General features: G+C 66.6%; 43 protein-coding genes. 16 read left to right on the top strand and 27 right to left on the bottom strand.

What is annotated here, in order from left to right; all coding sequences use genetic code 11:
• Nucleotides 1-244: 244 nt before the first annotated feature.
• The 5 genes from ACWDTF_RS22405 to ACWDTF_RS22385 form a co-directional block, all read right to left on the bottom strand.
• Nucleotides 245-1,453 (bottom strand): DICT sensory domain-containing protein, encoded by a 1,209-nt coding sequence (locus ACWDTF_RS22405; protein ID WP_449755091.1) that lies wholly within the window; start codon nt 1,451-1,453, stop codon nt 245-247.
• 59 nt (nt 1,454-1,512) lie between these two features.
• Nucleotides 1,513-1,743 (bottom strand): hypothetical protein, encoded by a 231-nt coding sequence (locus tag ACWDTF_RS22400; protein WP_355277503.1) that lies wholly within the window; start codon nt 1,741-1,743, stop codon nt 1,513-1,515.
• Nucleotides 1,740-2,297, bottom strand: coding sequence for a Dps family protein (locus ACWDTF_RS22395; protein ID WP_355277506.1), 558 nt, complete (start codon nt 2,295-2,297; stop codon nt 1,740-1,742). Before ACWDTF_RS22395 ends, ACWDTF_RS22400 begins: the two co-directional genes overlap by 4 nt.
• A 116-nt stretch (nt 2,298-2,413) precedes the next feature.
• Nucleotides 2,414-5,734 (bottom strand): arabinosyltransferase domain-containing protein, encoded by a 3,321-nt coding sequence (locus ACWDTF_RS22390; protein WP_449755090.1) that lies wholly within the window; start codon nt 5,732-5,734, stop codon nt 2,414-2,416.
• Entirely contained in the window at nt 5,727-9,134 is a 3,408-nt protein-coding gene (locus tag ACWDTF_RS22385) for an arabinosyltransferase domain-containing protein (RefSeq protein ID WP_449755089.1), read from the bottom strand. The genes ACWDTF_RS22390 and ACWDTF_RS22385 overlap by 8 nt, the downstream gene beginning before the upstream one ends.
• 135 nt (nt 9,135-9,269) lie before the next feature.
• Here ACWDTF_RS22385 and ACWDTF_RS22380 point away from each other — a divergent pair, with 135 nt between their 5' ends.
• Together ACWDTF_RS22380 and ACWDTF_RS22375 are read left to right on the top strand one after the other, a co-directional pair.
• On the top strand, nt 9,270-12,587 hold the full coding sequence (locus ACWDTF_RS22380) for an arabinosyltransferase domain-containing protein (RefSeq protein ID WP_449755088.1): 3,318 nt from the start codon (nt 9,270-9,272) through the stop codon (nt 12,585-12,587).
• Nucleotides 12,580-15,888, top strand: coding sequence for an arabinosyltransferase domain-containing protein (locus tag ACWDTF_RS22375; protein WP_449755087.1), 3,309 nt, complete (start codon nt 12,580-12,582; stop codon nt 15,886-15,888). Before ACWDTF_RS22380 ends, ACWDTF_RS22375 begins: the two co-directional genes overlap by 8 nt.
• Nucleotides 15,889-16,406: 518 nt before the next feature.
• On the opposite strand, the gene ACWDTF_RS22370 is transcribed toward ACWDTF_RS22375, so the two are convergent.
• Nucleotides 16,407-18,374, bottom strand: a complete 1,968-nt coding sequence (locus tag ACWDTF_RS22370) for a heavy metal translocating P-type ATPase (protein ID WP_240857880.1) — start codon at nt 18,372-18,374, stop codon at nt 16,407-16,409.
• Nucleotides 18,375-18,433: 59 nt separating this feature from the next.
• Here ACWDTF_RS22370 and ACWDTF_RS22365 point away from each other — a divergent pair, with 59 nt between their 5' ends.
• Entirely contained in the window at nt 18,434-18,790 is a 357-nt protein-coding gene (locus tag ACWDTF_RS22365; protein WP_240857881.1) for an ArsR/SmtB family transcription factor, read from the top strand.
• 112 nt (nt 18,791-18,902) lie between these two features.
• Here the strand turns inward: ACWDTF_RS22365 and ACWDTF_RS22360 are convergent, their stop codons facing one another.
• Nucleotides 18,903-22,238, bottom strand: coding sequence for an arabinosyltransferase domain-containing protein (locus tag ACWDTF_RS22360; RefSeq protein WP_449755086.1), 3,336 nt, complete (start codon nt 22,236-22,238; stop codon nt 18,903-18,905).
• 85 nt (nt 22,239-22,323) lie between these two features.
• Between ACWDTF_RS22360 and aroQ the strand changes: the two genes are divergently transcribed.
• The 4 genes from aroQ to ACWDTF_RS22340 all read left to right on the top strand — a co-directional run bounded on the left by aroQ (nt 22,324) and on the right by ACWDTF_RS22340 (nt 24,818).
• The gene (aroQ, locus tag ACWDTF_RS22355) at nt 22,324-22,803 is read left to right on the top strand and encodes a type II 3-dehydroquinate dehydratase (RefSeq protein ID WP_240857883.1); all 480 of its coding nucleotides are present in this window, start codon (nt 22,324-22,326) and stop codon (nt 22,801-22,803) included.
• Between the two features lie 226 nt (nt 22,804-23,029).
• The gene (locus tag ACWDTF_RS22350) at nt 23,030-23,482 is read left to right on the top strand and encodes an SRPBCC domain-containing protein (RefSeq protein ID WP_240857884.1); all 453 of its coding nucleotides are present in this window, start codon (nt 23,030-23,032) and stop codon (nt 23,480-23,482) included.
• Complete coding sequence (locus ACWDTF_RS22345; protein ID WP_240857885.1) at nt 23,475-23,834, top strand: ArsR/SmtB family transcription factor; 360 nt, start codon at nt 23,475-23,477, stop codon at nt 23,832-23,834. Before ACWDTF_RS22350 ends, ACWDTF_RS22345 begins: the two co-directional genes overlap by 8 nt.
• A gap of 21 nt (nt 23,835-23,855) precedes the next feature.
• Nucleotides 23,856-24,818, top strand: coding sequence for a DUF389 domain-containing protein (locus ACWDTF_RS22340; protein WP_449755085.1), 963 nt, complete (start codon nt 23,856-23,858; stop codon nt 24,816-24,818).
• Nucleotides 24,819-25,124: 306 nt separating this feature from the next.
• Here ACWDTF_RS22340 and ACWDTF_RS22335 read toward each other — a convergent pair whose 3' ends face one another.
• From ACWDTF_RS22335 to ACWDTF_RS22290, 10 genes are all read right to left on the bottom strand, one after another.
• Entirely contained in the window at nt 25,125-25,871 is a 747-nt protein-coding gene (locus ACWDTF_RS22335; protein ID WP_240857887.1) for an MBL fold metallo-hydrolase, read from the bottom strand.
• Complete coding sequence (locus ACWDTF_RS22330; RefSeq protein WP_240857888.1) at nt 25,868-27,835, bottom strand: galactan 5-O-arabinofuranosyltransferase; 1,968 nt, start codon at nt 27,833-27,835, stop codon at nt 25,868-25,870. Before ACWDTF_RS22330 ends, ACWDTF_RS22335 begins: the two co-directional genes overlap by 4 nt.
• A gap of 3 nt (nt 27,836-27,838) precedes the next feature.
• Complete coding sequence (locus ACWDTF_RS22325) at nt 27,839-28,600, bottom strand: decaprenylphospho-beta-D-erythro-pentofuranosid-2-ulose 2-reductase (RefSeq protein ID WP_240857889.1); 762 nt, start codon at nt 28,598-28,600, stop codon at nt 27,839-27,841.
• A gap of 125 nt (nt 28,601-28,725) precedes the next feature.
• On the bottom strand, nt 28,726-30,150 hold the full coding sequence (locus tag ACWDTF_RS22320) for an FAD-binding oxidoreductase (RefSeq protein ID WP_355272675.1): 1,425 nt from the start codon (nt 30,148-30,150) through the stop codon (nt 28,726-28,728).
• 64 nt (nt 30,151-30,214) lie between these two features.
• Nucleotides 30,215-30,637 carry a type II toxin-antitoxin system VapC family toxin gene (locus tag ACWDTF_RS22315; protein ID WP_240857891.1) on the bottom strand — a complete coding sequence of 141 codons (423 nt, stop codon included), beginning with the start codon at nt 30,635-30,637 and terminating at the stop codon, nt 30,215-30,217.
• Nucleotides 30,634-30,906 (bottom strand): type II toxin-antitoxin system Phd/YefM family antitoxin, encoded by a 273-nt coding sequence (locus ACWDTF_RS22310; RefSeq protein ID WP_240857892.1) that lies wholly within the window; start codon nt 30,904-30,906, stop codon nt 30,634-30,636. Before ACWDTF_RS22310 ends, ACWDTF_RS22315 begins: the two co-directional genes overlap by 4 nt.
• A gap of 61 nt (nt 30,907-30,967) precedes the next feature.
• The gene (locus tag ACWDTF_RS22305) at nt 30,968-31,429 is read right to left on the bottom strand and encodes a hypothetical protein (RefSeq protein WP_355272679.1); all 462 of its coding nucleotides are present in this window, start codon (nt 31,427-31,429) and stop codon (nt 30,968-30,970) included.
• 112 nt (nt 31,430-31,541) lie between these two features.
• Entirely contained in the window at nt 31,542-31,976 is a 435-nt protein-coding gene (arr, locus tag ACWDTF_RS22300) for an NAD(+)--rifampin ADP-ribosyltransferase (protein WP_449755092.1), read from the bottom strand.
• A complete protein-coding gene (locus tag ACWDTF_RS22295; protein ID WP_433257446.1) occupies nt 31,964-33,496 on the bottom strand; it encodes an FAD-dependent oxidoreductase in 1,533 nt (510 codons plus the stop codon). Before ACWDTF_RS22295 ends, arr begins: the two co-directional genes overlap by 13 nt.
• 40 nt (nt 33,497-33,536) lie before the next feature.
• Nucleotides 33,537-34,736: a prolyl oligopeptidase family serine peptidase gene (locus ACWDTF_RS22290; RefSeq protein WP_433257448.1), complete on the bottom strand. Its 1,200-nt coding sequence runs from the start codon at nt 34,734-34,736 to the stop codon at nt 33,537-33,539.
• 88 nt (nt 34,737-34,824) lie between these two features.
• On the opposite strand from ACWDTF_RS22290, the gene ACWDTF_RS22285 reads away from it, so the two are divergent.
• From ACWDTF_RS22285 to ACWDTF_RS22275, 3 genes are read left to right on the top strand one after another with little or no spacing between them, the layout of a single operon-like run.
• Nucleotides 34,825-35,655, top strand: coding sequence for an aldo/keto reductase (locus ACWDTF_RS22285; protein WP_240857896.1), 831 nt, complete (start codon nt 34,825-34,827; stop codon nt 35,653-35,655).
• A 9-nt stretch (nt 35,656-35,664) separates the two neighbouring features.
• The gene (locus tag ACWDTF_RS22280; protein ID WP_355272686.1) at nt 35,665-36,162 is read left to right on the top strand and encodes a GtrA family protein; all 498 of its coding nucleotides are present in this window, start codon (nt 35,665-35,667) and stop codon (nt 36,160-36,162) included.
• A 9-nt stretch (nt 36,163-36,171) separates the two neighbouring features.
• Nucleotides 36,172-37,602 (top strand): phytoene desaturase family protein, encoded by a 1,431-nt coding sequence (locus ACWDTF_RS22275; RefSeq protein WP_449755084.1) that lies wholly within the window; start codon nt 36,172-36,174, stop codon nt 37,600-37,602.
• Between the two features lie 353 nt (nt 37,603-37,955).
• Here ACWDTF_RS22275 and ACWDTF_RS22270 read toward each other — a convergent pair whose 3' ends face one another.
• From ACWDTF_RS22270 to ACWDTF_RS22255, 4 genes are all read right to left on the bottom strand, one after another.
• Complete coding sequence (locus tag ACWDTF_RS22270) at nt 37,956-40,565, bottom strand: dipeptide ABC transporter ATP-binding protein (RefSeq protein WP_449755083.1); 2,610 nt, start codon at nt 40,563-40,565, stop codon at nt 37,956-37,958.
• On the bottom strand, nt 40,562-41,527 hold the full coding sequence (locus ACWDTF_RS22265; protein ID WP_240857900.1) for an ABC transporter permease: 966 nt from the start codon (nt 41,525-41,527) through the stop codon (nt 40,562-40,564). The genes ACWDTF_RS22270 and ACWDTF_RS22265 overlap by 4 nt, the downstream gene beginning before the upstream one ends.
• A gap of 5 nt (nt 41,528-41,532) precedes the next feature.
• Entirely contained in the window at nt 41,533-43,113 is a 1,581-nt protein-coding gene (locus tag ACWDTF_RS22260) for an ABC transporter substrate-binding protein (protein ID WP_449755082.1), read from the bottom strand.
• A gap of 111 nt (nt 43,114-43,224) precedes the next feature.
• On the bottom strand, nt 43,225-44,103 hold the full coding sequence (locus ACWDTF_RS22255; protein ID WP_449755081.1) for a TIGR03619 family F420-dependent LLM class oxidoreductase: 879 nt from the start codon (nt 44,101-44,103) through the stop codon (nt 43,225-43,227).
• A gap of 164 nt (nt 44,104-44,267) precedes the next feature.
• Between ACWDTF_RS22255 and ACWDTF_RS22250 the strand changes: the two genes are divergently transcribed.
• Nucleotides 44,268-44,708 carry a hypothetical protein gene (locus ACWDTF_RS22250; protein WP_449755080.1) on the top strand — a complete coding sequence of 147 codons (441 nt, stop codon included), beginning with the start codon at nt 44,268-44,270 and terminating at the stop codon, nt 44,706-44,708.
• 15 nt (nt 44,709-44,723) lie between these two features.
• Entirely contained in the window at nt 44,724-45,551 is an 828-nt protein-coding gene (locus tag ACWDTF_RS22245) for an alpha/beta fold hydrolase (RefSeq protein ID WP_449755079.1), read from the top strand.
• Here ACWDTF_RS22245 and ACWDTF_RS22240 read toward each other — a convergent pair.
• Nucleotides 45,493-46,182, bottom strand: a complete 690-nt coding sequence (locus ACWDTF_RS22240; RefSeq protein ID WP_449755078.1) for an SDR family oxidoreductase — start codon at nt 46,180-46,182, stop codon at nt 45,493-45,495. The two genes, ACWDTF_RS22245 and ACWDTF_RS22240, sit on opposite strands and share 59 nt — an antisense overlap.
• A gap of 38 nt (nt 46,183-46,220) precedes the next feature.
• A complete protein-coding gene (locus ACWDTF_RS22235; RefSeq protein ID WP_449755077.1) occupies nt 46,221-46,697 on the bottom strand; it encodes a winged helix-turn-helix transcriptional regulator in 477 nt (158 codons plus the stop codon).
• A 54-nt stretch (nt 46,698-46,751) separates the two neighbouring features.
• On the opposite strand from ACWDTF_RS22235, the gene ACWDTF_RS22230 reads away from it, so the two are divergent.
• Complete coding sequence (locus tag ACWDTF_RS22230) at nt 46,752-48,173, top strand: DHA2 family efflux MFS transporter permease subunit (protein ID WP_449755076.1); 1,422 nt, start codon at nt 46,752-46,754, stop codon at nt 48,171-48,173.
• Between the two features lie 7 nt (nt 48,174-48,180).
• On the opposite strand, the gene glfT1 is transcribed toward ACWDTF_RS22230, so the two are convergent.
• From glfT1 to ACWDTF_RS22210, 4 genes are read right to left on the bottom strand one after another with little or no spacing between them, the layout of a single operon-like run.
• Nucleotides 48,181-49,083, bottom strand: a complete 903-nt coding sequence (gene glfT1, locus ACWDTF_RS22225) for a galactofuranosyltransferase GlfT1 (RefSeq protein ID WP_449755075.1) — start codon at nt 49,081-49,083, stop codon at nt 48,181-48,183.
• Nucleotides 49,080-49,883 (bottom strand): galactan export ABC transporter ATP-binding subunit Wzt/RfbE, encoded by an 804-nt coding sequence (gene wzt, locus ACWDTF_RS22220; RefSeq protein ID WP_433257462.1) that lies wholly within the window; start codon nt 49,881-49,883, stop codon nt 49,080-49,082. The genes glfT1 and wzt overlap by 4 nt, the downstream gene beginning before the upstream one ends.
• 9 nt (nt 49,884-49,892) lie before the next feature.
• Nucleotides 49,893-50,759, bottom strand: a complete 867-nt coding sequence (gene wzm, locus ACWDTF_RS22215) for a galactan export ABC transporter permease subunit Wzm/RfbD (protein ID WP_433257464.1) — start codon at nt 50,757-50,759, stop codon at nt 49,893-49,895.
• A gap of 52 nt (nt 50,760-50,811) precedes the next feature.
• Nucleotides 50,812-51,345, bottom strand: coding sequence for a bacterial proteasome activator family protein (locus tag ACWDTF_RS22210; protein ID WP_240857965.1), 534 nt, complete (start codon nt 51,343-51,345; stop codon nt 50,812-50,814).
• 80 nt (nt 51,346-51,425) lie between these two features.
• On the opposite strand from ACWDTF_RS22210, the gene ACWDTF_RS22205 reads away from it, so the two are divergent.
• From ACWDTF_RS22205 to ACWDTF_RS22195, 3 genes are all read left to right on the top strand, one after another.
• Entirely contained in the window at nt 51,426-52,622 is a 1,197-nt protein-coding gene (locus ACWDTF_RS22205; RefSeq protein ID WP_240857909.1) for a cysteine desulfurase-like protein, read from the top strand.
• Nucleotides 52,623-52,693: 71 nt separating this feature from the next.
• Nucleotides 52,694-53,164: a MarR family winged helix-turn-helix transcriptional regulator gene (locus ACWDTF_RS22200; RefSeq protein ID WP_240857910.1), complete on the top strand. Its 471-nt coding sequence runs from the start codon at nt 52,694-52,696 to the stop codon at nt 53,162-53,164.
• A gap of 458 nt (nt 53,165-53,622) precedes the next feature.
• Entirely contained in the window at nt 53,623-53,898 is a 276-nt protein-coding gene (locus ACWDTF_RS22195) for a hypothetical protein (RefSeq protein WP_433257468.1), read from the top strand.
• Nucleotides 53,899-53,934: the final 36 nt, after the last annotated feature.

The following is a 53,934-nucleotide window of genomic DNA, read 5'->3' as shown; positions in this document are numbered from 1 at the left end:
AACGGTAGGGGAGGAAGTTTCGTCCCCTAGATTTTGTGGGCGCAGGTGCCTGGCGTCGCGTTCGGGGGAACGCGACGCCCGACGACCGATGACCGGTGACTGAGATCGGGCCCGTCAGCGTTCGCTTCCGGGACATACCCGGACGACCACCGTCAGGGGCCCGATCCTGGCCACCGGCCCCTGACCCCAACCTTCCTGCCGCCACGATCGCCGACGACGTCGGCGGGTGCGTCGCTGACTCGATTCAGGCGAAACGACGCAGGATCGAGTGCACCGCCTGCGTGACGGTGAGCCGGTCGTAGCTCTGGACGAAGTCGAAGCCGCGCTGCAGATCCGGGCCGCCGGTGTGGCAATCGCGGGCCGAGAGCAGTGCGGCGAAATGTGGTCCGAGGACGGCGACGTTCCACTCTTCGATCAGCTCGTCGTCGGGCCGCAGCGGCGCGCGATGCACGTTGCCGTCCCGGACGTCGGGCAGCCCGACGCCGTACACGCCGGCCAGCCCGGTGCGTTCGGACATGTCGCGCCATCGGGTCGCGGTGCGGGCGGTGAAGTGTTCGGCATATTGGAAGGTGCCCAACACAATTGACGCTCCGCCCACCGCCGCTTGATGTTCGAGCGCCTTGCTCATCTCGATGAGGAGTCGTTTGTCGCCGCGTCGCGGTGTGTTGGCGGCCGATGCGATGGCGTAGGGCGTGGAGTGGTCGGAGTCGGGCGTCGACCAGACCGGCATCTCCGGAAGCGGCACAACGGTTCCGGATGCAAGGACGGTGGGGTCCTCCACCGCTGGGAAGAGGGCTCCGATACCGAACTCGGCGCCCATCGTGAGTGCGGTGACGCGGCGGGCTTCGTCGTCGACACCCTCGGCGATGATGACGGCATGACTGCGTTCACGATGCGCCGCCAACGAATGCGCCAGATATGCGGCGTCTGCGGTGGCAGGCGTTCGCAACACGTCGCGTCCGGTGACGATGATGTCGGGCTCCACCAGTGACAGCAGGGTGGCAGCGTGATCGTTGCGGGTCAGCCCGTCGACGCAGATGATCTTGCCTGCGGCTCGAGCCCGGGCGACTCGCGCGAGCGTCCGCTGCGGGCTTCGGGTCACCGCGTCCGGCATGACCACCATGACGTGGCGCTCCAGCGTCGCCGCGGTCGTGTGGTCGAGGTCGCCGATGAGGTCGAGATCGAGAGAAACCAGCATGGGCAGCAGTTTGGCGACAGACTGCGCGCGAGCAGACTGCGACATCTGGTGTTTGCGCTGGTCGAGCACGGCGTGCTCCTCGACGACGCGCGCGGCCCGACGCAGCGCTTCGGGAGTCCCCAGCCGGGTTCCGGACGGCCCCCGAACCTGCAACTCGACCGCGGCCAGGGCGCCGTCGGACAGCCGGCAGACCGGCGCGAACTGCATGTGGAGCTCCAGATCGTCGAACAGGGTGAAGCCTCGGGTGTCGGTCACGAGAACCTCCCGTCAGAGCGGGAGTGCGCTCCGATCGATGCGACGGACGCGCCTCGGCTTCACATCCTGGACAGGGCGACAAAAGCGCCCATAGCCAGGCTAACAAAAACTCCGACCACTGTGACGGCGAGCCAGATCGAGCCCAGCAGGCCCACGGCCACGAGCAGCGCCCATACGGTGAAGGCGATGGCCAGGAGAAGCCCCACGATACTGCGTTCTTCATCGATCTCGGGAGTCGGCGATGCCGGGGGAGCGGACACCCCGGCATCACCTGCGATGTGGCTTGTCATGAGTCTGCGCCGGCCGTGCGTGCGGCGTCGGCAGCGGCGGATTCGGAGGTGGCGCCGGCGTTGGCGAGTTCCCCGGTGTAGCTCTCCAGGTGTGCGCGCACGAACCATTGGAACTTCTCGAGTTCGGCGGTCTGCCCGATGAGGATGTCCTCGGTGATCGGGTCCAGGTCGCCGGTCTTGGCGATGGCATCGCGATGAGAGCCGACGAAGCCGTCGTAGACGAGATCCAGCGCCCCGAGATGAGCTTGCGCGGTGTCGCGTCCGATCGAGTAGTCGCTCCAGGTGCGGTCGTCCTCGATGGCCTTGGCCGTGCCGTTGGGCGAGGCACCGAGGGTGGCGATGCGCTCGGCGACGGTGTCGGCGTAGCCGCGCACCAGTTCGACCTGCGGATCGATCATCTCGTGCACGCCGATGAAGTTGGCGCCCACCACATTCCAGTGGATGTGCTTGAGTGTGAGATGGAGGTCGTTGAGCGCGCTGAGGCGTTCCTGCAGGATGCTCGTCACCTCGGTGGCGGCGTCGGCGGACAGTCCGGGTGCGGTGAATGACGTCATGGTTCGACGCTAAGCCGCCGACGCTCCTGGACCCCATGCCCGCAGCACGACGGCAACTCAACCGAGACGCTGATAACGGCGGGGTAACGGCCCCGCCGTCAGCGAGTGGTCGGGGGTCAGTACCCGCTCGATCGCATCGGGGCCGGGTCGTACATGCCCGACCGTCGGGCGGTGCCGATCTCCAACTGCGCCGGTGGTGCCGGTGCGATCTCGGTGAAGCGTTGCAGCCCACCCCAATCGCGGCCCCAGTTGTTGCGCAGGTACGTGGGCAGCAGCGTCGGATACAGCATCGCCTCGGTGATACCCAGTGGGCCACCGGCCTTTCCGGACATCCAGGTCTGGCTGTTCTTCCGGGTGGCCTCGGCGTCGGGCATGATGCGCCACTTGGGCACCTCGAGGACACCGTTGGCGACCTTCATCGGCTGCTGGCACGGGAACACGAATCCGGGCAGCCAGTCGATGAAGACCGGATCGGTGGTCCCGACAACCTCGTTGAGGGTGCCGAGTCGGCTCACCCGGGGTGGAGTGATGGCCACCCACTCGGCGGGTGCGGCTGACGTGTCCTCGACGACGACACGTACAACTGTCGCTCCACCCGGCGCGTCCGACAACGGGTATCGGAGGTTGCGCCAGATCGGGGCCTCGGCAACGTCGATCGGGGTCCGGATGCCCACGGGGATCACCTTGCCCGACGCGTCGACGCGACCGTATTGGACCACCACCTTCTGGCCCGGATGGACGACGCCGATACCGTCGACGGCCTCGACCGATCCGGCCACCGCGACGGTGAGGAGCGGGGCGTCGGCATCGCGGGGCGGCAGTTGATACCAGTCGGTGGTCAACGACGCTGTGCCCGAAGGAGATCCGTACGAGCCGAGCACCGGGGTCTTTGCCGGGTCGAGCCCGAAAGGCAGTCGGACGGTGGAGCCGTTGACGCCGCGGACACCACCCTTGCCGCCCTCGGTGCCGCCCTGCGCGGACGCGTTCTCCTCGTCGGAGGCTTCATCGGCGCCTGCGCCGGTCTGCGCGGTGTTCTGCGCCGAGGTGGTCGAATCCTGACCCTCGGTGGCGTCGACGGACAACCGGTCGGGCACGCCGTCGGGTGTGAAACCGGTTGCGCGCGGACCGGATAGCGCTGCGGAGACGGTAGGCGGTTGCCGACCGTCGACCGCCGCGGGTGCGAGCACCCCGGCGGTGGGGTCGGCCTCGACGAGCACGTCGTTGGCGAGTCCGCACGAATTTCCGGTCAGTGCACGGGCATTCGACTTTGCCCACGACCAGGAGTCGCGCTGCTCGTAGGCGCCCTTGATGAACGAGGCGACCATGAACAGCACCACGAAGCCGGCGATCACCGGCAGCGGTGAGAACTTGAGCTTCGAGTACCAGTGTTGGGAGTGGCCGGTCTTGGTCTGTTCGTCGACGTAGTCGTCGCGGAAGTGGAACCACAGGCCAACCAGGGCCGTGATCACCGCGAACACCAGGAAGGTCCAGCCCAGCTTGATCGGACCGATCGACGGCGGACGATCCCACCACGGCACGCCGAAACTGCCGACGAACCACCACCCGTTGGTCCCGGCGAAGGACATGCCGGTGACCGCGAGTACCGCCGCGGCGAAGAAGGTGCGGTTGCGTCGCGAGCGCAGGATCGCCGGCGCCATCATCGCACCGGCCGCCGCGGCCAGGCCGGCCGCGATGCCCGCGTACACGCCGAAGTGGTGAGTCCACTTGGTCGGGGTGAACGAGATGAAGAACATGGTGCCCAGCGTGACCGCGACGAGCCGCCAGATCGGGGCGCGCGCAACGCCGTTCGGATGTTCGCGACGCAGCAGTCGCAGCAGCACGACCACCAGGCACAGGATCATCGTCAGCACGCCGAAGCGTCGTGCGAGGGTGCCGTCGGCGGTCGGCAGGATGAGGTAGTAGTAGCGCACCGGCTCTTGCCACCATTCCAGCGTCGGACCGACGTCGGTGGCCACCTGGTTACCCGCGACCAAGGGCATCAACGGTTGGTCGGCGAAGATCTGGAAGAGCACGGCCGTTCCGGCGGCCAGGATCGGTGCGAGCATGGGCAGCAACCCATCACGACGCCGTCGGCTCACCAGGGTCTTGATGATCGGACGGATGCCCGCCAGCAGTGCGGCCACCGCCATCAGGCCGCCGGGTGCCAGTGCGAGGGTGAACGCGGCCGCGACCACCGCCACCGCGTAGGGGAGCAGTCGCCGCGTGGCGATGGCACGTTCGACGCAGCACCACGTCAGCAGCGCGCCGACGGCCTCGGCGGGTTCGGGACGCAGACCGTTGTTGTACGGCAACCAGATTGCGAGGAAAACGAATGCCGCCGACCACACCGCGGGTGTGCTGTTGCGTACGGCCCGGCCCAGCCGGGGAATGACCTCACGGCTGATCAGCAACCAGCCCAACAGCCCCAGCAGGAACGCGGGGAGCCGCATCCAGGGTGCCGACAGGCTGACGTGACTCATCGCCGAGATCACCTGGAAATGCCAGCCGAACGGGTCCTGTGGGACGCCGAAGTACCGGAAATAGTTGTCGGCGTAGCCTGCTTCGCCGGTGATCCGCCCGACGATGAAGTTGTATCCGTCGTCGGACGTGTTGGCCCCCATGAACCACCAGAAGGCGAGAATCAGGAACACTGCGACGTCCGGACCGCGGATGGTCCACCAACCCGACGGCAGGAATCGCCGGTGTCCCCGACCATCCCGTTGGTCGAGCATGCCGAGAGCCACCAGCGATCCGATGGTCATGAGGATGCCGAGGATGATCACCGTCAGCTTGAGTGCCGTTGGCGTGCTCACGTATCGGGTGTCGATGGTGGCGTGCAGCGACAGTCCATCGCGCGCGGCGTCGGCCGGCAGATCGCTGTAGATGCCGACGATCTGCGGTCGCATCTCCTGGTCGGGGATCGAGAAGGTCACCTGGCCGTTGGCCGGGGTGGCGGCGACATTGTCGAATCGTGCGGTGACGCCGCTGCCGTCGGCGTGGAAGACGATGCGGCATTGCGGGTTCGACTGCGCAGCTGCCCGCGGGGTGTTGAGGATGACGACGTCGCGGTCGGTGACCGTGAGGGTATCGGCGGTGGCCCGGACGAACAGACCCCGGGCAGCGGAATCCTGGCCCTGTTCGGGGATGGTCGACAGCAGCACACCGCCAGCCGCCGGCAACCGGGTGGCCAACGAACACGGAACCGTCACGTCCATGTCGATCGGCACATAGGACACCAGCGGAGCCGCGACATCCGAGACGGTGTCACCCTGCGGCCAGTTGAGTTCCGCGGTGGTCTGATTCACCGGAAGCAGCGGGGTCACGATCGCCATCAGGAATCCCAGCAGACCGGTGAGGACTGCGGCGATCTTGATGTTGCGGTAGTTGCGCGGCTTCGCGTCTTCGGTGGACCCCATGGTCGTGGTTGGCTCACTCATCCGCTTGCGGCTCCACCCTGATCGAACTGCTTCGCGACCAACCCCATTGCGTCATCTGCGTTGTCTCCACACGTGCCGGCGGTGCCCCCGTCGCCAGCGGGGTGAGTCGTTCCAGCGCACCCCAGTCGCGCGCCCAGTCGTCCTTCAGATAGGTCGAGACCGCCTGCGGTGTGGTCATGGACTCCGAGATCGACAGCAGGCCACCGTCTCTCGCGGCCTGCCACGTCTTGGACTGAGAGTTGGCGAGCGGGTAGTCGGGCAGGATGCGCCACTGCGGCACCTCGGCGACGCCGTGCGACACCTGCATCGGTCGCTGACATGGGAAGTGCGCGGCCGCGCTGAAGTCGATCAGCGTCGGCGCCGCGGACCCGACGACGGCCTGCAGACTTTGCAGTCGTGGCGCGCGCGGCGGCGTGATGCCGATGAACTGGTACTGCCCGAGGTTGTTGTCCAGCAACGACAGTCGCATCAACGACGCCGCGGGCGGTGCCGCGGCCAGCGGCACTCGGAGATTGCGCCACGACCGGTTGGTGATCACCGGTCCCGGATCGATCGGCAGCACGTCGGGGCCGACCTGGACGAAGGTGCCACCGGGTCCCGGCCTGCCGAACTGCACAACGAGTTTCTGGCCGAAGTTGCGCACCCCGAAGGTGTCGATGGTCGACACCGCACCCGCGGTGCTGAACACCAGGAGCGGCGAAACCGCTCTGTTGGTGGGCAATTCGTAGGCACCGGTGGTCAGTCGCGCTTCACCGACGTGGCCGTAGCTACCCAGCACCGGAGTCGTCTTGGGGTCGAGCCCGAAGGGCAGCAACACATTCGAGCCGTTGACGGTCGTCGGGCCGACGCCGCCGGTGGTGCCCGCGCCCAGGCCGCCGGTGATCGAGAACGGTTTGGCGAAACTGGCCGCCACATTCATCTGACCCGGACGTTGACTACCCGGTTCGGGCGACAGGTTCAGCGGAATCCCGTCGGGGGTGAACCCCACCGAACCGGTGCCGGTGAGCGCAGCGGTCGCCGACAATCCGCCGGCCGGCTTCAGCATGCCCGCATTCGGATCCTGTTCCACCAGAACCTCGTCGGCCATTGCACAGCTGTTGCCCCGCAGTGCGTCGACGTTCTCGGAGAACACGGTGACCGCGGGATAGCGCGTCACCGCGGCCTTGGCGAACACGAGCAGTTCGGCGACCACCATGAGTCCGGCGATCACCGCGATCGGCGACGACGCGAGGAACAGGCGGCGGCGGTCGGCTTTGCTCTCGCCCGGCCCGTCGGTGGTGTGTGCCAGGCCCTTGTTCTCGACGTAGTCGAGTCGCAGGTGCTGCCAGACCGCGATCGCGGCGGTGATGATCGCGAGAATCAGGAACATCGTCGACGCCCCGTATCCGGCGATGACCGGCGCGCGGTCGAACCAGGAGATGCCGTACTCGTAGACGAACGGCCACGCGTTGTAGCCGGCGAGCGCCGCGGCGAGGGCGAAGCACAGGCCGGACACGAACACGGTGAGGTTTCGCGCCGAACGCGCGGCCGACTGGGCGACCGCCAGCGTTGCGGTCGCCGCGATCGCCGCCGCGAGACCGGCCAGCACACCGAACTGGACCGTCCACTTGGTCGGGGTGAACGCGAACAGCAGCAGCGTGACGCCGATGGCGCCGACGAGGCGCCACGCCGGACCGGGCGTGACACCACGGATGCGGCCGCGCCGCAGCATCACCGCGACGGTCACGATCAGACCGGCCAACAGCAGCAGCAACGGCACCCGGCGGGTGAGTGCGCCGTCCTCGGTGGGAACGGTGATGAAGTAGTACCGCAGGAACTCCTGATGCCAGCCGATCACCGGCCCGATCTGGTAGCGCAGCTTCATCGCCTCGGCGACCGTCGCCAGTGTCTGATCGCGGAAGACGACCACCATGACCAGCATCCCGGCGGCTGCGATCGGAGCGATGAGCGCCAGGGTGCCGGTGATGCCGCCACCCGCCTCCCGGCGCCGGGAGCGAAGCGAGCGGGCCGAATCACGACGGTCCAGCAGGATGTGCAGCAGCGGGCGTGCAGCGACCAGCAGGATGGCCACGCCGATCACGCCATGCGGCGCGAGAGCCAGGGTGAACGTCGCCGCGATCGCGGCGAGTGCCGCCGGGAGGAGGCGTCGTGTGTCGATGGCCTGCTCGGCGGCCCACCAGGTGAGCAGCGACCCGAGCACGATGATGCCCTCGCTGCGCAGGCCGCTGCAGTAGGGCAGCCAGAACGCGGTGAACGTCAACGCGGCCGCCCAGAGTGCCCAACCGCTCGACCGAACCGTCGCACCGAGCCGGGGCAGCAGCACGCGACTCAGGATGAACCACGACGCCAGCCCCGCGATCAAGGCCGGGATGTGCATCCACAGGATCGACGGCGACACCGCCGCCCAATGGGCGAGGAAGCTGTAATACCAGTCGAACGGCGCTTCGGGGACGCCATAGAAGCGGTAGTAGTTGGCGAGGTAGCCGAATCCGTCGGCCGTGCGGCCCATGTTGAGGATGTAGCCGTCGTCGGGGCTGCCGGCGCCCAGGAGGAGCCAGATCAGAAGCACTGCGGTAACTACGACGTCGGTCAGCCGAGGACGCAGGGACGACCACCACGGGCCGGTGCGATGCGGTCGGCGAACGGTCGGCGCGTCGAACCGATCGAGCAGGTAGAGCGCAACGAGGGCGACGAGCACGCACAGCACCGCGAGCACCATCACGATCAGCTTCAGCACCGACGGCGAGCTCTCGTAACGGTTGTCGATCTGTACATGAACGGCCAGGCCCGTGGCGGCCCGTACAGCTGCGGTGGGCACGGCGGTGAAGATGCCGTCGACCTGCGGGCGTTTGTCGGGCGGCAGACCCGTCGGGCGGGCGGATCCGAGCCCGACGAACTGCGCACCGACGCCGGTGGCCGACCAGATGCGAAGTTCGCTGCAACGCGCCAGGTCGGCGCGGGAGGCCGTCGCGGCGACGGTGTTGCGGAAGGTCACGGTCACCGCGTCTGCGGTCGCCGTGACGAACAAGGCCGACGCCTTGGCCTTGGGGGCGTTCGCCGGCATGGTCGCCAGGATCACGCCGCCCTCGCGAGGCAGCGCCGGAAGGATGGTCGACCTCAGCGTCGTACAGGGAATGGTGACGTCCAGGCTCCGCGGCGTCTGGGCGATCAGTGGGGCCGTCACCGAGGCGATATCGGCGGAAAGCGGCTGGTTGCGCGGCCAGTCGAAGGATGCGTCGGTGGCTTTCACCGGCAGCAGCGGGGTCAGCGCGCACAGGATCACACCGAGTACACCGGCGACGATGGCCACGGTTGCGGCCGTGCCCACCGAGACCCGACCGGAATCGGTGCCGGTCGGTTGATCTGCTGCTGACGCAGAGGTCGGGGCTGTCACAGGCACGATGTCTGATGGTAAGCGAGATGCCTGAGAGCACCTACTCATGTAGGTCAGATGGCCGTGAGAGGGCGAGCGCAGCGACGAGGTTTGCCACCGGTACCGATCGAGCGTTCCGCTCTCCACTAGGGTCACCAACTGATGACCACCGATTCTGCCGCCGCTGCCGACACCCCGGCAACGCCAACCGATGGCGCTACCTCGACGAGCCGCCGCTGGGCGCTGACCGCCGTGGTCGCGGGGTTAGTCGCGGTCGCGGCGGCGATCCTGACGCCCCTGCTGCCGGTCACCGAGCACACGGCAAGTATCAGCTGGCCGCAGGAGACCGACTCGTCGGTGGTGTCACCCCTGGTGACGCAGACCCCGGCAGGTCTCGACATCACCATCGGCGGTACCACGCTGCGTCGGGCCGTCGAGAACGGCGAGACCACCCCCAGGGCGGGTACCGCACGGTTTGTGCTGGTGTCGACGATGCCTGTGCAGGCGCCCGGCGCCATGGACAAGGGTCTGTTCGTGACCACCGGCCCCGACGGCGTCCTGGTGAGCTTGCGGGGCAAAGAACTGCTGCGTGTGCCGCGCGCCGACCTGGCGCGCACCGAGCGGCTGCACGTGTGGTCGACCGCGACCATGATCGACGCGCGGGCGGTTGGGGCCGGACGCACCGGTTCGGCCGGCCCATCGGATCTGCCGCAGGTGTCCGGGGTGTTCACGGACATGGAGCCGATCGGGGTCCGCAACTCCGTGCGCGACGGTCTCGCGGTCCGCGTCGACATCGACAACCGATTCGACACCAGCCCCACCGTGCTCAAACTGCTGGTGATGATCCTCGGCATCGTGGCCGCCGTTCTGGCCTTCGTCGCCACCGCCGTCCTCGACGTCCGGGGCGGCTACCACCGCCGCGTCGGCCGGATCGACTGGCGTCTTCTGTTCCGCCCCCGCGTCGCCGACCTCGCCGTCACCGCGGTCCTCGTGGTGTGGCACTTCCTGGGTGCCGGGTCGTCGGACGACGGTTACATCCTGAACATGGGCCGCAACGGGTCCGACGCCGGTTTCCTGGCCAACTACTACCGATTCCACGGCATCCCCGAGGCACCGTTCGACTGGTACTACAGCTTTCTCGCCCAGTGGTCGACGATCTCCACCGCCGGCATCTGGATGCGGCTGCCCGCGCTGGTGGCCGGTCTGGTGTCGTGGTTCATCCTGAGCCGGGTGCTGCTGCCGCGGCTCGGTGGTGCGGTGCGTCGCTCCCAGTGGGCAATGCTGACGGCGGCCGCGGTCTTTGTGGCGTTCTGGATGCCGTTGTGCAGCGGCCTGCGCAGCGAGGGCATCATCGTGCTGGGTTCGTTGCTCACCTGGTGGGGGGTCGAGCAGGCGATCGCGACGCGCCGCATGCTGCCGGCGGCGAGCGCCGCCCTGGCGGCGCTGGCCACCGTGGCGCTGGCACCCCATGGCGTCATCGCCATTGCCCTGCTGATCGCCGGGTCGCGTCCGATGCTGCGGATCATTCGCCGCCGACGCGGCGAGCACGGCGTCGCGCCGCTGGTGGCCGGGATCGCTGCAGCGGCAGCCGTCGTGGTGATCGTGGTGTTCCGCGACCAGACCCTCGGATCGATGGCCGAGGCACTGCGCATCCGGTACACGGTCGGTCCGACGCTGGCCTGGTACCAGGAACTGCTCCGGTACTACTTCCTGTCGCTCACCACGCCCGACGGCAGTCTCGTCCGCCGCGTCCCGCTCCTGTTGTTCCTCGCCGCGCTGTTCGTCACGATGGCAGTGCTGTTGCGCCGCAAGCATATTCGGGGGGTCGACCGCGGACCGGTGTGGCGGCTGATCGGCGCTGTGCTGCTCACGGTGCTGCTGCTGTCGTTCACGCCGACCAAGTGGACGGTCCAGTTCGGCATCTACGCCGGGGTTGCGGCCGCGATGACGGCGGTCGCGACGGTGGCCGTGGCGTCGGCCGCCCGACGCTCGCCGCGCAACCTGTGGATGTACATCGCCGTGTTGCTGTTTGCCAGCGCGGTGGCCGCGGCCGGCAAGAACGCGTGGGGTTGGGCCTACGACTTCGGCATCGCCTGGTTCGACAAGGCACCGACTATCGCCGGCATCCAGCTCTCGTCGATCCTGTTGGTGCTCACCGTGATTGCGCTTGCAGTGGCGGTCTGGTTCCACGTCCGCATCGACGTGGACGCCGAACGCGGCGTCGTCCGCGACGCACGAGAATCGCGGTGGCAGACGGCGATCGCGTCGTCGCCGATGCTGGTGATCGCCACCGCACTCGTGCTCGTCGAACTCTTGCTGTTCGCCAAGGCCGCCGCGACCCGGCTCGACACCTACACGACGTTCAGCGCGAACATTCACGCGCTGGCCGGCAACACCTGCGGCATGGCCGACGATGTGCTCGTCGAGGACGACCCGAATCGCGGTGCGCTGCAACCCGTCGGGACCACCGACATCTCCAAGGCCCTCGCCGGTGAATCCACCGGCTTCACGCCCGACGGCGTTGCCCCCGACCTGCTGCCCGATCCGACATCACTGGGTGCGGGCACCATCAACACCTCCGGCGACCTGTCTCGGCCGTTCGTGGTGTCCGGTGGCCCGCCGGGAACCATCGGCGGCTCCGGGCCGGTCGGCGTCAACGGCAGCCGAGTGAAACTGCCGTTCGGTCTGAAGCCCGAAACCACGCCCGTGCTGGGCAGTTACGGACACGACAACGAGACCGCCGAACTCACCTCCGACTGGTACCGGCTGCCGCCCAAGGATTCGTCGCCACTGCTGGTGATCACCGCTGCGGGTCCGGTGTTCTCGGTCGACCAGGACGGGGTTCCGCAGGCGGGGCGGTCGTTGAAGGTGCAGTTCGGTCGGGCCGAGGGGAATTCGTTCGTCCCGATGGGTCCCGGCTATGTACCGATCGATCCGGGACCGGTCCGGCCCAACCGCCCGTGGCGCAACCTGCGTATCCCGATGGACGCGGTGCCCGCCGGGGCGACCGCCATGCGGATCGTCGCGGAGGACAACAACGTGAGCCCCGACGAGTGGCTCGCGTTCACACCGCCCCGGGCCCCGCAGGTGAAGACGTTGCAAGACGTCGTCGGCTCGGAAACGCCGGTGCTGCTCGACCTTTCGGTGGGCAGCCAGTTCCCGTGCCAGCGTCCGATGGCGACCCGCAACGGCGTGATGGAGGTGCCGTCCTGGCGGATCGTGCCCGATCAGGTCACCACCAACTCGAAGTCCAAGACCTGGCAGGCGGCGATCAACGGCGGCATCCTCACCACCTCCGAGGCGCTGACCACCGCCGGCACCGTGGCGACCTACTTGGACAACGACTGGTATCGGGATTGGGGTGGGCTGCAGCGGCTGACCCCGCTGGAGATGTCGCCGGCTCGGGTGACGACGGGGGAGAAGACGACGTGGGGCGTGAGCCGCTCGGGACCGATCAGGGTGGTGCCGCAGGATGACTGACCAACGTCTCCGAATTGCACGCATTGTCGCGGTTGTCGCCGGACTTCTCGGTGTGCTGCTTGCCTTCTCCGCGCCGTTCCTCCCGGTGTCCTATACCAAGGCCGAACTCAACTGGCCGCAAGAGGACGCGGCCGGTAATCCCGTGGTGCGCAACGTCGCCGCGCCCAACGTCGCGTATGTGCCGGTGTCGATGGACATCTCGGTGCCCTGTGCGCTCGGTGCGCAACTACCGGCCGCGGGCGGCGTGCTGTTGTCGACGGTGCCAGAGAACGGCGCCGAGGCAGGCACCGTCGGACTGTTCGTCCGGGCGACCGCAGAGCGACTCAACGTCACCCAGCGCAACGCCGTACTGCTCAGTGTTCCGCGCGCGCAGGCGCAGCAGAACCCGCAGTGTCGCATCGTCATTCATTCCGACACCAGCGGCACGCGCGGCGCGGTCGAGGGGATGACGTCCGACGCCGGGGTGACGAGTTTCGACCTCGCCGATCCCAATGCGCGCCCGCAGATCATCGGCGTGTACACCGACCTCCCGAGAACCGCGTCGACCGAAGGGCTTTCCTACCGGTCGACGATCGACACCCGGTTCAGCACGAGCCCCACCACCCTCAAGGGTCTTGCGCTCATCGCCGGCATCCTCTGCACGCTTGCGTCGTTGATCGCACTCGCCGTGCTCGACGCGCGAGACGGCCGTCGACTGCGAAAGCTGCTGCCCGCGCGGTGGTGGCGCCCACGGCTGGTCGACGTCGTGGTCGGTGGAGTTCTGCTGGTCTGGATGCTCATCGGCGGCAACACGGCCGACGACGGCTACCAGGTCACCGTCGGACGTGTGGCGCCCGGTGCGGGGTATCTCGACAACTACTACCGCTACTTCGGTGCGCCACAGGACCCGTTCGGTTGGCACTACCAGTACCTGTCCCTCTGGATGCAGGTCAGCACCGCGACACCGTGGCTTCGGCTGCTGCCGTTCCTGTTTGCGCTGGCGGGCTGGTTCCTCATCAGCCGTGCCGCGATCCCCCGGCTCGGCCGGGCGGTGAGTACCTCCAACGCCGCGATCTGGGCCGCCGGCCTCGGCTTCCTCGCGGTGTGGCTGCCGTTCAACAACGGTCTGCGGGTCGAACCCGCACTGTCGGTGGGCATCCTGCTGACCTGGGTCCTGGTGGAGCGGGCCGTCGCCACCGGCCGCCTGTTCCCGTTGAGCCTTGGCATCATCTCCGCCGCCTTCACTCTCACGATTCATCCGGCCGGCGCCATCGCGGTGCTGCCAGTGCTGGCGGCACTGCGCCCGATCCTCAAGCGCCTCCGCGAACGAGGCCGACGCGACGGATATCTGCCGACCCTGGTGCCACTGCTGGCGGCCGGATTCGCGGTGCTGTTCGAGATCTTCGCCGACCAGTCGCTCGCGTCGATCATGGAGGGCGTCGAGGTACAGGGCATCGTGGGCCCCACCAACAAATGGTGGACCGAGGCGATGCGCTACTACATCCTGTTGAACCCGACGCCGGACGGTTCGATCGCACGCCGGGTGGGCATCTTCGTCACGATCCTCGCGGTGATCATCATCGTGCTCACGCTGTTGAGCAAGCGTCGCGTGTCGCGGATTGCCAGCGCACCGCTGTGGCGTCTGGTCGCGGTGACCTCGGGTGCGGTGGCGGTGCTCGCGTTCGTGCCCACCAAGGCGACCCACCAGATGGGTGCCTTCGCCTGTCTCACCGGTGTTCTGGCGGCTGCGGCGACCGCTCTGCTGGAGCCCTCGGTGATGCGACGACGCTGCAATCGCACGTTTGTCGCGGCGGCAGCCGCGTACGCGCTCGCAGTGACCTTCGCCGGGCGCAACCAATGGTGGTACGTCGGCAGCTACGGCATCCCGTGGGGTGACGACACGCCCAACGTGCGCGGCATAGGACTATATGTGCCGATCCTTCTGGTTGCCGTCGGACTGACCCTGTACGGAGCCTGGCAGTACTACCGCGACGACCGGCTGGCCGAACGCGGTGAGGTGCCCGCCTTCTCGGTGCACGATGCGGGGCGCACCCATCGGCTGCTCCGTCGCGTACCGACGTACTCGCTGGCGATCATCTCCGCCGTCGTACTCGCCTTCACCTTCGTGTCGTTCGCGAAAGCCATCTCCACCCAGCGTGATTCGTGGTCGTGGGCGAGTTCCAACGTCGACGCGATGCGCGGGAACCCATGCGCCCTGGCCGACGCGGTCCTCGTCGAGAAGGACCCCAACACGGGTCTGCTGGCACCGGCTCGCGTTGCAGGGCAGAACAATTCGTCTCCCGGTGCAGCGCTGGCCGGACGTGGCATGGTCGGATTCGACCCCAATGGCGTGTCGTCGCACCTGGAAAGCGACTCGGAGGGCGACGACAACGAGAACACCGAGGTCGACCGCACCCAGACCGATCCGAATGCGGCACAGCAGGAACCCAGCGGCACCGCCGGTTCCGCCGACACCGGCGGCGGGACAACCACGTCCAAGGGCGTGAACGGGTCGATGGTCAAACTTCCGTTCGGCCTCAACCCGCAACTGGTCCCGGTGCTGGGAACCTACGGGACCCCAACGGGTCTCGGCCACCTGCAGTCCGACTGGTACCAACTCCCGGCGCGGGGCGCGGACCGTCCGCTTGTCACCATGTCGGTGGCCGGAAAAGTCGAGTACATCGACGAACTCGCCGTGCGCCATCCGGGTCAGAAGCTGCGGCTCGAGTTCGGCCGGGTCGAGCCGGACGGTCGGGTCACCACCGTTGCATCGATGATCCCGCTCGACCTCGACGCCGCACCCGAGTGGCGCAACCTGCGCTTCCCGCTGGACCAGGCGCCGCCGCGCGCGACGGTGGTGCGCGTCGTCGCCGACGACACCTCGGCCGACCAAGCGCAGTGGCTGGCCGTCACACCGCCCCGGGTGTCGAACCTGGTGACGCTGAATTCGCTTGTCGGTGGCGAAGATCCGGTGCTGCTCGACTGGGAGGTGGCCTTCGCCTTCCCGTGCCAGCGTCCGGCGTCGGTCCACAACGGGGTTCTGGAGACCCCGATGTGGCGCATCACCCCCGACGCCGAAGGCGAGCGCGTGAACTCGCGCCGCTGGATGGCCGGTGACTACGGCGGCCCGCTCGGCATCGTGGAGAACGAATTGCGCCCGACCGTCCTGCCGGCCTATCTCCGCAACGACTGGGCCAAGGACTGGGGCAGTCTGCAGCAACTGACTCCGCTGAAACCGCAAGTGCCCGCCCAGATCGACCTCACCGAGGACGTCCACTGGGGCTGGTGGACACCCGGACCGATGCGCGCGGTCAAGAACTGACCTCAACCTTGTTGATCGTGCGTCCCCAACCGTTGATCGTGCGTCCCCAACCGTTGACCGTGCAGCGCCACCCGCTCCCTGAGGTGCGAGGAGCGCCAGCGACGAGCCTCGAAGGGCCTGGTGAGACAACCATATTCATGTCACCAAGGGCTTCGAGGCTCGCAGGCTCGCACCCTTCGAGACGCTCGCAAGCTCGCTCCTCAGGGCGACGCCTCAGCCGGCGGAAGGGGACCTGGGCTCCCTGGCTCGCTCCCTTCGTGAAGCTCGCTCCTCAGCCCGGATCCGTGGAAGCGTGTCGAACGATGACCGCAAGGACGCAGACCGGCCCAACTCCGCTCCCTGAGGTGCTCGAGGCGCTAGCCGAGAGCCTCGAAGGGCTGGTGAGACAAGGCAATTCGGCGACCATGTAACGACGGTCACCAGGCCTTCGAGGCTCCTCGCTAGCGCTCGTCGCACCTCAGGCAGCGGAATTTCGGGCCCAGCTCTGCCTTCCACGGATCCAAGCTCAGGACGGCGCCTCAACCAACAGGAGCCGGGCGGTCACGGGTCGGCCACGCCCGCGGTGACAGCAGGCGAAGTCCGTTGAGTGCGACCAGGATTGTCGAGCCCTCGTGTCCGGCCACGCCGAGTGGCAACGGTAGATGGCCGACGAGATCCCAGGTAACCAGGACCGCGATGAAGGTCGCGGCGATGGCGAGGTTGGCGATGACCACCCGCCGTGCGCGTCGGGCAAGGGCCAGCAGTGCGGGTACGGCGTCGAGGTCGTCGCGGACGATCACCACGTCGGCGGTGGCCAGAGCGAGGTCGGCGCCCATGTGGCCCATGGCGATTCCGATGTCCGCGGTGGCGAGGGCAGGTGCGTCGTTGATGCCGTCGCCGACCACAGCAACTCGGGATCCCCGGCCCTGGAGGTCGCGGACCGCGTCGACCTTGTGCTGCGGCAAGAGATCGGCGCGGACTTCGTCGATACCGACTGCCGGCGAAATGGATTGAGCGGCCGCCTTGTTGTCGCCGGTCACCATGATCGGGGTGCTGCCGGTCACCGAGGTCAGTGTGGAGATGGCGGACGCGGCTTCGGGCCGGATTCGATCGTGCAAGCCGATGACACCGATCGGGTGTCCGTCGTCGAGGACTGCCACGCTGGTTCCGCCGGCGTCGTCGATGCGCACGCGCGAGCGGCTGACGCGCGAGTCTCCGAAAATCTGTGTGGCGTTGAGGACTTCGACCGTCCGGCCATCGAGTGACGCACGCACCCCTCGCCCCGGTAGCGCAGCGAAGTCGGCGACCGCGGCCACCCTGATCTCCCGTTGAGCTGCGGCTTCGACGATGGCGCGACCCAGCGGATGCTCACTGTCGTTCTCGGCGGCGGCAGCGATTGCGAGGACCTGGTCGGGGTCGTGGGTTTCGTCGAGGGCGACGATGTCGGTCACGACGGGCTGTCCGGTCGTGATGGTGCCGGTCTTGTCCAGGGCGACCAGATCGATGTCGGCCAGCTTTTCCATGGCCACAGCGGATTTCACCAGGACGCCGCGTCGGCCTGCGGTGGCGATCGCCGAGAGCAGCGGCGGCATGGTGGCCAGCACGACGGCGCATGGCGACGCGACGATCATGAAGGTCATGGCGCGCAACAGAGTTGGCTGTAGCTCGGCGCCCGTGGCCAGTGGGATCGCGAACAGCGCCACGGTGGCGGCAACGACCGCGATCGAGTAGACGCGCTCGACCTTCTCGATGAACAGTTGCGTTGTCGCTTTGGTCGCACTTGCCTCGCCGACCATCGCGACGATACGTGCAACCACGGTGGCCTCGGGGTCGGTTCCCACCTGCGCGCGTAATGCGCCGGTGCCGTTGAGGGTTCCGGCGTAGACGGTGTCGCCGATCGCCTTTGCCACCGGGAGTGGCTCGCCGGTGATGGAGGACTGGTCGACGTCGCTGGCGCCGTCGAGGACCGTGGCGTCGGCCGCGATCCGCTCTCCCGGCCGGATGACGATCACTTCGCCAACCGTCAACCTTGCTGCGTCGACCGTGGTCTCGGTGCCATCGGCATCGATTCGGGTGGCCTGATCGGGTGCGAGGTCGAGCAGGTTGCGTACGGAGTCCTCGGTGCGCCGGGTGGCCACGTCCTCGAGGGCGCCCGACGTGGCGAAGATGACGATCAGCAGCGCGCCGTCGAAGATCTGTCCGATCGCGGCGGCGCCGATGGCAGCGACGATCATCAGCAGGTCGACATCGATTATCCGGTGACGAAGCGCGGTCAGACCGTCGCGCGCGGACTGCCATCCGCCCGTGGCGTAACACGCCAGGTAGAGCGTCCACATCAGCCAGTTCGGCCCGCCGGCCACCTGCATCACCAGTCCGCAGACGAACAGGACGGTCGCGGCCGTCGCCCACCGCACCGAGCGCACCGCCCAGACGTCCGACCACCAGCGGCGTCCCGAGTCGCCGGTGGTGACAGCTCGCGAGGGGGACAGGAGTGTCGCCTCAGACATATGTAGAAGAATACACATGTAGATATGTACATATATTAGGGATGTGGTTGACTGCATTCATGGGCCATGGAGTGCAGGGAAGGTCGACGCCGAGCGGCCCACTCGACCCTGCGGCCGCGGCCACCGTCGCCGAGACGCTGCAGGCGCTGGCGTCGCCGAATCGCTTGCTGATTCTCACGCAGTTGCGGCAAGAGCCCTGCTCGGTGACCGATCTGGCCGAGGCGGTCGGAATGGAACAGCCGGCCGTCTCGCATCAACTGCGTCTGTTGCGAGCGCTCGGTCTGGTGGTGGGGACCCGTCAGGGGCGCAGCATCATCTACAGCCTGTACGACTCACACGTTGCGTCGCTGCTCGACGAGGCGATCTACCATATCGAACATCTCCGCCTCGGCGAGCGCGGCGACGACACCGCGTGAGCTGGTGAGTCCAGTCGTCGCCTCGCCAGGGGCTTCGAGGCTCGTCGCTAGCGCTCCTCATACCTCAGCCAGCGGGAGGTCGCTCCTCGCACCACAGCCGGCGGGGAAGCCGCTACTGCCGGATCGGCGCCGGGCTCCACAGCCCGCTGCGGACCGCGGTACCGGTCTGGATGTCGGCTTCGGTCGTGACGCCGCCGTACGGGTCGTAGCGTTCGAGCGCTCCCCAATCGCGTCCGATGTCGCCCTGTAGGTAGGTGGCAAGCGCCGTCGGCTTCTGGGACACCTCGAGCCAGCCGAGCGGTCCGCCGCCGAACGAGTCCTGCCACGCCGAGACGGCGGCGGCGAGGTCGGCGCCCGGCTTGATCCGCCACTGCGGAATCTCCGCCACGCCCACATTGTGGGAGAACGGACGCTGACACGGGAACGCCAGACCCGACGTCCAGTCCACCTGGACCGGATCCTCACGCCCGGCGACGTCTTGCAGGGTCTTCATCTTCGGCAGGCGAGGCGGGGTGACGACGATGAACCGGTCCTCGGACAGATTGTCGTCGGTCGCGACGATGCGCACGGCAGTGGTGTCGGGCGGGAGTTCGTCGGTGTTGTAGCGCAGGTTTCGCCACGACGGGCGCGGTCCCGGATCGATGAGTTCGGTGTCGCCTGCAGGCTTGAGGTCGGCGTCGCGGGTGGCCGGTCCGATCGGGTCGGAGGTGTACTGCAGCGTGAGATTGGGGTTGTCGTATTCGCCGGCCACCGACATCGTCAACAGTGGTCGGTCACGCCAATTCGGTGGCAGCGCATACCATCCCGAGGTGAGTCGGGCCGGGACCTGATCGGTGAGCGAGTAACTGCCCATCACCGGGGTCCGCGCGCGGTCGAGGAAGAACGGCAGCGGCACATGGCTTCCGTTGACCCCCGCGACCGGTAGCGGATCGCCGCCGCCGGTGGCGCCGGGGTTGGAGTTGAGGACGTCGGGCGAGCCCGCCACGTTGCCGGCCAGCACGCCGAGCGAGCCCTCACTTGCGGTGCTCGACAGGTCGTCGGGGACGCCGTCGGGGGAGAAGCCGACGGTGCCCGGCGCGAGATTGGTACCCGGCGCCGGTGAGGGACCACCGAGTGGATTGGCCAGGGTGGCGTCGACGGGCGTGAGCATGTCGCGGTTGGGGTCTTCCTCGACCCACACCATGTCGGCCATGCCGCATTCGTGGCCGGCGAGCGCCTCGAGGTTCGACCGCGGCGTCGAGAACGAACTGCTCTGGTGAATCCCGGAGAACACCGCGGTGATGATCTCGAAGACGACCACGGCCGCGGCGACGTAGGCCAGGGGCGCTGCCGCCATCGAGCTGCCAAGACGTCGGTACGCGCGTGCATGTGTGGGGGCCGCGGTCTCGTCCGCCGGATCGGTCCCGGTGAACGGTTCGCGGAAGTGGAACCACAGGGCAACCAAGAGCAACAGCAGCGATGCGTAGAGCAGCAGCTGCCCCAGCATGAGCCCGCCGATGGTGACCTGGCTGATGCCCCACGGCATGCCCCAGGACGAGTAGTAGTAATACGAGTTCGGCGCGGTGAAGGCGACGCCGGTGATGAACAGCACGAGTGCGGCGAACAGCGTGCGATTGCGCCGCGAATGCATGGCCTGGTGGCTCGCCGCGATGGCGGCGATCGCGGCCAAAGCGGCGGCGAGCCCAGCGAACACACCGAAGTGATGGGTCCACTTGGTCGGCGTGAACATCAGGAAGACGAGCGACGCGAAGGTGATGCCGACGATCCGGCGCGACGGACCCAAAGCCGTTCCCGGGATGCGCGATTTGCGGATCAGCACGGCCGCGGACACGACCATCGCGATGATCATCGTCAGAACCGCGAAGCGACGCGCGATCGAGCCGTCGGCGGAGAACGCGAACAGCGCGCTGTAGCGGTCGATCTCGCTGAACCAGTGTCGGGACGGTCCGATCGCACTCTTCATCGTCGACGCCTCGAGGAATGATCGCAGCGTCAGATTGGAGAACACGACGAAGACGACGAAGGTCCCGGCGGCTACGATCGGCGCGATCAACGCGACATACGACCACGCCCCGTTGCCGATGGCGCGGGCCCGTTTGATGAGCGCCATGATCATCGGCCGTGCGCCGGCGATCAGGGCGGCCACCGCGAGCACGCCGGTCGGCCCGGCCGCCAGGCTGAACGCGCCGATGAGACAGGCCACCGCAGCCGGGAGCAGTCGGCCCGTGGCGATGGCTCGTTCCACCGAGCACCAGGTGAGCAGTGCGCCGAGGCAGATGATGGGCTCGGGCCGCAGGCCGTTGTTGAACGGGAACCAGAACGCGAGGAAGACGAAGGCGGCGGTCCAGTTCACCGACGTCCGGGTGAGTGCCGCACGTCCGAGGCGCGGCAGGACCTCGTGGCTGACGATGAGCCACACCAAGATGCCGCAGATCAGCGCGGGCAGCCGCATCCACGGGCTGGCAACGGAGACATGGCTGAGCAGCCCGAACACCTGGTAGTACCAGCCAAACGGTGCCTCTGGTGCACCGAACCAACGGAAGTAGTTCGCGGTGTAATCCGTGTGCTGGGCGACCCGCGACATCGTCAGCAGGTACCCGTCGTCGGACGTGTTGGGGCCGATCATGTGCCAGACGACGAGCGCGCCGATCACCACATAGTCGCGCGCGTTGAGGTGCCACCATCGGGCCGGCAGGAAGCGCCGATGGCGCCGGCCGTCGGTGGAGTCGAGCACGGCCAGTGCAGCCAACGACAACAGCGTCGCGATGACGCCGACGATCACGACCAGCCACTTCAGCACCGTCGGCGCCGTGTTGTATCGGGAATCGATGGTGACGTGCGCGCTGAGTCCGGCGACGTCGGCGGCCGGGCCCGACAGATCGGTGAACAGGCCGGTCACCTGCGGTCGCTGGTCGGGGAAGTACTCGTACTGGTCCTTGGTGGACGTCGACCCCATGAGCGGCTGCCCGTCGGGGCCGCGCATGCCGACGAACTCCGCCGACACGTCGTCGGCGTCCGCGTGCACCACGATCTCCCGGCAGTCCTGCGACCGGACGTCGGCCAGGGTCGCCGACGCCAGCGGCACATTGCGGTTGACGACTTCCACGGTGCGACGATCGGCGGGCTGATCCGGCGTCCCGGTGACGCGGATGAACAGGCCGCGCTCGCCGCTCTTCTCGGCCTGTTTCGGCGTGGTCGACAGCAGTACCGACTGGTCGCCGGAAAGACGGTCGACGGCCGAGCAGGGCACCGAGAAGTCCAGGTCGATCGGGACATAGCTGATCAGGGGGGCCGACACCGACCCGATCTGCCCCTCTTGCGGCCAGCTGATCTCGGCGGTCGTCTGCTTGACCGGCATCAGCGGGGTGGCGAGCGCCATGAACAGCCCGAGCAGACCGGTGACGATCGCGACGAGTTTGGCTCGTCTCACGGTCGGGGCTGATGGCACAAAGAGAGATGGTAGCCCCGCGCTCATGCCGGACCTGCCGGGACGGGTGCGCCCGGATGTCTCGCGGGCAACTACGCTTGGTGCCATGTCCGACGACGTCGACGCCGACCGTACTGCGGAGAATGCCGAGCCGCTCCCGATTCTGCTGCTCAACGGGCCGAACCTGAACACCCTGGGCATCCGTGATCCGGAGGTCTATGGCGCCTCGACGCTGGCCGACGTCGTCGACCTCGCCGAGCGCACCGCCGCCGACCTCGGTTTCGGTCTGCGCGCCGCCCAGACCAATCACGAGGGTCAGATGATCGACTGGATTCACGAATCCGTCGGCCAGATCTGCGGCATCGTGATCAACCCGGGCGGGTGGACGCACACCTCGGTCGCGCTGGCGGATGCGCTGGTCATCCCCGAGGTCCCGGTCATGGAGGTCCATATCAGCAACGTCGGCGCCCGCGAACCCTTCCGCCACCACTCCTACGTGTCGCCGATCGCGTCCGGCGTCATCGCCGGCTACGGCATTCGCGGCTATGAGTTCGCCGTTCGACGTCTGGCCGATCTGGTCGCCTGACGACCCTTGCCGCTGCGTCGTGAGTCCGATTCCGGTGGCTGAGGTGTGAGGAGCGCAAGCCGCCGGGCTGAGGAGCCCATGCGAGGTACGAGCATGGGGCGTCTCGAAGTCGACGAGCCTCGAAGCCCTTGGTGAGACACGACGACTAACTGCAATCAAGGGGTTGCACTTCATGTGCGATGGTGCAACCATGGAGTTGCACATGAATCCACGACGAGGAGTTCTCATGACGACCGCCGATTACGACCGCATCGAACGAGAGATCAGCATCGACGCCCCGCCGGAACGCGTCTGGGAGCTGGTGTCCGAACCGGGCTGGTACATCAACGACAAGGAGATCACCGAGCACCGGATCGAGGTGCGCGGCGAGGTCACGGTCGTCCACGATCCGACGCATGGTTCGTTCGCGATGCGAGTCGTCGAACTCGACGAACCGCGGTACGCCGCATTCCAGTGGCTCATCGACGCCGACAACCCGCAGAGCACCTCGACAGTCGTCGAATTCTGGATCACCCCAACGGATTCTGGCGTGATACTGAAGGTCGCCGAGAGCGGGTTCGACTCCCTCGACGACACGGAGGCCGATCGACGCTCCCGGTTCGACGACCACACGGACGGCTGGCGCATCGAACTCGAGCTCGCCCGGGACTACCTCACCCGGCAGGAGTCCCGTGCCTGAGAGCGACGCCGCCACGGTCGAGGTCTTCGCCGCGCTCGCCGACGACAGCCGCTGGGAGATCCTGGTGCGCCTCGGCCGCGAGCCCGCGTCGGCCTCGACCCTGGCCACCGAACTCCCGATCTCCCGCCAGGCGATCGCGAAACACATCCGTGTGCTCACCGATGCCGGACTGGTCACACCCGTCCGGGTCGGGCGGGAGATCCGACACGAGGCGGTCGGGTCTCGCCTGTCGGGAGTAGCCCGGCGTCTCGACGATATCGCCCGCGGCTGGGATCGCCGACTGAACCGGATCAAGACGATGGCCGAGAGTGCTGTTGACACCGACCCGGCTCGGCACACGTCGAAAGAGTGAGGGACGCGGCACAATACAGACGTGCTGCATCTCGAACTGTCCTGCCCCGGTCACGTCACCGACGGCGTTCTCGAACTCGTGACCGACGACGAAGCGGTCAGTTCGATCGCCGTCGTGCGGGGGGCGTCGTTGCGTCCGGTGGGCGACCTGGTGAAGGTCGACGTCGCTCGCGAGGCCGCCGACGATCTCATCGCCGCGATCCGTGAACTCGGCGTCGACAGCGACGGGTGTCTCCGGGTCGAAGAAGTCGAGGCGTTCATCTCGCGGCAGGCACTCGAGGCCGACCGTCGCGCACCCGGCTTCGGGTCGGATGCTGTGGTGTGGCCGCAAGTGGGCCTGCGCGCCTACGGCGACTCCGAACTCAATTTCACCTACCTCGGGTTCATGATCCTGGCGACGACCCTCGCGGCCATCGCGGTGGTTCTCGACTCGCAGATCCTCACCATCGGCGCGATGGTGCTGGGTCCGGAATTCGGGGTGATCATCGCGATGTGCGTGGGCGTGGTGCTCTGCCGCCCAAACCTGTTCTGGATGGCCACCCGCACACTGACGATCGGGTTCGCCGTCGCGATGGTGGCGACGCTGGCACTATCCGCGATCGCGCGCGGCCTGGGCTGGATCAGCATCGACGACATCACTCATCACCCCGAGACAGACTTCATCTACTCGCCGGACAAGTGGTCGTTCATCGTCGCGATCGTGGCTGCGGTAGCCGGCGTGCTGTCGATCACCTCCGCGCGAACCGGCGGCCTTGCCGGAGTGTTCATCTCGGTCACCACGATTCCGGCGGCCGGCAATCTCGCGCTCGCCGCGGCGTTCGCCGAGTGGTCCGAAGTACGCGGCTCCGCACTGCAACTCGTGGTCAACATCGTCGGCATGACGATGGCCGGCTGCCTGACGTTCTGGCTTCAGAAGCGACTGTGGAAACCGTTCTCGAACCGTCGCGCGGCGCGTGTTCGGGAGATCAACGACGAGTTGTCCTGAGCGAGCGTCGGCCTTACAGCAACCGGATGTCTCCCTCCGCTGGCTCGAGGCGCTGGCCTTTCTACCGCCGCCTGAGGTCCGACGAGCGCTGCCTCTACCGCTGCCTGAGGTGCGACGAGCGCTAGCGAGGAGCCTCGAAGGCCTGGTGACCTTTGCTACCGGGATGCCCAATTGCCGTGTCTCACCAGGGCTTCGAGGCTCTCGGCTAGCGCCTCGAGCACCTCAGCCGGCGGAAGGGGACTCAAGGAGCGGGGGCAGCGGGCGTTGTTCGGCTCAATTTCTCGAGGTTCTGCTACAGATCCGGGCTCAGATGTCGAGCGCTCGTCTCGCCGCGTCGGCCACGCTGCCGCGGTGGACGGGTCCGTGGCCGGGGTACAGGACGGTCGCGTCGAGTCGGGTGAAGTCGCCGACCGTGCGCCGGGCCTCGTCGACGTCGTGCTGGAAGGCGTCGGCGATGCATTGGGGTCCGGCGATCGCGGAGATCGGGTGTCCGGAGACCAGCGCGTCGCCCGAGACCAGCACCTGCTCGTCGGCGACGAGGTAGGCGCTGTGCCCGTCGGTGTGGCCATGGGCAGCAACGGGTTTCGGACGTCCGGGAAGATCCAACGGTTCGGGGAACGGTTGCGCGTCGGGCAGTCCGGTGCGACTGAGGACGCCGAGCGGTGTCACCGTCGCCAGCCATCGCAATACCCGTGGTCGGTAGGCGATCGGTGCGATGTCGCGGACGTCGGCTTGCTGCAAATACTCACGCCGCGCGTGCGCGACCTCGACCGGGTCCATGAACACGTCGAATCCGTAGCGCTTCTGCAGCTTTGCGAGTCCGCCGAGGTGATCGACGTGCGCGTGGGTGAGTAGGGCACCACGGATGTCCTCAGGTCGCGCGCCGATGGCGCGAATCGATTCGACCACCGCGTCGGCCTGTCCCGGATATCCACCGTCGATCAAGGTCAGATCGGAACCCTCTTGGAGGACAACCCAATTGACTGGACCGGTCCCGACGAGATATGCGGTGCCGGCGTCGCCGTCCACACGCTCGATCGTGAACCCGCTCATCGGGCAACCGCTTTGCGAACCACCAGCACGAACGGCCCGATGCCGTCGGAGGTGACGGTGAAGCGGGGGTCGGCGAACAACGCGGGATCGAAGGTCACGGTGTAGCGCTTCACATTCGGATCATTCGGGTACACGTCCTCGGCGAGGCGCAGGGTGTAGCCGTCGGGGCTGTAGCGGAACAGGAAGACGTTGGGCGCGGGCCACGGCGAGCCGTTCAGCTTCTCGATCAGTTCCTGCGGGGTCTCTGCCTTCGACCAGCGCTCGATCGCGGCCGCCCGCTTGTCGAACTCGGCCAATGGATTCGCGTAGTGCGAGGTGAGGCCCTGGAATCCCCAGTATGGATAGATCGACAGGAAGCCGTAGTCGGCGGTCAGCACGATGTTGTCGGTCGGCGCGCGTCCGGTCTGCGCCCGGATGAGTGTGTCAAGTTTGGGATAGTACGACTCGGCACCGGGCGGTCGATGATCGCCGCGTTCCCCGTAGCCATCGGTGTCGGTGTAGGCAGTGGTGATCTCGGTGCTCAGATGCGCCGGAATGCCTTGCGCCATCGCGATCGCCGCGATCGTCGCGAGGGCACCGACGACGAACCTGACGTCGCCGAACCGCCGAACCGCCCAGTGCGCCAACTCGACCACTCCGAAGACGCCCGCCGCCGACAACACCACCGCGAGAATCGGGTCGAGGCGGAAGGAGAGCAGCGTCGACCCGGCCGCCGTCATCAGCAACGACAACAGGCAGAACAGGTAGACCGCCACCACCGTCGCGCCGAACGCGAGGGCGGCGGTGCGCTGCCGGAACCGCAGCAGGATCCACACCAGTCCGATCATGGTGATGACGCCGACGAGGCTCCACTGGAACATCGGCACCGGCAGGATCGAACCCCGCTCCGGCAGATAGTGTTCGGCGGTTCCGCCGCTGGCCGGCTGGTTGGTCACACGCGCCCACAGATAGGGTGCCCAGACGGTCAGTGCGACGAGTCCGGTGATCGCACCGATGGCGACGAGGCGACCACCCACCGCGACGAGGATGGTGCGGCGTTCACTGCGCAGTTGGTCGGTCGCGACCGTCTTGTTGGCAACGCTGCGCCAGCCCTGCACGGCGAAGTACAGCGAGAGCAGGATCGCGACGATCGCGAACAGGCCTATGAAGAGTGTGTACATCGTCGCGCACAGCCCGACGAACAGGCCGGCTGCGATCACCGCGGGCCAACTCGTCGCACGCACCGGTCCGTCGGCCGCCCGCGATCGACCTCGCAACGCATAGGTCAGCACGATCACCATCGGCACGGCGAGCAGAACCAGCACGCCCGCATAGGGTTCCGGTGCGGCGTAGAGCAGTGCAACCGTGGTGACCGCCAGTGCGATCGCGCCCCCGCGATCGGCGCCGTACATCCGGTTGAGCAGGATCGCGGTGATCGCGGCGGCGATGGCCAGTGAGACGATCGCCCACGGCTTGTAGGCCTCCCAGCCGGGTTGCCCCATCACATTCGCGAATCGTCCACCCCACCAGAACCATCCGGCCGGATAGTAGGGCGGCAGGTCGACGTAGGTCATGTCCGCGAGATGTGGACTCGACGTCATGCGGGTGAGGTACTCGGTCCGGAACTCCTGGTCGACGGAGAGTCCGAACAGATAGAGCCGGGTCGCACCGAGCGGCATGCCGAGGGTGACGGTGACGAACCCCGCCATCGCCGCTGCCGACAGGAACGGAATCGCCACGCGCGCACGGCCGTAGCGATACAACAGCGCAGTCGCCACGACCACCGCGATCGCGATGATCTGACCCGCCGTGGTGAGTGCGCGCGTGACGTTCGACGCGTTGTAGGCGGGCCAGTCGACGACGTCGATCACCTTGAGGCCGGCCATCGAGACGACGGCCCCGACGACGACCGCGATCGCAATGGTGAGCGCGTCACGTCCGAGTCTCGACAGACCTGCGGTGGAAGAACCTGCGGGCGCGGTCATTTCTCAGATGGGCAGCTTACGGAAGACGGGCCTCGGGATATGCCGCAGGACCATCATCACGAACCGGAATTGTCCCGGCACCCAGACGATCTCCTTGCCCTTGGTCGCGGCGGCGACCGCAAGCCGGCCGACGTCTTCCTTCTCCACCGTCATCGGTGCTTCCTTCACATGCGCCGACAGGCGGGTGCGGACCTGTCCGGGCCGGATCACGAGAACCCGGGGACCGAACGGCCGCAGGGCCTCACCGAGGCCGAGGTAGAAGCCGTCGAGGCCCGCCTTCGTGGAGCCGTAGACGAAGTTGCTGCGTCGAACACGTTCGCCGGCAACCGAACTCATCGCGATGATCTGTCCGTGGCCCTGCTCGCGCATCTTCTCGCCGAGCAGCACACCGACGGAAACGGCTGCGGTGTAATTGATCTCGGCCTCGGTGACCGCGAGCTTGTGGTCCTGCCACGCCTGCTCGTCGTCGCCCTGGATGCCGAAGGCGACGATCGCGACGTCCACATCGCCGCCGGCGAAGGCCTTGTCGATCACGTCGCGGTGGGTGTCGGTGGCCCGGGCATCGAAGTCGATGAGCTCGACGCTTCTAGCGCCGGCCTGCTTGGCCTTGGCCTCGGCCGCCTCGGCGGTGGGGTCGCCGGGAACGGTCGCCAGGATGACGCGGGCCGGTCCCTTCTTGAGGTATTCGGCGGTGATGGCCAGCCCGATCTCGGAGCTGCCACCGAGAACCAGGATGGATTGGGGAGCGCCGACGGCGTTCATCATCTCTTTACTTCTCGCTTTCGATAGTCTGTGTGGTCTGGTTGCTGACCCTTCGAGGCTCGCTTGGCGGGTCCTGAGTAGCGAGCTTGCGAGCGTATCGAAGGGCGCACCTCAGGGAGCGGGGTGGGTCAGCCGAGCTCGAAACGACGGCCCATGTCGGACATGAACACGCCGTTCGGGTCGACGCGGCGTCGAACGGCGAGCCACTCGTCGATGCGCGGATACATCTTGTGGAAGCTCTCGGCCGAGGTGCGCGAGTCCTTGGCGGTGTAGAGCCGACCACCCATCGCCATGACCCGACGATCGAGTTCGTTGAGGAATTCGGCCAGGCCGTCCTTCACCGGGAAGTCCAGGCAGACGTTCCATCCCTTGAAGGGGAAGCTGAGCGGCGCCTTGTTGCCCTCGCCGAACAGCTTGATGACGTTGAGGAAGCTGACGTGGCCCGACGCCTGAATGTCCTCGATCAGCTTGGTGAACTCGCCCTCGTTGCCGGTCGGCACGATGAACTGATACTGGCAGAATCCGCCGCCGCGTCCGTAGGCGTTGTTCCAGTTCCCGAACACGTCGAGCATGTGATAGAACTGCGCCAGATTTTTCACCTTGCCCTCGCTGGGCGGCCCGATCCGGTAGTACGCCTCGCCGACCAGCGAGAAGCTGAGCTTGTTCGCCAGCCCGCGCGGGAAGACGTCGGGGAAGGTGATCAGCGGCTTGTTGTTGAAGCTCAGCGGGTCCTTGCGGTACTTCTCCGGCAGTTCGTCGAGCTTGGCCAGGTTGCCGCGGGAGAACGTGCCGCGCCCCAGCTTGGGGGGTGCGCTGATGGTGTCGAACCAGCCCGACGCGTACTCGTAGCCGTCCTCGAACCCGTCCTGAAGGTGCAGGTCGATGGTCTCCTGCAGCGTCGCGGTCTGGGCGGTGTCGGCGATGAAGTAGGCGCTCTCGGTGCGCTTCATCTGGATCTTGGCCCGCAACACGATGCCGGTCAGACCGATGCCGGCGACCGTCGCCCAGAAGATCGAACCGTCCGGATCGTCGTCGGACCCCTCGGGCTTCAGCGTCAGCACCCGACCGTCGGCGACCAAGAGGTGCATCTCGACGACGTGGTTGCCGAAGCTGCCCTGGCTGTGGTGGTTCTTGCCGTGGATGTCGTGAGCGATGGCCCCGCCGACGGTGACCTGCCGGGTGCCCGGCAGCACCGGAACCCACAGCCCGTGCGGCAGCGCGACCTGCATCAATGCGTCGAGGCTCAGTCCGGCGTCGACGTCGACGATGCCCGTCTCGTCGTCGATCGAGTAGACGCGGGTCAGTGGTGTCATGTCGACGGTGAGGCCGCCGCTGTTCTGGCCGGACTCGTTGTACGACCGCCCGAGACCACGCGCGATCACACCGCGCTTGAGGTAGTCGGGTTTGTCGGCGTTGTCGTCGGCGACGCGGGCCACCGCCTCCGCGATGACCTCGGGATACGGGGTGGAGAGCACGTGCCCTTCGGTGGGTGTCGTGCGGGACCACCCGACCAGGTGGCGGGTAGTGATCGGCAGCAACTCTTCAGTAGACATCGCACATGAGGGTACTCGGGTGATCCTGACGGGCGTATAAGCACGCTGTTCTCATGTGCGACCTTCAGTCACCGACCAGTTTCTCGGTCTCATCCGTCGGCGACGCGGTGGGAAAATTGAGGTCCGCGCATCCGTCCAGCAGGCGTTTGTCGTACGCGACGAGGGCGGTGAGGTGGTCACCCAGTTGCGCCGCGGACGCAAGGTGGATGGCATCCAGGGAACGCAGCGTCGGCGCTCCGATGGTCTCGGCCAGTTCCATCACGGTGTCGGTGAGGACGAGTACATCGATGCTGTCGAGTAGTTCGCGGGCACGTTCGACGATCCCTCTACTCGCGTCGCGCGCCGCGGTTCGCATCAACTCCACGCGCCCGAGTGCGCTTGTTGCCACCGCCTCGTCAGGGTGCTGTCCGAGCCAGGCGACCAGCGCAGGCGTTTCGGTCTCGCGCACAATGAGTTTCGTCATCGCCGAGGTGTCGAGGTAGATCATCGCTCGTCGCGAATGCTGTCGAGAGTTGCCGAGAGGTCGCGAGAAGGAAGAGCGTCGGGATCGATTGCGCGCAATCGCTGCGGCGTGCGCGACGGCACCAGCACGCCGGCCTCGATCAATGACTCGCGACTGCGCTCATCCGCGCTGACAGGAACGAGCTTGGCCACGGTCCGACCGCGATTCGTGATGGAAACCTCCTCGCCGGCTTCCACTTGTGCAAGATAGCGAGACGCGTGCTGACGTAGTTCGCGAATTCCGATGACTGCCATGGCCAAAGGTAGCACATATTGTGCTACCCGAGACGATCGTTTGGCCGCCGGCCCTGTCGCATCAGGGCAGCTTGTTGCCGTAGACCAGCACATATCCCGACGCCGTGGTGCTGCCGGTCAGGGACACCACGGTCTGCCCCTTGCTCAGCGTGGCAGTGCGGGGGTCCGAGCCGGGCGGGTCGACGGTGGTCACGGGCGCAAAGCCCGCGCCTTGCAGTTGGGTGAGCGCCGAGTCGAAGGCGCTCGGTCCCAGGCCGCGCACCTCGAGGATTCCGGCGCCGGTCTGCCCGTGCTGGTACCGGTAGGTGCCTCCACTCACGACGGGGATGTCCGACGGCCACTCCTGGGGCACCTGCGTCGACCCGGCCTCGGTGGTCCTCGTTGTCGGAACCGGGACCGTCGACGTCGTGGTCGACATGCTCGTGGTGGTCGACGCGGCGGAGTCCTCGCTCGCGTCGTCCCCGCATCCGGTGAGCAGAGCGATCGCGGCTGCGACGCCCAGAACAACGGAGATCCTCTTCATTCCACGACTCTCCTCATCCGTCGAACTCGGGGGTGCACACACAGAACTACCATCTACATCACGGATCTCGTGTGTACGTGGGAGTTCGGGGTGTGTGGAATTCGACCGATCATCAGTCGTAGATGACATCGAGTCCTCGACGCCGGAGATCGGCGAGCCCGTCGCGCATCGCCTGAATCTGCTCGGCGGGATGTCCCACCCAGTCGGTGATCTCGCCGACCACTCGCACGGGCGCCTTGGACCGATAGGAGAGGGTCGGGTTGCCGGGGAACTTCTTGTCGGTGACGTTCGGGTCGTCCTCGAGATCACCGATCGGCTCGACGACGTAGATCCGGCCGCGTCCCTCGCCCTGCGCCATCTCCGCACCCCAGGTGGCGGCGTCGAGGGTCTTGGTGACGTAGATGTGGTTCATGATGCGGGATTCGTCGTAGTTCGACCGCCGACCGGGCACCAGCAGATCGCCGACGCCGAGGTCGGCTTTGGTGCCGTGCAGATACCCGCCCGACTCATGTGGTTCAAAAGGCTTGGGTGCGTTCACGCTTCCAATACTCTCATCGCCGCATTCCGGCCCGGGATTCCACTGACCCCACCACCACGTCGTGCGCCCGCCCCGCACAGCAGCAGCCGCGGGTGGCGCGTCTCGACACCCCACGTCCCGACCTCCGACTCGGTTTCAGCCCACGGCCACTGCAGACTCCGATGAAAGATGTTGCCGCCGGGCAGACCCAGCGTCTCCTCGAGGTCCTGCGGGGTCTTGAACTCGATACACGGGTTGCCGTCGCGATCATGTGCGACGACGGACTGAATGGGTTCGGCCAGAACCGAATTCATCGACGCCAGAGTTGCGCCGACAGCATGCTCGACGGCGCCCGGCTCGTCGAACACCTCAGGCGGCATGTGCAACCCGAACAGGGTGAGGGTGTGCATGCCGTCGAGTTCGCGGCCGAGGATCGACCGGTCGGACAGCGTGTGGCAGTACACCTCACACGGTGGGAGTTCGGGAACCTCGCCACGGTCGGCCTGACGCCACGCGGTCCGCAACTGTGCGGCGGTCTCGTTGATGTGGAAGGTGCCCGCGAACGCGACCTCCGGCACGACCGGTGCGCGGAGTCGGGGCAAGCGGTCGAGCAGCAGGTTGATCTTGAGTTGTGAACCGCGCGGAGCGGATTCGGTGGCGATCGGGTCCTCGAGGTACGAGTTGATCACGGCGGGCGCGCACGCCGCATACAGTTGCCGGCCCCGAACGGTGATGCCACCGTACTCGACCGTACCGTCGTCAACATCTATGCCGCCCAACGTGATTCCTGTTTCGATCTGCGCGCCCGCCGATTTCGCCGTCTCGTACAGCGCGCCGGACACCGCCCCCATCCCGCCGACCGGCACATCCCAGTCGCCGGTGCCACCACCGATGAGGTGATACAGGAAGCAGATGTTCTGGCGCAGCGACACGTCGTCGAGGTCGGCGAAGGTACCGATCAGACCGTCGGTGGCGGCGATGCCGCGCAACACGTCGTCGTCGAAGTACTGGTCGAGGAGCTCGCCCAGGGGTCGTGTGGTGAGGCATTCCCACAGTTCGGCGTTGCTGGAATCGGTTCCGACCACCAACTCGTGCATCCGTTCGGGCGAGCGAAGCGGCTCGATCAGCGTCGGGAATACGCGTTCGGCGACGGTGGCCATGCGGGAGTAGAAGGACTGCCATGCCGTGAACGACGTCTCGCTGCCGGTCACCCGCCGGAACGACTCGGCCGTGGCGTCGGGGTCCTCGTTGTCCACCAGGATGCCGCGCACCGGATCACTCGGTAGCGGTGTGTACGACGAGTAGCGTCGTCGGACCAGACGGAGGTCGAGGTCGAGGTCGCTGATGATCTCCCGCGGCAGCAGCGACACCAGGTACGAGTACCGCGACACCCGAGCGGGCACACCGGGAAATGGCATCGCCGACACCGCCGCGCCACCGACATGGTCGGACCGTTCGAGTACCAGGACACTACGTCCGGCCCGAGCCAGATAGGCCGCGGCGGTGAGGCCGTTGTGTCCGGCGCCGATGATGATGTCGTCGAATTGCATCCCCATCAGTGTCGCGCGCCGGACGCGGGTTTGCTGCGATTCAGCGCATGATGCGCGCCAGGAATGGCGTCGAGTCGCGCATCGACGCGATCACCGTGCCCGAGTGATCCTGGTCGGGGTACACGTGCAACTCCACCGGTTGGCCCGCCGCGCGCATCTGCGCGTAGAGCGACAACGCCGATGGAGCCGGCACGTCGACGTCGCGCAGTCCCTGCCCCAGGAAGATCGGACGGTCGAATCCGGAGTACGGCGTCCCCATGTACTCGGCCAGCGCCGCACGCGCGCCGGGAATCGACGATACGGGGGCAGAGAAGATGTCCCGCAACGACTTTCCGCGCACCAGCGGTTTCAGCGACTGGTAGCACGTCGTGCGTGCCAACGCGATGATGCGCCGACCTTCGGGAGTGAGGACCGCGAGTGGTCGGAGGTCGGGCCGCGCGTCGCTGAAACCGGCCCACACATAACTCACATAGGCAGTGAGCGACGGCGGGAGCGTGGCCGGGAGTGGGCCGGCCAGCGCGATCACCTGCTCGATGTTGGCCGGCGTGCCGGTCGCGACGACGCCGCGGTAGTCGAGCGCGCGTCCTGCCGACAGGCGATTGGCGTCCCGGGCGCCGGCGAGAGCCGCACCCGCACCCTGCGATTGGCCGATGATGGCCCACTTCCGAGCCAACGGCAGACCCATCTGGTGGGCCGCGATCACCGAGTCGACGATTGCGTGCGCCTCCGCCTTGCCGTTGAGGTAGCTCATCAGACCGGGTGTCCCGAGGCCGGCGTAATCGGTGGCGACGATCGCGTAGCCCTTCTCGAGCCAATGTCCGAGGTAGCGCGTGTCGCGGGCGATACGGGGCTGTGCGGACGGTGTGCAATCGTCGCCGAGACCCACGGTCCCGTGCGCCCACGCGAGCACCGGATAACCACCGGGTGGGGGCGGCGACTTCGGCAGGAACACTGCTGCGGTGCTCACGGCCGGTCGGTTCCGGATGTCGCGGGTGGCGTACAGGATTCGGTAGGCCCGACCGGCCGCGGGCAACGTGACCGACCGATCCAGCGGCACCTGCCGGATCAGCGTCCCCGGCGCGGGGATGGGTCCGGGATATGTGCGCGCGTCGAGCCCCGACCACACCGGTGCGCGCTGGGCCGCCGCGTCTTCGGCGGTGGCCGGACCGACTGCCGAGATCACGATCGCAGTGAGGGCAACCATCAAGGCGGACAACATTCGAAGACGTGGGCGGCGCATGGTCGAGACGATAGCCGTGCCGTCGTTCGCACAAACGGGTAACCGACATTCCAGTCCCTGGGATGGCCCGCGAGAATATCCTGTTGACGTGGACATTCCCACCGTGGAGTTGAACAACGGGTTCGCGATTCCGCTCGTCGGTCTCGGCACCTACGACATGCTCGGCCAGCCGTGTGCGGATGCGGTGTCGAGCGGTCTCCGTGCGGGATACCGGTTGCTCGACACCGCGAGCCGCTACAGCAACGAGATGAGCGTCGGAATGGGGTTGCGGGAGTCGGGGATATCCCGCACCGACGTCGTCGTCCAGACCAAGCTCGGGGGCGGCGACCAGGGTTTCGACGAGGCGATCAACGCCGCCAAGGAGAGTGCGCGCAGGCTCGGCGTCCGGCACATCGACGTGTACCTGATCCATTGGCCCTGCCCGAGTCTCGGGCGCACCGTCGAATCGTGGAAAGCGCTGTTGACCCTGGCCGACGAGGGATTCATCCGCGTTCCCGGGGTGTCGAACTTCAAACAGCACCACTTGCAGATGCTCTACGACGAGACCGGTCGCTGGCCTGCGCTCAACCAGATCCAGTGCTCACCGGCGATCGCGCGCACCGAGCTGCGCGCCTTCATGTCCGAGCACGGCATCCACGCCCAGGCCTGGCATCCCACCGGACGCAAGGAGCACATGCTCGCCGAACCGGGGGTGCTGCGTCTGGCGCGCCGGTTCGGCAAGTCGCCGACGCAGATCGCGTTGCGGTGGGCGGTTCAGCACGGCATCGGTGTGGTGCCCAAGTCGTCGCATACTGGCCGACAACTCGAGAACCTCGACCTCTTCGACTTCGATTTCGATTCCGAAGATCTCGCCGACCTCACCGCGCTGGATCGAGGCGAGCGAGCCGCCCGTGACTCGGACGTCGAAGAGGAGTTCTAGGCTGAGACCGTGTCACGACCAGAATCCGACCCGACGCAGCCGGACCATGACGATTTCGAGACGCGTCATGCGCTGACCCCGATCGAACTGCCCTTCGACGACGGTGAGGCGTCGACCAACGTCGATCTGAAGACCCAGATGATCCGGTTCATCATCACCGGCGCCGGTTCCGGGGTGCTCGACTTCGGGTTGACGATTTTCCTTCAGTACGTGGTCGGAGCGGATTTCTGGATCGCGAAATCCTTCGGCTTCATCCTGGGCACCACCACGGCGTATCTGCTGAATCGACGCTGGACCTTCGAGGCCGAACCCAGCACGTTGCGTTTCATCTCGGTGGTTGCGCTGTACGGCGTGACCTTCTTCGTCAACGTCGGCCTGTACACAGTGCTGTCGCACGCGTGGCCGGAGACTCTGCTCTACAGCTTCATCGCCTACGTCATCGCACAGGGCACGGCGACGGTGATCAACTTCGTCGTCCAACGGCTGGTCATCTTCAAGATCAGGTGAGGTGGGCCGATGGTCGTCGGTAGTGGGGCCACCGCGGTGGTCGTCGGCAGCGGACCCAATGGTCTGACGGCCGCTCTTGCGCTGGCCCGTGCGGGGTGTGCGGTCGAGGTGATCGAGGCGGCCGACACCATCGGTGGCGGTACGCGGTCGAGCGAACTGCTCCGGCCGGGCGTCCTGCACGACCATTGTTCGGCCTTTCACCCGCTCGGCGCCGGGTCGCCGGCGTTCAGCATGTTCGGACTCGAGGAGTTCGGCCTGCGGTGGCGCTGGCCCGAGATCGACTGCGCCCATCCCCTCGACGGTGGGCGAGCCGCCGTCCTGCGGCGATCGGTCGCCGAGACGGCCTCTGGTCTGGGCGCCGATGGCGACGTGTGGCGCGACGTCGTCGGTTCGGTGGCAACCGATTTCGACGACCTGGCCGACGACATCCTCGGACCGATCCTGCGGATGCCGCAGCACCCGATCCGCATGGCCGAGTTCGGACATCACGCGTTGTATCCCGCGACGATGCTGGCGCGGGTGTTTGGCTCCCAGGAAGCCCGCGCCCTGTTCGGCGGTGTCGCCGCGCACGCGTTCACCCGCCTGGACCGGCCCGGTTCGTCGGCGGCCGGACTGATGCTGCTCGCCGCCGGCCACAGCCACGGGTGGCCGGTGGCGCAGGGCGGATCGGCGACCATCACCACCGCGTTGGCTGCCGCTCTGATCGACGCCGGTGGATCGATCACGACCGGCCAGACGGTCACCGACATCGACGATCTCGGCGCACCCGACGTCGTGCTGCTCGACGTGATGCCGGTCGCGGCCATCGGGATACTGGGAGAGCGGTTGTCGCCGGGAATGTTTCGCCGATACCGACGCCACCGTCCCGGGCCGGCAGCCTTCAAGGTCGACTACCTCATCGACGGTGAGGTCGGCTGGACCAATCCCGACTGTGCCCGCGCCGGCACCGTCCATCTCGGCGGACGGATCGAGGAGATCGTCGCCGCAGAAGGGGAAGTGGTGGCCGGGCGGATGCCGGAGCGCCCGTTCGTCCTCGTCGGACAGCAGTGGCTCGCCGATCCCACCCGGGCACCGGGTACCGAGAAACCGTTGTGGGCGTATGCGCATGTCCCGCAGGGTTATCCGCACGATGCGACAGAGGCCGTCACCGCGCAGATCGAACGCTTCGCCCCGGGCTTCCGAGATCGCATCATCGCCTCGGTGACCACCTCGCCACGAGACCTGGAGCGCGGCAACGCCAACTTTGTCGACGGCGACATCGGCGGTGGTCGAAACGACTTCCGCCACTTGCTCTCCCGGCCCCGACTGTCACCCAACCCATACTCGACCGGCGTCGGAGGTGTCTACCTGTGCTCGTCGGCCACCCCGCCAGGCGGCGGCGTTCACGGCATGTGCGGATATCGCGCCGCCCAGGCGGCGATCCGGTATCTCTGGCGCTGAGCTAGTCAACACTGCCCAGGCGCTCCGTTGGCGCGCCTCTACCGCTCCCTGACCCAGGCGCTCCGTTGGCGCGCCTCTACCGCTCCCTGACCCAGGCGCTCCGTCGGCGCGCCTCTACCGCTCCCTGACCCAGGCGCTCCGTTGCTCGCCTCTACCGCTCCCTGAGGTGCTCGAGGCGCTAGCCGAGAGCCTCGAAGGGCTGGCGAGTTGACGTCGCGTAGGCCTTCGAGGCTCGTCGACTCCGAGACGCTCCATGCTCGTGCCTCGCACGGGGCTCCTCAGCCCGGCGGCTTGCGCTCCTCACACCTCAGGCAGCGGTGTGGCGGGCGCAGGGTTTCACGTTCGGCGGCGAATCACGCCCGACTGGGCGCTTCCGGCGGAACCGCGTCGAGAAGCATTCGGGTGTAGTCGGTTTCGGGGTTGTGCAGGATGTCGGCGGCGGGGCCGCTCTCCACGACCCGGCCGTTGCGCATCACCGCGACCGTGTCGCTGATCTGCTCGACCACGGCGAGGTCGTGCGCGATGAACAGGTAGGTGAGGCCCTTCTCGCGCTGGAGTTCGGCGAGGAGGTCGAGGACGTTGGCCTGAACCGAGACGTCGAGCGACGCGGTGGATTCGTCGAGGATCAGGATCTCGGGGTCGGCAGCGAGAGCGCGTGCGAGACAGACGCGTTGGCGTTGACCGCCGGACATCTCATGCGGGTACCGGGCGAGAAACGAGGTGTCGAGACTGACGTCGGACATCAGTTCCTCCGCACGCGAACGGATTTCATCACGTCCCGTCGCCAGGCGATGGGTGCGGAGCGGTTCGGCGATGGAAGCTGCCGCGGTCATCCGCGGATCGAGGGAGGCGGCCGGGTCCTGGAACACCATCGCGACTCGTCGTCGCAGTGTGGCGGCCTCCGAACCTCGCGCGCCGACCGCGTCGATCGCCGTCCTCTCCACGTTCACCACGGCGCTGCCGGTCAGCCGTGTGCCGCGACCGGCCTCGATCAGCCCGGTGAGAACACCTGCCACGGTGGATTTTCCCGACCCCGACTCGCCGACGATACCGAGCGTCGTGCCGCGCATCACGTTGAGGTCGACGTCGGTGATGGCGTGCACCGTCTCGCGGCCGGCGGCGCCCCGGACGGTGTAGTCGACGCCGAGTCCATGGACCTGGACGAGCGGCTCGGTGTCCGAAGAATCTTTCGCCGGCGGTGGCCTACGCTCGGCTACGTCGCGCAGCAGCGGCCGAGACTCCAGCAGTGTGCGGGTGTAGTCATCCTGCGGGTTCGCGAATATCTCGGCAACAGAACCGGTTTCGACAACCTGGCCCTCGCGCATCACCAGCACATCGTCGGCGATGCGGCCGATGACACCGAGGTCGTGGCTGATCCACACCACCGCCATGCCGCGTTCCCGTTGCAACTGCGCCACCAGGTCGATGATCTGCGCCTGGGTGGTGACGTCGAGAGCAGTTGTGGCCTCGTCGGCGACGAGGATGTCGGGGTCGCAGGCGAGTGCGACGGCGATCATCACCCGCTGGCGCTGCCCACCGGACAACTGGTGCGGGTAGGAATGTAGACGCGATTCCGGGTTGGGCAGGTTGACGTCCCGCAACAGCGAAAGGGCGCGCTCTCGCGCTTGCTCGCGATTGAGTCCGAGGTGGCGTCGAGGTCCCTCGGTGAGTTGTTCTTCGATGGTGAGCAAGGGATTCAGGCTCGACGACGGGTCCTGGAACACGAACCCGACCCGTGAGCCGTGCACGGCTCGCAGCGTCGAGGCCGATGCCCCGACGATCTCCGTGTCACCGATGTGGGCCGAACCGGTCACATACGAGCTGGGTGCGTCGAACAGACCGGTCGCCGACAGTACGCTCAGCGATTTGCCCGAGCCGCTCTCGCCGACGATTCCCAGCGTCTTGCCTGCGGTGACCGTGAATCCGATGCCGTGCACGATCTCTCGAGGGCCGACGCCCACGGTGAGATCGTCGACGATGAGGATCGGGGTGCCTTCTTTCGGCCGCTCACGAACCGCTGGTGCGACCGTCTTGTGCACGGCGATCGGTGCCTGCCGCGGCGCCTTGCCGCGGTTACGCAACAGGGTTCGTTGGCGTGGGTCGAGGACGTCGCGGACCCCGTCTCCGATGAGATTGAAGGCCAGCACCGTGAACAGGATTGCCAGACCGGGGAACACGCCCATCCACCAGGCGGTGGTGATGAACCCCTGTGCGTCGTAGAGCATGCGGCCCCAGGACGGATCGGGCGGCTGGACGCCGAGCCCGAGGAACGAGAGCGCCGCCTCCGACAGGATCGCGAACGCCAGTGAGATGGAGGTCTGGACGATGACGGGGCCCGAGATGTTCGGCAGCACATGGCCGATGAGTACCCGAGAGGTGGGCACGCCCATGGTGCGAGCCGCCATCACATACTGGGTTTGCCGCACCCGCAGGGTATCGGCGCGTGCGACGCGCGCAAAGATCGGGATGTAGACGATGCCGATCGCGATCATCGCCGACGTCACGCCGGGCCCCAGGATCGCGACGATCGCGAGGGCGAGCAGCATCACCGGGAACGAGAACAGCACGTCGACGATGCGCATCAGCACGGTGTCCAGGGCTCCGCCGCGGAACCCGGCGAGCATGCCCACGAACACCCCGACGAGCAGCGAGATCGCCACCGCCACAATCGCAACGCGCATGCTGACCGACGCCGCCAAGACCACTCGCGAGAACACGTCGCGGCCCAGATCGTCGGTGCCGAACAGGTGCGACCACGACGGCGCCGCCAGGGCGTTGGGAACGTCGATCTCGTTGGGGCCGTACGGTGCGATGAGTCCTCCGGCGACGGCACAGACGATCACGATCGCAATGATCACCAGACCGACGAGTGACCCTCGGTTGCGTAGCAGCAGCCGCCACGCGGTGTCCGTGGAGAGATCGCCGGTGGTGCTGGTTTCCGGTGGTGCGGGCTGGACGGTCATGACAGTCGAATCCTCGGGTCGATGACGGCGTAGAGAATGTCGACGATGAGGTTGACGATGAGGAAGATGACGGCGATCAGGAGGATTGCGCCCTGCAGAACCGGATAGTCGCGGGCGGCGACCGAATCGTAGACGAGCAGGCCCAAACCCGGCCAGGCGAACACCACCTCGACCACGATGACACCACCGAGGAGCGCGGCGAACTGAATACCGGAGATCGTCAGCACCGGCACGAGTGCGTTGCGACCGACGTGGGACAGCAGAATACGGCTGCGGCCCAGTCCTTTCGATTCGGCCGTCGTGACGTAGGGCGCGTTGACGACGTCCAGCACCGACGAGCGGACGTAGCGCGTCATGATCGCGCCGGTGACGATGCCCACCGTGATGGCGGGCAACACAAGGTGTTCCAGCCAACCGCCGAGGCCATCGGCGAGCGGCGAGTACCCGGCCGACGGCAACCACCCCAGTGCGGTCGAGAAGAGGCCGATGAGCAGGATGCCCATCCAGAAGTCGGGCACCGAGATGCCGACCTGGCTGACCACGCGGATGACGTTGTCGGCGGCGCGGCCCTCGCGCAGCGCTGCCCACGAACCGAGGGGGATGGCGATCACGAGCGCGACGACGATCGCGGCCAAGGCCAGCGAGATCGTTGCGGGCAGGCGGTCGAGCAGGAGCGTCGTCACCGATTCTCCGTTACGAAAACTCACGCCCAGGTCGCCTGTGAACGCGTTGCCGATGTAGTGGAACAACTGAGTGAGCGGGGGCTGGTCGAGCCCCGACGCGCTGCGTAGAGCGTCGTACGACTCGGGCGTGTACCGCGTGCCGAGCGCGATCCGGACCGGGTCGCCGGGGACCACCTGAATCAGCAGGAACACCGCGACCATGACCCCGAGCAACACTGCCGCGGTGTAGAGAAGTCGGATCACGATGAACCGCAACAACGGAGAATGCAGGAACGTCATCGTTGTCAGCTCCTCTCCAGCCGCGCGGTGCGGAAGCGGACGGCCTTGTCGGAGCGGACGACGTAGCCGAGAAGCTGTGTCGTGTATGCCTGATTCGCCGACGGGTTATACAGGTAGAGGTAGCTCACGTCGTCGGCGATCGCAGTGGCGGCAGCCCCGTAGATGTCCTTGCGTCTGACCATGTCGAGTTCGGTTCGGCCGGCGTCGAGAAGGCGGTCGACGGTGGGGTTCTTGTACTTCTGGGCATTGGACTCGCCGCTCGAATGATGTTGTGCGTAATAGAAATCGTCGGGGTCGAGGTTGCCCAGCCAGCCCAGCATGAGGGCGTCGAAGTCGCCTGCGTTCTGCTTGTCGAGCCACGCACCGAAATCGAGTTGCTCGATTGTCACACCGATGCCGACGTCGTCGAGGTTGGATGCGATCACCTGCGCGGCGGTGACGGTCTCCGGGTACTCGGTGGTGACCATCAGCCCCATGTCGAGAGAGGTCGCGTCGGCCTGCCGCAGAAGTGCTTTGGCCTTGTCGTTGGCAGCGGAGCGGTCGAGGCCGGCGGTGAAGCGGTCGAAGTTCCAGAACCACGGACTGGTGGTCGGGATGGCGAGTTCGTTGGGTTTGGCGGTGCCGTACCCGACCACCTGGGCTATCGACTCCCGGTCGATCGCGTAGGCCACCGCTTGGCGAACTCTGTTGTCGCCGAACGGGCGTCGTGCGAAGTTCATCGTCAGATACCAGTAGTCGTTGGCCGTTACGGTTCCGACATTCAGCGAGTCGTCGCCGGAGAGGATGCTCAGCTGTTGCGCGGGCATGGCGTCGGTCCAGTCGATCTCGCCGGAACGCAGGGCGGAGACCGCGGTGGTGCCCTGGGAGATGAAGCTGAAGTTGACGCCGTCGACGGCGGGTGGCCCGGCCCAATGGTCGGGGTTGGCCTTGATCACGATGGAGGCGCCCGGGGACCGCGACACGAAGGAGAATGGTCCGGTCCCCACCGGCCGCGTCGCGATCTCGCCCGATTCCACGTTGCGGCGGTTGACGATTGCCAACCCTTTGAACCCACCGAGGTTGGTGAGCAGATTAGGTGTCGGCTTTGCGACGCTTATCCGCACCTGACGGTCGTCGACGGCGACGATCTGATCGATGGCCTCGAGTTTCCAGGCGTTGGAGAGTTCTTCGTCGATGATGCGGCGGTAGGAGTAGACGACGTCGGCCGCTGCACACGGATCGCCGTTGTGGAACCGCAATCCCGGTCGGAGCGTGAAGGTCCAGACCCGGTTGTCCGCGCTGACGGTCCAGCTCTCGGCAAGGGCGGGACGCATGACGAGGTGCTCGTCCGGTTCGACCAGGGTGTCGAAGACGTTCTCGAGTACCTGAAAGGTGAAATAGGAACTCGACTTGTGCGGATCGAGCTGATCGGGTTCACCGGCGATCGCGGCGCGTATGGTATTGCCGTCGGAACTGCCACTGCCACAGGCGCTTAGCGCGGAAGTGCCCAGAAGGCCCACGCCGAGCGCGCCGGCGGCCGTGAGGAAGCGGCGTCGGCTCAACGCGGCTGAAGGTGTCGATGACTGGGGTCCGATGGGACCGGTCATCGCAATCCTTCCCGCCCTCAGACCTGAATGTTCCGTACTTGCAGTCTGCCCCAGGAAGGGTATGCCCGCAACCACCCGACCGGCGTCGAAGGCGGTTGTCAGGAAAGGAATTCAGCCGTTGACCTTGGCAATCACGTTGTCGGCGTACCAGTTCAGATGGTCGATCTTCTTCTGCAGGGGTTCGGTGTCGTCACCCATGATGTAGGGCATGCGGAAGCCGACGATGACATCGGTTATTCCCTTGTCTGCGAGGCGTTTGCATCCGTCGACACTGTAGGCATCCAGCGAGATCACATGGATCTCGAAGGGGTCGTTGGTCTTGCCCTCGGCCTTGCGGATGTCGGCGATCTCCTCGAGCAAGGCATCGAGTTCCTCGCCCGGCCCGCCACCGTGCATCCAGCCGTCGCCGCGAACCACGGCGCGTCGCAGTGCGGCGTCGGCATGCCCGCCCACCAGCAGCGGGATCGGCTCGGTGGGTGCGGGGGTCATCTTGATCTTGGGGATGTCGTAGAACTCGCCGTGGAATTCGAAGTACTCGCCGCTGGTCAGGCCGCGGATGATGTCCATGCACTCGTCCATGCGTTTGCCGCGTCGCCGGAAGTCGACACCCATGAAGTCGTAGTCCTCCGGCCACGGGCTGGTGCCGACGCCCAGGGCGAGGCGGTTTCCGGTGAGATAGGCGACCGAACTGGCCTGCTTTGCCACCAGCGCCGGTGGCCGGACGGGGAGCTTGAGGACAAACGGGGTGAAGCGGATGGTCGAGGTGACCGCGCCCAGTGCAGCCGCCTGGATGAAGGTCTCGATGAAGGACTTGCCGTCCAAGAACTCCCGGTTGCCGTCAGGTGTGTAGGGATAGGTCGCATCGGACTCCGCCGGGTAGGCCAGCGAGTCGGGAATGGTGAACCCGGCGTATCCGGCCTGTTCGGCGGCCTGCGCCAGCGGCGCATAGTAGGCGGGGTCGGTCATGGCCTCGGCGAAGGTGAACCGCATCGTGCTCCTCGGGTCGGACGTCTCACCCGAGGGTAGAACACGTTCTATTTTCGGGGTAGTCCTGTTCGGTTTCCGGTTTCACCTCGGACGGTTGAATGTTTCATATATGTTCGCGGGGAAGTGAAAGAGGCGACATCGGGGTTGCCTTAGGTCGGGAGGAAGTCATGACTGGTTTGTTCGTCCGACGGATTCTCCTCGGGGCCGCTGCTGTGTCGACGGTGGTGACGGCAGCTGTGTACGCCGCGCCGGCGGACGCTGCAGTGGTGAGCGGTCCACGAATCGTCAATCCGTCCGGCTTCGGTTCGGTGGGAACCGGTTACGGGGCCGGGTGCACGTACGTCATCGAGGCAAGGATCACGCCGAAGTCGGGCAAGACCGTGGTGTTGGCCGGTCGGGTCGGAACCCGTGCTGCGACTCTCTACAACCAGGTCCCGCCGCCGGAGGCGACGAAGGTGACCGTCTGGTGGACGCCGCCGTCGCCCGGTCGGTACCGGATCAGCGCGGGGCAGAGCTCCTCCCCGGATGGCCGGCGCATCACCGCCCGGAGCATGATTGTCGATGTGCGACTCGGGCTCAACACCGGGAGTTCGTGCATCGCAGTCTGACCCTGTGGAGGTGACGTGATCCGTCCCGTACCGATCACCTGGCAAGACGCCGGATCTGGTGACGTCGTGGTCCTCCTGCACGGTCTCGGTGGTGACCGCGGTTTCTGGGACGGGTCGTCACTGGCCGAGCATTTTCGGGTCGTTGCCATAGATCTGCGTGGATCCGGCGGCACTCCTGCCACCCGAGATGGCCACACCATGCTCGACCTCGCCGACGACGTCGTGGCGGTGCTCGACGAACTCGGCGCCACGCGTGCCCACGTCGTCGGCTTCTCGATGGGCGGGTTGGTTGCCCAGGCATTCGCCGTGCGGCACCCGGATCGTCTCGATCGTCTGGTGCTCGCGTCCACGTATGCGCGGATCAGCACGCAGGCGCGAATGTTCCTCGACGCCATCGCAGATCTCGTTCGCCAGGGGTGTAGTGACGGAACAGTTTTCGGTCTCGTCGGTCCATGGCTGTTCTCCGACAGCTTCGTTGCCGACCCGAGCAACCGGGCCTTTCTCGAGATCCCCGCCGACGAGGCGGAGTCGTACCCGGGCAATGCATGGCTCAATCAATATGCGGCACAACGTCAGTTCGACGGCACCGCAGCCGCGGCCGACATCCTCGCCCCGACCCTCGTCCTCGGTGGCGGTGAGGATCATCTGATTCCGCGCGCCGACATCGCTTACCTGGCTGAACAAATTCCCGATGCGACCATCTCGATGTTCGAGGGCAGCGGGCACCTGATCAACTTCGAGGAGTCACAGCGATTCGACGATGAGGTGGCCGCGTTCCTGGCGCTCAGGGCACCAGTGCCGCCGTCGTGTTGGTCGAAAGTGCCGCGCGCACAGCGGCGGTGATGTCGTCGACGATCGCTTCGTCAGCCCCCTCCTCCAGTGCGTCGAAGATCTGTGTCACGACCATCTCCGGTGACAGCTTCGGCACGTCGAGCGATTCGGTCATCTCGGTGGCCGCGTACGACAGATGGGCGCCGAGCACCTGCGTGCCCTGGCCGGCCAACTCGGCGCGCAGGCTGTTGGTGAGTCCCCAGACGGCTGCCTTCGACGACGAGTAGGCACCTGGCATGGCGATCCAGCTCAGCGCCGAAGCGATGTCGACAACTGCACCACCGCCGCGGGCGGCGAGGATGGGCGCAAATGCCCGGGTCATCTCCAGAATGCCGAAGACGTTGGTGTCGAACACCTTTCGGATATCGCTGAGCGGTGAGGTGAGCAGGGAACTGCCGGCTGAGATGCCTGCGTTGTTGATCAGGATGTCGACGTCTGGCGCGGCGGTGGCCGCGTCAGCGATGCTCGCGGCATCGGTGACGTCCAGCCGGAGCGGGACGATTCGGTCGTCGGTGAGCGGAATGTCGCGCCGCGCACCGGCATACACCTTGGTGGCACCGCGCGCGAGGGCCTCGGTGACGAACTGCAGACCCAGTCCGGCCGATGCGCCGGTGACCAGAACGGTGTGGTCGCTGATGAGCATGATGAGTCCCTCCTATGTGGGGATCGATGAATCTTTGTTCAGGACAACGTGGGTAGCGGGCTGTTCGGGCCGGCACCGGGGCCCTGGTGGAGTGAGAGCGACGCTCGGGTGACGGGTTCGCCGCATTCGGAGCACACCGGCTCGATGGTCGTGATCTGCCCGCAGTCGCGGTGCCTGGCGACCACCGGAGCGCCGTCGGGTGCCGCCCATTTGTCGCCCCACTGCCGTAGCGCGGTGAGTACGGTCCACAGATCTCGGCCCTTCTCGGTGAGCCGGTAGTCGTAGCGCACGGGCTTGTCCTGGTAAGGCTCTTTGGTGAGCACGCCGTGTTCGACGAGGGTCTCCAGGCGCTGGGTCAACACGTTTCGGGCAATTCCGAGGCGCTCGGAGAACGCGTCGAAGCGCGTCACGCCGAAGAAGGCGTCGCGGATGATCAGCAGGGTCCACCATTCGCCGATGATCTCGAGGCTCTGGGCGACCGAACAGTTCATGTCGGCGAAGGAAGCGCGGCGCATGAGTTCAGACTAGAGGGTTGCGTGAAGCAACTCAAGTCTGATCTCATGAGTTTCATGACGGAACTCACTGATCGAGTCAGAACATCGGCGTCCGCGCCGCATCGGCCCGGCATCGTGTTGCTGGTGCTGTCGCTGGCGGCCTTCATGGCCAGCCTCGACGTCTTCATCGTCAACGTCGCGTTCGACGACATCGGTCGCGATTTCCCGGGGACCGGCCTGGCCGAGTTGTCCTGGGTCCTCAACGCGTACACGATCGTCTACGCCGCACTGCTGGTCCCGGCGGGCCGAATCGCCGATCGCTACGGTCGCAAGGGAGCGTTCCTCGTCGGCCTCGCGCTGTTCACCGTCGCGAGTGCGGCTTGTGCTCTTGCCCAGGGGATCTGGTGGTTGGTGGCGTTCCGGGTGCTACAGGCGGTCGGAGCGGCGATCCTGACACCGGCCAGTCTCGGGCTCGTGGTGTCGACGATGCCGGCCGCGGTGCGCGCCCGGTCGGTGCGCATCTGGGCCGCCACCGGAGCGCTGGCCGCAGCGCTTGGGCCTGCGGTCGGTGGTCTGCTCGTCGAGGCATCGTGGCGGTGGGTGTTCCTCGTCAACGTTCCCGTCGGGGTCGCTGCCCTCATCGCGGGTGCGGTGGTGATCTCACGATCGGCTGACGAAACCGATGCGCAGATTCCCGACCTCCTGGGTGCCGGGCTGCTGGCCGTCGCCATCGCGGCACTGACCCTCGGGCTCGTCGAGGGGCCCGATTGGGGGTGGACCGACCCAAGGATCGTCGGCGCTTGGATTGTGGCAGCGGTCGCGTTGGCAGGGTTCATCGTCAGTTCCGCCCGGCATCGGGTACCGGTGATCGACCCGGCTCTGTTGCGAGTGCGCTCGTTCGCCTTCTCGAACCTCACCGCGGTACTGTTCGCCATTCCGTTCGCCGGTGCACTTCTCGCCAACATCCTGTGGCTGCAACAGGTCTGGGGATACTCGGCGATCAAGACCGGCTTCGCCGTGTCGACCGGTCCGCTCATGGTGCCGATCTTTGCCGCGGTGGCGCACCGACTCAGCGCACGAATCCCGGTGGGTGTCATCGTTTCTGCGGGTTGTGTCCTGTTCGGATTGGGCGGTGTGCTGATCGCGTTGTCGGTGGATTCGACGCCGGACTACGCGACGGAGATCCTGCCCGGGTGGCTGATCGGTGGCATCGGGGTCGGGCTGGCGCTGCCGTCGATCCTGTCGTCGGCGACTGCGGACCTTCCCGCGCATCAGGCGGCGACGGGAAGTGCCGTGGTCAACATGAGCCGCCAGATCGGCATGGCGCTCGGCGTCAGCCTCTTGGTCGCGATCCTGGGCACGCCGATCGGATATGCCGCCGCGCACAACGCCTTTCAGGAGGCGTGGTGGGTTCTTGCCGTGGTGGCGGTCGCGGGAGCGGTTGCCGCACTGGGCATGACGCCGCCGAAGACTCCTTCCACCCCACCCGCTGGCTGAGGTGCGGTTATGGGCGACTGAACTTCTCGGACCGGCCCAGCCTGCGCAGCCGGACCCACTCGGCGAAACCTTTCGGATCGCGTTGCTGCACAAGGAAGTACCAACCGAATCGGGCGTACTCCTGTGGGATGAGTTTGCGCATGCCGGGCTGGCTCATCAGGTAGCCGCGGTTGCGGTAGGTGAAGAACCGCTTGACGGCGTTGTCGGGGTACTGGGTGTGCATCCGGCCACCGAGGATGGGCCGGAACTCCGCCGACCCGTCGGGGTGGAGGTAGCCGGCGCGCAGGCAGGTGCCGAAGCGCACGCCCGAACGGACGAGCCGTCGGTGCACCTCAACCTCGTCCCCGCGGAAGAACAGTCGCAGATCCGGCACGCCGACTTGCTCGAGGCACGACGCGGAGAACAGCGCACCGTTGAAGAGCGAGGCAATGCCGGGCAGGAGGTCGGAGTCGTCGTCGAGGAACAGTTCCGAGCGCTTGCGGCGCCACACGAGGCCGCGTCGCAGCGGGAACGCGAGGGTGTCGGGGTCGTCGATGTTGGCGACCACCGGCGACACCTCGTCGAGCTGATGCCTTGCGGCACAGTCCAACAGCGTGCCGAGAACCTGTGTGCCGTCGGGTCGGCCGTCGTCGTCGGCGCACCACACCCAGTCGGCGCCCAATGCCAGGGCGTGAAGCATGCCGAGGGCGAAGCCGCCAGCTCCGCCGAGGTTGCGCTGCGATCCCAGGTAGGTCGTCGGGACAGGCTGTGCGGCAACAAGTTTCGCCACCGCTTCGTCATCGTCGTTGTCGACGACGATCAGGTGATCGACGGCGCGGTCCTGTCCGCTCACCACCTTCAGTGATTCGGCGAGCAACTCGACTCGACGGTGGGTCACCACCACCGCGACCACCCGTGCGTCGTCGGTCATGACTTGTCCAGGTTGGCCAGAACCTTGCGGACGTGCTCGGCGGCCTTGGGTCCCTCGTACGCCCCGACCACCTCTTCGATGCCGCCCTCCATCTTGATCTGACCGTGGTCGATCCAGAGTGCGCGGTCGCAGAGCTGCGCGAGGAATTCATTGGAGTGGCTGGCGAACACGAGGATGCCCGACCGCTCGACAAGCGCCTGCAGCCGTGCCCGCGCCTTCTTCATGAAGTCCGCGTCGACCGCGCCGATGCCCTCGTCGAGGATCAGGATCTCCGGGTCGATCGACGTCACCACCCCGAGCGCGACGCGCACCCGCATGCCGGTCGAATAGGTGCGCAGCGGCATCTCGAGGTGATCGCCGAGTTCGGTGAATTCGGCGATGTCGTCGATCTTCTTCAGCATCTCCTTGCGGGTCAGGCCCAGGAACATGCCACGGATGATGATGTTCTCGTAGCCGGAGATCTCCGGGTCCATGCCGACGCCGAGGTCGAACACCGGCGCCACGCGTCCCTTGACGCGGCATGCGCCTCGGGTGGGTTCGTAGATCCCCGACAGCAAACGCAGCAGCGTCGACTTGCCGGCACCGTTGTGGCCGACGAGGCCGACGCGGTCGCCGTGTTTGAGGTGGAGGTTGATGTTGCGCAACGCCTCGACGACGATCACATCCGAATCGGTGGAACCGATGACGCCGCCGGCCGCGCCGATCACGGACTTCTTGAGTGAGCGGGTCTTGGCGTCGAAGATGGGGAAGTCGACGCAGGCGTCCCAGGTGTCGACTCGAACCCTGTTGTCAGGTGCCATGGTGAGGTCCTAAACCCAGTACGCCACGCGGGCGCGGTAGTTGCGCATCACGAACATCGCCATCGCCCAGCCGACCGCGGTGCACCCGAGCACGATGATCCAGTGATAGAGCTCCACGTTGTCCCCGAGTAGTTCCCCGCGGGAGATCTCGAGGTAATGAAACATCGGGTTGAGCTCGACGATCCGCAGCCGCGACGAGTCGTCGCCGGCCGTGGTCTCGCTCAGGCTCTGCGCCGACCAGATGATCGGGGTCATGAAGAACACGAGGCGTACGACGGTCGTCAGCAGCTGGCCGATGTCCCGGAACCTGGTCGAGAGGATGCCGAACACGATCGAGACCCAGATCGCGTTGAGGATGAACAGACCCATGGCCGGGATCACGAGCAGCATGGAGAAACTGAACGGCGGTGGGAACACGATGAAGATCACCACGATGATCACCACGTTGTGGGCGAAGATGATCAGCTGCCGCCACACCACGCGGTACACGTGAACGCTCACCGGTGCCGGAAGCTGTTTGATCAGGCCTTCGTTCTTGGCGAAGATCTCCGACCCGTCCAGGATCGAGCTCTCGATGAAGGCCCAGAAGATGAAGCCCAGGGCCACGTACGGCAAGAATTTGCTCAGGTCCTGGCCGAACAGTTCGCCGTAGAGCAGGCCCATGGCGACCGCGGTGACGCCGGTCGCGATGGTGATCCACAACGGCCCGAGAACCGACCGTCGATACCGCTGCCTGATGTCTTGCCAGCCCAGGTGGAACCACAGTTCGCGGCTGTCGACACCGTCGCGGAGGTCCTTCACCGCACGTCGGAGCGTGCGTGAATCCGAACTCTCGGGACGCGCTGGGATCGCGTCGTCGTCGACTACCGCTGACACGGGGACTCACTGTACTTGCCGGTAGAGATCAGACCCTCGCGCGCCCGGGTGTTCAGAGGTACTGGCCGGTGCTGGGTCCGTGGGGACCGCCGGCCGTCATCCCGGGCGGCAGCGCGCCCTGACGCATCTGCTCGAGCTGGGCGCGGGCCGCCATCTGCTGCGCGAACAGCGCCGTCTGGATGCCGTGGAACAGGCCTTCGAGCCAGCCGACGAGCTGGGCTTGGGCGATGCGCAGTTCGGCGTCGGACGGGGTGGCGTCGTCGGTGAACGGCAAGGCCAGCCGCTCGAGTTCCTCGCGGAGCTCGGGCGCCAGCCCGTCTTCGAGTTCCCGGATCGACGACTCGTGGATCTCGCGCAGACGTGCGCGTGACGCGTCGTCGAGCGGAGCGGCGCGCACCTCCTCGAGGAGCTGCTTGATCATGGTGCCGATCCGCATCACCTTGGCCGGCTGTTCGACCATGTCGGCGATGTTGGCCTGCTCGTCGTCCTTGCCGGCGGTCGCGTCGGAGCCGCCGACGATGATGACATTGTCGGCGTCGGGGGTGGGCGTGCCGCCGAACGGGCCGGGGGTTGTGTCGTCGCTCATCATCATGGGTCCATTGTGCAGAAAGCGGGCTCACACAAGAGGCGGAGGGCCACTTGTGCGCGCGGTCTATCGTTGTGCCCATGCCGTTCGACGTCGCTCACGTGCGTGGTTTGTTTCCCTCGCTCGGTGACGGCTGGATCCACTTCGATCCGCAGGCCGGGATGCAAATACCGGATTCGGTCGCGAATGCGGTGTCGAGGGGATTCCGGCAGTTGGTGTCGGCACCCGGTGACGCCTATCCGGCGGCCCGGGAGAGTGCGGACGCCCTCGACGGCGCGCGTCGGGCGATCGGTGATCTGCTCGCCGCCGACGCCGCGGGGGTGGTGCTCGGCCCGTCGCGAGCGGCGCTGTTGCACGCGTTTGCCGAGGCGATCGCCCCGAACACCTGGCTGCGCGGCGAGGTTGTCGTCAGCCGCCAGGACGACGAGGCCAACATCGTCCCCTGGTTGCGGATCGTCGACCGATTCGGCGCGCGTGTCCGATGGGCAGAGGTCGACGTCGAGACCGGCGGCCTGCCGGTGTGGCAGTACCCCGACCTGATCAACGAGAACACCGAGATCGTCGCGGTGACGTTGGCGTCGGGCACGACCGGTGCGATCACCGACGTCAACGAGATCGCGCCGTTGACTCGCGAGGTGGGTGCGCTGCTCGTCGTCGACGCGACGAATGCCGCGCCCTATCTTCCGCTCGACATCCACGAACTCGCCGCCGACGTGCTGGTGGTTTCCGCGGAACGCTGGGGTGGACCGCGGATGGGGGCGATGGCGTTCCGGGAACCGCACACCATCGATCGTCTGCGGATGATGTCGATGAATCCGCGTGCGACCGGGCCCGCGCGTCTGGAACTCGAACCGCATCAGGGTGCGTTGCTGGCCGGGGTGGTGGCGTCGGTGGAGCATCTCGCGGGCCTCGACGAGGACGGAATCGGCAAACGTCGTCGTCGGCTGGAAACCGCGATGGACGGCGTCTACGACTACCTGCAGCGTCTGACGTTCTACCTCACGACCACGTTGGAGCAGCTCAATCAGGTCAACCTGGTGGGCACCGAGGAGAACCGGATACCGGCGGTGAGTTTCACTGTCGAGGGTGTCAGCGCCGACAAGGTGGTGCGTCGCCTCGCCGACAACGGCATCTGCGCGCTGGGTGATCTGCCGAGTCGAGCGCTGAACAGGATGGGGGTCGACGACTTCGGTGGCGCGGTGACCATCGGTCTGGCCCCGTACTCGACGCCATACGAGGTTGATCACCTGGTCAGGACGCTCGGCTCGCTGGGCTGACACGCACGTTCATCTGGTCGGTTGACCCGAAGGACTCGCGCTGCGCAATCGTGGCCGCTAGGTTGACGACAATGAATGTTGACACGGACCGGCAGCGCGCACTGACGCCGCAGGAGGTCGAGACCTGGGGCGCATTCGTCGACGGGGGCTGGGCGTTGATGGCGCGCGTCACCGACGAGATGAGTGCGCGGGGACTGGCCGTCGCCGACATGCGCTTGCTCGAAGCGCTCGAGGACACACCCGATCGCGGTATCAGCGAACTCGCAGACGCCGTCCACATGCGGGTCAGCACCGTGTCACGTCAGATTGCCCGGCTCATCGACGACGGTGAGGTCGAGAAGATCAAGTCCGACGGCGACGGCCGGCACCGGCTGGTGCGCCTGACGGAGCAGGGCCGAGCCACGCTGCATGAGCATGTGATGGTCCGTGACAGCGTGATTCGACGGCACGTCATAGACGTTTTGTCTCCGGAGGAATTCACCGCTCTCGGCGACGTATTCCGCCGAATTCGCGCGGGGATCCCCGGCTGCGCGGGCGAGTGAGTTGACTCTCGATTTCCCGAGTTATCGTATGTGACTCAGGCATCGTTGTCCCGGAAATCGGAGAAATCCTTGTCCCCCTTTTGGGGGTCTCGTTCGAGGACTTCCGAACAAAAACAAGTCTTGGTCAAGCGTCCATATTCTCCACGCCACGCCGAAACGTAGGTCGCGCACTCATGAGCGGGGAAATCTGTTGCCGCTCGGGATTGTTCGCGCCCATTATTCAGGAGCCACTGGTGCTTCCCTGGATCAGTGGGACTTCCTATTGAGGATCTCGAAATGCGCGCATTGGATTGTTAATTCCGGCAGGCTCGGCTCAATTTATGCTGCTTCTTTGAGCCGTGCCTATTTTGGTCGTTTACTGCATTCTGCAGAAAAGTTGTCGCCTGATTATTAGTGTGTGTGACTGGGATCACACCCATTCCTTCATGAGCCACGCGACGAATAGATCGGGAAATCCGATGCAAAGAGCTCTCCGTCCCATCGCCACCACCACCATCGCCTTTGCGAGTGTCACTGCGCTCGCGCTGGGCCCGATGACCACCCCGCCGGCGCTGACCCGCGATGTCGGGATCGAATCGCCGGCGATCGTCCCGACGGCCACGTGGACCGAATTGGTTCAGAACACGTCAGCGAACCTGGATCATCTGATACCGGTGCTGACGGCCGACCCATTGCGGCTCTTCAAGGTTGAGCGGGCAATGCCTGGTCAGCGGACCGGCGTGTCGGTGACGTAAGGCGCCCCTGGTCTCCGGAAATCTGGATGTTGCGAA

The organism is Gordonia sp. NPDC003422, from assembly GCF_053588675.1.
This window is presented reverse-complemented; position numbering and strand designations above follow the sequence as displayed.

Excerpts from the sequence above, each read along its gene's own strand:
- ACWDTF_RS22380 (WP_449755088.1), top strand. The coding sequence starts at position 9,270 with ATGACCACCGATTCTGCCGCCGCTGCCGACACCCCGGCAACGCCAACC.
- ACWDTF_RS22305 (WP_355272679.1), bottom strand. The coding sequence starts at position 31,429 with ATGAAGAGGATCTCCGTTGTTCTGGGCGTCGCAGCCGCGATCGCTCTG.
- ACWDTF_RS22335 (WP_240857887.1), bottom strand. The coding sequence starts at position 25,871 with ATGAGCGGGTTCACGATCGAGCGTGTGGACGGCGACGCCGGCACCGCA.
- ACWDTF_RS22255 (WP_449755081.1), bottom strand. The coding sequence starts at position 44,103 with ATGCGGTTCACCTTCGCCGAGGCCATGACCGACCCCGCCTACTATGCG.
- ACWDTF_RS22330 (WP_240857888.1), bottom strand. The coding sequence starts at position 27,835 with ATGACCGCGCCCGCAGGTTCTTCCACCGCAGGTCTGTCGAGACTCGGA.
- ACWDTF_RS22205 (WP_240857909.1), top strand. The coding sequence starts at position 51,426 with ATGCCGTTCGACGTCGCTCACGTGCGTGGTTTGTTTCCCTCGCTCGGT.
- ACWDTF_RS22290 (WP_433257448.1), bottom strand. The coding sequence starts at position 34,736 with ATGCGCCGCCCACGTCTTCGAATGTTGTCCGCCTTGATGGTTGCCCTC.
- ACWDTF_RS22200 (WP_240857910.1), top strand. The coding sequence starts at position 52,694 with ATGAATGTTGACACGGACCGGCAGCGCGCACTGACGCCGCAGGAGGTC.
- wzt (WP_433257462.1), bottom strand. The coding sequence starts at position 49,883 with ATGGCACCTGACAACAGGGTTCGAGTCGACACCTGGGACGCCTGCGTC.
- ACWDTF_RS22315 (WP_240857891.1), bottom strand. The coding sequence starts at position 30,637 with ATGATCTACCTCGACACCTCGGCGATGACGAAACTCATTGTGCGCGAG.
- ACWDTF_RS22395 (WP_355277506.1), bottom strand. The coding sequence starts at position 2,297 with ATGACGTCATTCACCGCACCCGGACTGTCCGCCGACGCCGCCACCGAG.
- ACWDTF_RS22400 (WP_355277503.1), bottom strand. The coding sequence starts at position 1,743 with ATGACAAGCCACATCGCAGGTGATGCCGGGGTGTCCGCTCCCCCGGCA.
- ACWDTF_RS22260 (WP_449755082.1), bottom strand. The coding sequence starts at position 43,113 with ATGACCGGTCCCATCGGACCCCAGTCATCGACACCTTCAGCCGCGTTG.
- ACWDTF_RS22265 (WP_240857900.1), bottom strand. The coding sequence starts at position 41,527 with ATGACGTTCCTGCATTCTCCGTTGTTGCGGTTCATCGTGATCCGACTT.
- aroQ (WP_240857883.1), top strand. The coding sequence starts at position 22,324 with ATGTCCGACGACGTCGACGCCGACCGTACTGCGGAGAATGCCGAGCCG.
- ACWDTF_RS22310 (WP_240857892.1), bottom strand. The coding sequence starts at position 30,906 with ATGGCAGTCATCGGAATTCGCGAACTACGTCAGCACGCGTCTCGCTAT.
- ACWDTF_RS22275 (WP_449755084.1), top strand. The coding sequence starts at position 36,172 with ATGGTCGTCGGTAGTGGGGCCACCGCGGTGGTCGTCGGCAGCGGACCC.
- ACWDTF_RS22295 (WP_433257446.1), bottom strand. The coding sequence starts at position 33,496 with ATGCAATTCGACGACATCATCATCGGCGCCGGACACAACGGCCTCACC.
- ACWDTF_RS22230 (WP_449755076.1), top strand. The coding sequence starts at position 46,752 with ATGACGGAACTCACTGATCGAGTCAGAACATCGGCGTCCGCGCCGCAT.
- ACWDTF_RS22325 (WP_240857889.1), bottom strand. The coding sequence starts at position 28,600 with ATGATGAACGCCGTCGGCGCTCCCCAATCCATCCTGGTTCTCGGTGGC.
- ACWDTF_RS22375 (WP_449755087.1), top strand. The coding sequence starts at position 12,580 with ATGACTGACCAACGTCTCCGAATTGCACGCATTGTCGCGGTTGTCGCC.
- ACWDTF_RS22270 (WP_449755083.1), bottom strand. The coding sequence starts at position 40,565 with ATGACCGTCCAGCCCGCACCACCGGAAACCAGCACCACCGGCGATCTC.
- ACWDTF_RS22365 (WP_240857881.1), top strand. The coding sequence starts at position 18,434 with ATGGGCCATGGAGTGCAGGGAAGGTCGACGCCGAGCGGCCCACTCGAC.
- ACWDTF_RS22210 (WP_240857965.1), bottom strand. The coding sequence starts at position 51,345 with ATGAGCGACGACACAACCCCCGGCCCGTTCGGCGGCACGCCCACCCCC.
- ACWDTF_RS22320 (WP_355272675.1), bottom strand. The coding sequence starts at position 30,150 with ATGTCTACTGAAGAGTTGCTGCCGATCACTACCCGCCACCTGGTCGGG.
- ACWDTF_RS22195 (WP_433257468.1), top strand. The coding sequence starts at position 53,623 with ATGCAAAGAGCTCTCCGTCCCATCGCCACCACCACCATCGCCTTTGCG.
- glfT1 (WP_449755075.1), bottom strand. The coding sequence starts at position 49,083 with ATGACCGACGACGCACGGGTGGTCGCGGTGGTGGTGACCCACCGTCGA.
- ACWDTF_RS22350 (WP_240857884.1), top strand. The coding sequence starts at position 23,030 with ATGACGACCGCCGATTACGACCGCATCGAACGAGAGATCAGCATCGAC.
- ACWDTF_RS22250 (WP_449755080.1), top strand. The coding sequence starts at position 44,268 with ATGACTGGTTTGTTCGTCCGACGGATTCTCCTCGGGGCCGCTGCTGTG.
- ACWDTF_RS22240 (WP_449755078.1), bottom strand. The coding sequence starts at position 46,182 with ATGCTCATCAGCGACCACACCGTTCTGGTCACCGGCGCATCGGCCGGA.
- ACWDTF_RS22370 (WP_240857880.1), bottom strand. The coding sequence starts at position 18,374 with ATGTCTGAGGCGACACTCCTGTCCCCCTCGCGAGCTGTCACCACCGGC.
- ACWDTF_RS22390 (WP_449755090.1), bottom strand. The coding sequence starts at position 5,734 with ATGAGTGAGCCAACCACGACCATGGGGTCCACCGAAGACGCGAAGCCG.
- ACWDTF_RS22235 (WP_449755077.1), bottom strand. The coding sequence starts at position 46,697 with ATGCGCCGCGCTTCCTTCGCCGACATGAACTGTTCGGTCGCCCAGAGC.